This is a genomic window from Roseateles sp. DAIF2, assembly GCF_015624425.1.
Lineage (GTDB): Bacteria > Pseudomonadota > Gammaproteobacteria > Burkholderiales > Burkholderiaceae_C > Kinneretia.
The window spans coordinates 498,105-554,165 of the sequence record NZ_CP049919.1 but is presented as its reverse complement, the minus strand read 5'-3'; the positions used below and the strand labels follow the sequence as shown (position 1 = coordinate 554,165).

At 69.4% G+C, this 56,061-nt stretch carries 52 protein-coding genes (2 of these 52 running past the window's edge); 30 read left to right on the top strand and 22 right to left on the bottom strand.

The genetic code is table 11. The annotated features are described in order from the left end of the window. From G8A07_RS02590 to G8A07_RS02565, 6 genes are all read left to right on the top strand, one after another. Window positions 1-235, top strand: partial view of an FAD-linked oxidase C-terminal domain-containing protein gene (locus G8A07_RS02590; RefSeq protein ID WP_195795573.1) — the end only. It extends 1,271 nt beyond the left edge of the window; only the last 235 of its 1,506 coding nucleotides appear in the window; its start codon lies beyond the left edge, outside the window; it ends in the stop codon at window positions 233-235. Continuing rightward, window positions 235-1,329: a glycolate oxidase subunit GlcE gene (gene glcE / locus G8A07_RS02585; RefSeq protein ID WP_195795572.1), complete on the top strand. Its 1,095-nt coding sequence runs from the start codon at window positions 235-237 to the stop codon at window positions 1,327-1,329. The genes G8A07_RS02590 and glcE overlap by 1 nt, the downstream gene beginning before the upstream one ends. Beyond that, window positions 1,330-2,577, top strand: coding sequence for a glycolate oxidase subunit GlcF (gene glcF, locus G8A07_RS02580; protein ID WP_195795571.1), 1,248 nt, complete (start codon window positions 1,330-1,332; stop codon window positions 2,575-2,577). A gap of 366 nt (window positions 2,578-2,943) precedes the next feature. Then, complete coding sequence (locus tag G8A07_RS02575; RefSeq protein WP_195795570.1) at window positions 2,944-4,626, top strand: alkaline phosphatase family protein; 1,683 nt, start codon at window positions 2,944-2,946, stop codon at window positions 4,624-4,626. 88 nt (window positions 4,627-4,714) lie between these two features. Then, a complete protein-coding gene (locus tag G8A07_RS02570) occupies window positions 4,715-5,374 on the top strand; it encodes a PEP-CTERM sorting domain-containing protein (protein WP_195795569.1) in 660 nt (219 codons plus the stop codon). Window positions 5,375-5,509: 135 nt separating this feature from the next. After that, entirely contained in the window at window positions 5,510-7,339 is a 1,830-nt protein-coding gene (locus G8A07_RS02565; RefSeq protein ID WP_195795568.1) for an ABC transporter ATP-binding protein, read from the top strand. 1 nt (window position 7,340) lies between these two features. On the opposite strand, the gene G8A07_RS02560 is transcribed toward G8A07_RS02565, so the two are convergent. Further along, on the bottom strand, window positions 7,341-8,132 hold the full coding sequence (locus G8A07_RS02560) for an ABC transporter substrate-binding protein (RefSeq protein ID WP_195795567.1): 792 nt from the start codon (window positions 8,130-8,132) through the stop codon (window positions 7,341-7,343). Between the two features lie 186 nt (window positions 8,133-8,318). On the opposite strand from G8A07_RS02560, the gene G8A07_RS02555 reads away from it, so the two are divergent. Continuing rightward, window positions 8,319-8,780 carry a hypothetical protein gene (locus G8A07_RS02555; RefSeq protein WP_195795566.1) on the top strand — a complete coding sequence of 154 codons (462 nt, stop codon included), beginning with the start codon at window positions 8,319-8,321 and terminating at the stop codon, window positions 8,778-8,780. Window positions 8,781-8,787: 7 nt separating this feature from the next. Here the strand turns inward: G8A07_RS02555 and G8A07_RS02550 are convergent, their stop codons facing one another. Beyond that, window positions 8,788-9,708 carry a sensor domain-containing diguanylate cyclase gene (locus G8A07_RS02550; protein ID WP_195795565.1) on the bottom strand — a complete coding sequence of 307 codons (921 nt, stop codon included), beginning with the start codon at window positions 9,706-9,708 and terminating at the stop codon, window positions 8,788-8,790. Between the two features lie 74 nt (window positions 9,709-9,782). Between G8A07_RS02550 and G8A07_RS02545 the strand changes: the two genes are divergently transcribed. From G8A07_RS02545 to G8A07_RS02510, 8 genes are all read left to right on the top strand, one after another. After that, on the top strand, window positions 9,783-10,658 hold the full coding sequence (locus G8A07_RS02545; protein ID WP_195795564.1) for a neutral zinc metallopeptidase: 876 nt from the start codon (window positions 9,783-9,785) through the stop codon (window positions 10,656-10,658). Between the two features lie 160 nt (window positions 10,659-10,818). After that, window positions 10,819-13,311, top strand: a complete 2,493-nt coding sequence (locus G8A07_RS02540; protein ID WP_249937201.1) for a bifunctional diguanylate cyclase/phosphodiesterase — start codon at window positions 10,819-10,821, stop codon at window positions 13,309-13,311. A 123-nt stretch (window positions 13,312-13,434) separates the two neighbouring features. Beyond that, complete coding sequence (locus tag G8A07_RS02535) at window positions 13,435-14,022, top strand: hypothetical protein (protein WP_195795562.1); 588 nt, start codon at window positions 13,435-13,437, stop codon at window positions 14,020-14,022. Continuing rightward, on the top strand, window positions 14,019-14,312 hold the full coding sequence (locus G8A07_RS02530; RefSeq protein WP_195795561.1) for an HPr-rel-A system PqqD family peptide chaperone: 294 nt from the start codon (window positions 14,019-14,021) through the stop codon (window positions 14,310-14,312). Before G8A07_RS02535 ends, G8A07_RS02530 begins: the two co-directional genes overlap by 4 nt. After that, the gene (locus tag G8A07_RS02525; protein ID WP_249937200.1) at window positions 14,309-15,232 is read left to right on the top strand and encodes an HprK-related kinase A; all 924 of its coding nucleotides are present in this window, start codon (window positions 14,309-14,311) and stop codon (window positions 15,230-15,232) included. Before G8A07_RS02530 ends, G8A07_RS02525 begins: the two co-directional genes overlap by 4 nt. Then, window positions 15,229-16,308 (top strand): nucleotidyltransferase family protein, encoded by a 1,080-nt coding sequence (locus G8A07_RS02520; RefSeq protein ID WP_195795559.1) that lies wholly within the window; start codon window positions 15,229-15,231, stop codon window positions 16,306-16,308. The genes G8A07_RS02525 and G8A07_RS02520 overlap by 4 nt, the downstream gene beginning before the upstream one ends. A gap of 35 nt (window positions 16,309-16,343) precedes the next feature. Further along, complete coding sequence (gene pssA / locus G8A07_RS02515; protein WP_195795558.1) at window positions 16,344-16,961, top strand: CDP-diacylglycerol--serine O-phosphatidyltransferase; 618 nt, start codon at window positions 16,344-16,346, stop codon at window positions 16,959-16,961. 82 nt (window positions 16,962-17,043) lie between these two features. Continuing rightward, the gene (locus G8A07_RS02510; protein WP_195795557.1) at window positions 17,044-18,483 is read left to right on the top strand and encodes a PLP-dependent aminotransferase family protein; all 1,440 of its coding nucleotides are present in this window, start codon (window positions 17,044-17,046) and stop codon (window positions 18,481-18,483) included. A gap of 15 nt (window positions 18,484-18,498) precedes the next feature. Here G8A07_RS02510 and G8A07_RS02505 read toward each other — a convergent pair whose 3' ends face one another. The 3 genes from G8A07_RS02505 to G8A07_RS02495 all read right to left on the bottom strand — a co-directional run bounded on the left by G8A07_RS02505 (window position 18,499) and on the right by G8A07_RS02495 (window position 21,944). Next, window positions 18,499-20,106, bottom strand: a complete 1,608-nt coding sequence (locus G8A07_RS02505) for a S41 family peptidase (RefSeq protein ID WP_195795556.1) — start codon at window positions 20,104-20,106, stop codon at window positions 18,499-18,501. A 133-nt stretch (window positions 20,107-20,239) separates the two neighbouring features. Continuing rightward, complete coding sequence (locus G8A07_RS02500; protein ID WP_195795555.1) at window positions 20,240-21,277, bottom strand: DMT family transporter; 1,038 nt, start codon at window positions 21,275-21,277, stop codon at window positions 20,240-20,242. Between the two features lie 67 nt (window positions 21,278-21,344). Continuing rightward, window positions 21,345-21,944, bottom strand: a complete 600-nt coding sequence (locus G8A07_RS02495; protein ID WP_195795554.1) for a diguanylate cyclase domain-containing protein — start codon at window positions 21,942-21,944, stop codon at window positions 21,345-21,347. A 176-nt stretch (window positions 21,945-22,120) separates the two neighbouring features. On the opposite strand from G8A07_RS02495, the gene G8A07_RS02490 reads away from it, so the two are divergent. From G8A07_RS02490 to G8A07_RS02480, 3 genes are all read left to right on the top strand, one after another. Continuing rightward, on the top strand, window positions 22,121-22,690 hold the full coding sequence (locus G8A07_RS02490; RefSeq protein ID WP_195795553.1) for an ECF-type sigma factor: 570 nt from the start codon (window positions 22,121-22,123) through the stop codon (window positions 22,688-22,690). Continuing rightward, window positions 22,687-25,407, top strand: a complete 2,721-nt coding sequence (locus tag G8A07_RS02485) for a serine/threonine-protein kinase (protein WP_195795552.1) — start codon at window positions 22,687-22,689, stop codon at window positions 25,405-25,407. The genes G8A07_RS02490 and G8A07_RS02485 overlap by 4 nt, the downstream gene beginning before the upstream one ends. A 94-nt stretch (window positions 25,408-25,501) precedes the next feature. Then, window positions 25,502-25,867, top strand: a complete 366-nt coding sequence (locus G8A07_RS02480) for a hypothetical protein (protein ID WP_195795551.1) — start codon at window positions 25,502-25,504, stop codon at window positions 25,865-25,867. A 256-nt stretch (window positions 25,868-26,123) separates the two neighbouring features. On the opposite strand, the gene G8A07_RS02475 is transcribed toward G8A07_RS02480, so the two are convergent. After that, window positions 26,124-26,702 (bottom strand): hypothetical protein, encoded by a 579-nt coding sequence (locus G8A07_RS02475; RefSeq protein ID WP_195795550.1) that lies wholly within the window; start codon window positions 26,700-26,702, stop codon window positions 26,124-26,126. Window positions 26,703-27,015: 313 nt separating this feature from the next. Between G8A07_RS02475 and G8A07_RS02470 the strand changes: the two genes are divergently transcribed. Next, window positions 27,016-27,771: a PEP-CTERM sorting domain-containing protein gene (locus G8A07_RS02470; RefSeq protein ID WP_249937199.1), complete on the top strand. Its 756-nt coding sequence runs from the start codon at window positions 27,016-27,018 to the stop codon at window positions 27,769-27,771. Here G8A07_RS02470 and G8A07_RS02465 read toward each other — a convergent pair whose 3' ends face one another. Next, window positions 27,772-28,617 (bottom strand): AraC family ligand binding domain-containing protein, encoded by an 846-nt coding sequence (locus tag G8A07_RS02465; protein WP_371816416.1) that lies wholly within the window; start codon window positions 28,615-28,617, stop codon window positions 27,772-27,774. 301 nt (window positions 28,618-28,918) lie between these two features. On the opposite strand from G8A07_RS02465, the gene G8A07_RS02460 reads away from it, so the two are divergent. After that, complete coding sequence (locus tag G8A07_RS02460; protein WP_195795549.1) at window positions 28,919-30,835, top strand: PhoX family phosphatase; 1,917 nt, start codon at window positions 28,919-28,921, stop codon at window positions 30,833-30,835. Between the two features lie 6 nt (window positions 30,836-30,841). Here G8A07_RS02460 and G8A07_RS02455 read toward each other — a convergent pair whose 3' ends face one another. Both G8A07_RS02455 and G8A07_RS02450 read right to left on the bottom strand, forming a co-directional pair. Next, the gene (locus G8A07_RS02455; RefSeq protein WP_195795548.1) at window positions 30,842-32,722 is read right to left on the bottom strand and encodes a ferrous iron transporter B; all 1,881 of its coding nucleotides are present in this window, start codon (window positions 32,720-32,722) and stop codon (window positions 30,842-30,844) included. Beyond that, complete coding sequence (locus G8A07_RS02450; protein ID WP_195795547.1) at window positions 32,719-32,979, bottom strand: FeoA family protein; 261 nt, start codon at window positions 32,977-32,979, stop codon at window positions 32,719-32,721. The genes G8A07_RS02455 and G8A07_RS02450 overlap by 4 nt, the downstream gene beginning before the upstream one ends. 234 nt (window positions 32,980-33,213) lie before the next feature. Between G8A07_RS02450 and G8A07_RS02445 the strand changes: the two genes are divergently transcribed. Then, the gene (locus tag G8A07_RS02445; protein WP_195795546.1) at window positions 33,214-35,109 is read left to right on the top strand and encodes a HAMP domain-containing sensor histidine kinase; all 1,896 of its coding nucleotides are present in this window, start codon (window positions 33,214-33,216) and stop codon (window positions 35,107-35,109) included. Window positions 35,110-35,115: 6 nt separating this feature from the next. On the opposite strand, the gene G8A07_RS02440 is transcribed toward G8A07_RS02445, so the two are convergent. Next, a complete protein-coding gene (locus G8A07_RS02440; protein WP_195795545.1) occupies window positions 35,116-35,628 on the bottom strand; it encodes a hypothetical protein in 513 nt (170 codons plus the stop codon). A gap of 74 nt (window positions 35,629-35,702) precedes the next feature. Further along, window positions 35,703-37,013, bottom strand: a complete 1,311-nt coding sequence (locus tag G8A07_RS02435) for an acetyl-CoA hydrolase/transferase family protein (protein WP_195795544.1) — start codon at window positions 37,011-37,013, stop codon at window positions 35,703-35,705. Window positions 37,014-37,137: 124 nt separating this feature from the next. Between G8A07_RS02435 and G8A07_RS02430 the strand changes: the two genes are divergently transcribed. The 6 genes from G8A07_RS02430 to G8A07_RS02405 all read left to right on the top strand — a co-directional run bounded on the left by G8A07_RS02430 (window position 37,138) and on the right by G8A07_RS02405 (window position 42,400). Continuing rightward, a complete protein-coding gene (locus G8A07_RS02430; protein ID WP_195795543.1) occupies window positions 37,138-37,653 on the top strand; it encodes a hypothetical protein in 516 nt (171 codons plus the stop codon). 103 nt (window positions 37,654-37,756) lie between these two features. Next, complete coding sequence (locus G8A07_RS02425) at window positions 37,757-38,485, top strand: type 1 glutamine amidotransferase (protein ID WP_195795542.1); 729 nt, start codon at window positions 37,757-37,759, stop codon at window positions 38,483-38,485. 131 nt (window positions 38,486-38,616) lie between these two features. Beyond that, window positions 38,617-40,752 (top strand): RDD family protein, encoded by a 2,136-nt coding sequence (locus G8A07_RS27690; protein WP_213086221.1) that lies wholly within the window; start codon window positions 38,617-38,619, stop codon window positions 40,750-40,752. 76 nt (window positions 40,753-40,828) lie between these two features. After that, window positions 40,829-41,161 carry a hypothetical protein gene (locus G8A07_RS02415; protein WP_195795541.1) on the top strand — a complete coding sequence of 111 codons (333 nt, stop codon included), beginning with the start codon at window positions 40,829-40,831 and terminating at the stop codon, window positions 41,159-41,161. Then, the gene (locus tag G8A07_RS02410; protein ID WP_195795540.1) at window positions 41,158-41,808 is read left to right on the top strand and encodes a PIN domain-containing protein; all 651 of its coding nucleotides are present in this window, start codon (window positions 41,158-41,160) and stop codon (window positions 41,806-41,808) included. The genes G8A07_RS02415 and G8A07_RS02410 overlap by 4 nt, the downstream gene beginning before the upstream one ends. A 49-nt stretch (window positions 41,809-41,857) precedes the next feature. Further along, entirely contained in the window at window positions 41,858-42,400 is a 543-nt protein-coding gene (locus G8A07_RS02405) for an NUDIX hydrolase (protein ID WP_249937198.1), read from the top strand. On the opposite strand, the gene G8A07_RS02400 is transcribed toward G8A07_RS02405, so the two are convergent. Beyond that, on the bottom strand, window positions 42,401-42,934 hold the full coding sequence (locus tag G8A07_RS02400) for a GNAT family N-acetyltransferase (protein WP_195795539.1): 534 nt from the start codon (window positions 42,932-42,934) through the stop codon (window positions 42,401-42,403). Window positions 42,935-43,094: 160 nt separating this feature from the next. Between G8A07_RS02400 and G8A07_RS02395 the strand changes: the two genes are divergently transcribed. Further along, on the top strand, window positions 43,095-44,030 hold the full coding sequence (locus G8A07_RS02395) for a sensor domain-containing diguanylate cyclase (protein WP_195795538.1): 936 nt from the start codon (window positions 43,095-43,097) through the stop codon (window positions 44,028-44,030). Window position 44,031: 1 nt separating this feature from the next. Here the strand turns inward: G8A07_RS02395 and G8A07_RS02390 are convergent, their stop codons facing one another. After that, complete coding sequence (locus tag G8A07_RS02390) at window positions 44,032-44,691, bottom strand: CAP domain-containing protein (RefSeq protein ID WP_249937197.1); 660 nt, start codon at window positions 44,689-44,691, stop codon at window positions 44,032-44,034. 103 nt (window positions 44,692-44,794) lie between these two features. Continuing rightward, window positions 44,795-45,676, bottom strand: coding sequence for a DMT family transporter (locus G8A07_RS02385; RefSeq protein ID WP_195795537.1), 882 nt, complete (start codon window positions 45,674-45,676; stop codon window positions 44,795-44,797). 163 nt (window positions 45,677-45,839) lie between these two features. Between G8A07_RS02385 and G8A07_RS02380 the strand changes: the two genes are divergently transcribed. Further along, window positions 45,840-46,535: an NBR1-Ig-like domain-containing protein gene (locus tag G8A07_RS02380; RefSeq protein ID WP_195795536.1), complete on the top strand. Its 696-nt coding sequence runs from the start codon at window positions 45,840-45,842 to the stop codon at window positions 46,533-46,535. 153 nt (window positions 46,536-46,688) lie between these two features. Here G8A07_RS02380 and G8A07_RS02375 read toward each other — a convergent pair whose 3' ends face one another. From G8A07_RS02375 to glpD, 8 genes are all read right to left on the bottom strand, one after another. Next, complete coding sequence (locus G8A07_RS02375) at window positions 46,689-47,708, bottom strand: hypothetical protein (protein WP_195795535.1); 1,020 nt, start codon at window positions 47,706-47,708, stop codon at window positions 46,689-46,691. A 267-nt stretch (window positions 47,709-47,975) separates the two neighbouring features. Further along, complete coding sequence (locus tag G8A07_RS02370; RefSeq protein WP_371816415.1) at window positions 47,976-49,715, bottom strand: ABC transporter substrate-binding protein; 1,740 nt, start codon at window positions 49,713-49,715, stop codon at window positions 47,976-47,978. Between the two features lie 100 nt (window positions 49,716-49,815). Beyond that, window positions 49,816-50,124, bottom strand: coding sequence for a DUF2160 domain-containing protein (locus G8A07_RS02365; protein WP_195795533.1), 309 nt, complete (start codon window positions 50,122-50,124; stop codon window positions 49,816-49,818). Window positions 50,125-50,134: 10 nt separating this feature from the next. Continuing rightward, window positions 50,135-50,947 carry a carbohydrate ABC transporter permease gene (locus G8A07_RS02360; RefSeq protein WP_195795532.1) on the bottom strand — a complete coding sequence of 271 codons (813 nt, stop codon included), beginning with the start codon at window positions 50,945-50,947 and terminating at the stop codon, window positions 50,135-50,137. Further along, window positions 50,940-51,824, bottom strand: coding sequence for a carbohydrate ABC transporter permease (locus G8A07_RS02355; protein ID WP_195795531.1), 885 nt, complete (start codon window positions 51,822-51,824; stop codon window positions 50,940-50,942). The genes G8A07_RS02360 and G8A07_RS02355 overlap by 8 nt, the downstream gene beginning before the upstream one ends. Beyond that, on the bottom strand, window positions 51,821-52,948 hold the full coding sequence (locus tag G8A07_RS02350) for an ABC transporter ATP-binding protein (protein WP_195795530.1): 1,128 nt from the start codon (window positions 52,946-52,948) through the stop codon (window positions 51,821-51,823). The genes G8A07_RS02355 and G8A07_RS02350 overlap by 4 nt, the downstream gene beginning before the upstream one ends. A 1-nt stretch (window position 52,949) precedes the next feature. Continuing rightward, complete coding sequence (locus tag G8A07_RS02345; protein WP_195795529.1) at window positions 52,950-54,014, bottom strand: ABC transporter ATP-binding protein; 1,065 nt, start codon at window positions 54,012-54,014, stop codon at window positions 52,950-52,952. Between the two features lie 34 nt (window positions 54,015-54,048). Beyond that, entirely contained in the window at window positions 54,049-55,644 is a 1,596-nt protein-coding gene (gene glpD / locus G8A07_RS02340) for a glycerol-3-phosphate dehydrogenase (protein WP_195795528.1), read from the bottom strand. Window positions 55,645-55,824: 180 nt separating this feature from the next. On the opposite strand from glpD, the gene G8A07_RS02335 reads away from it, so the two are divergent. Then, window positions 55,825-56,061, top strand: partial view of a DeoR/GlpR family DNA-binding transcription regulator gene (locus G8A07_RS02335; RefSeq protein ID WP_195797552.1) — the 5' portion only. It continues 528 nt past the right edge of the window; the window shows 237 of its 765 coding nt (coding positions 1-237); the start codon lies at window positions 55,825-55,827; its stop codon lies off the right edge, out of view.

Sequence of the window (56,061 nt, the reverse complement as noted above, 5' to 3'; positions counted from 1 at the left end):
GCTGGGCGGCACGGTGACCGGCGAGCATGGCGTCGGCATCGAGAAGCTGAACTCGATGTGCGTGCAGTTCTCGACCGAGGAGCGCGAGCAGATGCTGGCGCTGAAGCGCGCCTTCGACCCGGCGGGCCTGCTGAACCCCGGCAAGGTCATCCCGACCCTGCAGCGCTGCGCCGAGTACGGCCGCATGCATGTCAGGAAGGGCCTGCTGGCCTTCCCCGAACTGGAGAGGTTCTGATGTCGGATTTGCAGCAGCTGCAGGAGCGCATCCGCGACGCCGCCGCGCGCGGCGCCAGGCTGGAGATCCGCGGCCAGGGCAGCAAGGCCTTCTATGGCGGCGCTCCGGTCGGCGAGCCCCTGGAGATGGCCGGCCCCAACGGCTTCAGCGGCATCACCAGCTACGAGCCCAGCGAGCTGGTGGTGACGGCCAAGGCCGGCACGCCGATCGCCGAGCTGGAGGCGCTGCTGGCCGAGCAGGGCCAGCACCTGGCCTTCGAGCCGCCGCGCTTCGGCGGCCAGGGCACGGTGGGCGGCATGGTCGCCGCCGGCCTGTCCGGCCCGGCGCGCGCCGCGGCCGGCTCGGTGCGCGACCATCTGCTCGGGCTGACCCTGCTGAACGGCCGCGCCGAGGCGCTGAGCTTCGGCGGCACCGTGATGAAGAACGTGGCCGGCTACGACGTCTCGCGCCTGATGGCCGGCGCGCTGGGCGTGCTGGGGGTGATCCTGGAGGTCTCGCTGAAGGTGCTGCCGCGCCCGGTGGCCGGCGCGACCCTGCGCTTCGAGATGGACCAGGCGGCGGCGCTGCGCGCGCTGAACCAATGGGGCGGCCAGCCGCTGCCGATCCAGGCCAGCGCCTGGTGGGAAGGCGCGCTGGTGCTGCGCCTGGCCGGCGCCGAGGCGGCGGTGGCCGCCGCGACCCGCAGCCTGGGCGGCGAGGCGATCCCGCAAGACCTGGCCCTGCCCTTCTGGGCCGGTCTGCGCGACCAGGCCGACGAATTCTTCCAGGGCGCCGAGCGCGCGGTGGCCGGCGGCGCTCGGCTGTGGCGGCTGTCGCTGCCGCAGACCGCGCCGGTGCTGGCCCAGCTGCATGGCGAGCAGCTGGTCGAATGGGGCGGCGGCCAGCGCTGGCTGACCACGGCCCAGCCGGACGCGCTGGTGCGCGAGGCCGCCGCCGGCGTGGGCGGCCATGCCACCCTGTTCCGCAGCAGAGACAAGAGCGCCGGCGTGTTCGCCCCGCTGTCGGCGCCGCTGGCGCGCATCCATCGCGAGCTGAAGGCCTCCTTCGATCCGCAGGGCCTGTTCAATCCCGGCCGCCTCTATCCGGAACTCTGAATGCAGACCCATCTTTCCCCCGAGTTCCAGGGCAGCGCCGAAGGCCGGCAGGCCGAGGAGATCCTGCGCCGCTGCGTGCACTGCGGCTTCTGCACCGCCACCTGCCCGACCTACCAGCTGCTGGGCGACGAGCTGGACGGCCCGCGCGGCCGCATCTACCTGATCAAGCAGGTGCTGGAGGGCGCGACGCCGACCGCCGCGACCCAGCAGCATCTGGACCGCTGCCTGACCTGCCGCAACTGCGAGAGCACCTGCCCCTCCGGCGTGCAGTATGGCCAGCTGGTCGAGATCGGCCGGCATATCGTCGATGCCAAGGTCGAGCGCCCGCGCGGCGAGCGCGCCAAGCGCTGGCTGCTGAAGGAGGGCCTGACCTCGCCGCTGTTCGCGCCGGCGATGAAGCTGGGCCAGGCGCTGCGCCCGCTGGTGCCGGCCGCGCTGAAGGACAAGGTACCGGCCGCGGCGCCGCCGCAGGCCCATCGATGGCCGACGCGCGCCCATCCGCGCAAGGTGCTGCTGCTGCTGGGCTGCGTGCAGCCGGCGATGGCACCGAACATCAACTCGGCCACCGCCCGGGTGCTGGACGCCGCCGGCATCCAGACCCTGGTGGCCGACGACGCCGGCTGCTGCGGCGCGATCCGCAGCCATCTGGACGATCTGGAGGGCGGCCTTGCCGACATGCGCCGCAATATCGACGCCTGGTGGCCCCTGGTCGAAGGGCTGACCGAGGCGGGCCAGGTCGAGGCCCTGGTGATGAACGCCTCGGGCTGCGGCGTCACGGTGAAGGACTACGGCCGCGCCCTGGCCCATGACCCGGCCTACCGCGACAAGGCGGCCCGCATCAGCGCGCTGACCCGCGACCTGAGCGAGCTGCTGCCCGAGCTCGTGGCGCCGCTGAAGGCCCGGCTCGACCCGCAGGCCAGGCGTGCCAAGCTGGCCTACCACCCGCCCTGCACCCTGCAGCATGGCCAGCAGTTGCGCGGCGGGGTCGAAACCGTGATGCGCGAGCTGGGTTTCGAGATCGCGCTGGCGCCGAGCGAGAGCCATCTGTGCTGCGGCTCGGCTGGTACCTATTCGGTCTTGCAGCCGGAGCTCTCCAAACGCCTGCGCGAGCGCAAGCTGCAGGCCCTGGCGCCGCTGCAGCCGGAGGCCATCGTGTCCGCCAACATCGGCTGTATCCAGCATTTGCAGGCCGGCAGCGCGCTGCCGGTGCGGCATTGGATCGAGCTGCTGGACGAGGCCTTGCGCTGAATCAGGTAGCGCACCAAAACCGCGCCAGTTGCGCGAGTATCGCCCAAACCAAGGGCAAACCACGAGACGAAGGCAAACGTTTTTTTACAGAATGGCCGCGCACTGAACCTGAGGAGGGGAAGGGCAAATGCGGCCCGGCCAGCACCAGAGCACCAAGCCACGCAGCTTCGTGCCAGCCCGCTTTTTCATCATCGGCGCCGCTTTTACAAGAGAGAGCCGGTCCGCGTTCCGCGCGGTCCGGCTCATTATTTTTGGCGCGCCCCCTGCCGCAAAAGCCGCGCGAGCGCCAGCCGCACGCCCCCTCTCCCCCAGCCGCCGCGCGGGGCTTAAGCTCCGCCCTCGCCCCGCAACAACAGCGTTCTCACCATGATCGGAACCACCTCGCGCCGCCGCCTGTTCCTGCTCAGCGGCCTGGCCGCGGCCGCCGTGCTGGCCGGCTGCGCCAGCGGCCCGCAGTCCACGACCGCCACCGCCACTGCCGCCGCCAAACCCAAGCTGATCGTGTTCCTGGTGGTCGATGGCCTGCCGATGCGCCAGGTCACCGGCTACCGCGACCAGCTGGTGCCCGACGGCTTCAACCGCTTCCTGCAGCGCGGCGCCTGGTTTGCCGACGCGCATTACGCCCATGGCCACACGGTCACCGCGGCCGGCCACGCGGTGATGCTCTCGGGCGCCTACCCGCAGCGCAGCGGCATCATCAGCAATGAATGGCGCGACCGCGAGACCGGTGAGACCATCTACTGCACCCAGGACAACGCCCACCAGTACATCGGCAACAAGACCGCGCCGCTGGCCGGCACCAGCCCGAAGAACTACAAGGTCGAGACCGTCGGCGACGTGCTGCGCACGGTGCAGCCCGAGTCCAAGGTGATCGGCATCTCGGGCAAGGACCGCGGCGCGATCCTGCCGGCCGGACACTTGGGGCAGGCGTACATGTACATGAGCGAGAGCGGCCAGTTCGCCTCCAGCACCTATTACATGAAGGAGCACCCGGCCTGGGTCAACGCCTTCAACGCCGCCAAGCCGGCCGACGCCTTCTTCAAGAAGACCTGGGCACCGCTGCTCCCGGAAGCCGCCTATGCGCGCTCCTCGCCCGACGGCCAACCCTGGCAGAGCAGCGGCGGCAACGGCAACAAGCTGCCGGCCATCGTCGGCGACAAGATGGAGAAGCCGGGCCCGATGTTCTACGGCAACATCCTGCCCTCGCCCTTCGGCGACGAGCTGACCCTGGCCTTCGCGCGCGCCGCGATCGAGGCCGAGCAGCTGGGCGCGGACGACCAGACCGACATCCTCTCGGTCAGCCTGTCCAGCCATGACTATGTGAACCATGCCTTCGGTCCCGAGTCACGCCTGTCGCACGACCATTTCCTGCACCTGGACCGCTATCTGCAGGGCTTTTTCCAGTACCTGGACGCCAAGGTCGGCGCCGGCAACTATGTGGCGATGCTGACCGCCGACCATGGCTTCGCCGACACGCCCGAGTACGCGGCCAGCCGCGGCCTGAACGCCGACCGCATCAACCCCAGCCTGACCCTGGCCTGGCTCAACACCGAGCTGGCCAAGCAGTTCGGCGAGGGCAAATGGGCGCGCGGCTACTCGGCCGCCGGCCTGCTGTTCGACGAGAAGCTGATCGCGAGCAAGGGCCTGAAGTCGGCCGATGTCTACGCCGCCGCGAAGAAGCTGCTGCTGCAGGTGGACGGCATCGCCGACGTGTTCACGCTCGAGCAGATGCAGGGCACGGACCGCCAGACGCCCTATCTGGAGGCGATGCGCAAGTCCTGGCACCCGGACGTGGCCGCGCCGCTGCAGATCGTCGTCAAACCCAACTGGCTGTACAGCTCGCGTGGCGGCGGCAGCTCGCATGGCACGCCCTACCGCTACGACACCCATGTGCCGATCCTGGCCTGGGGCCCGACCTGGATCGGCCAGGGCGAGGTGAAGCGGCCGGTCGAGGTGGCCGACATCGCGCCGACCCTGGCCAGGATCCTGCAGGTGCGCGCGCCGGCGCAGGCGCAGGGCAAGCCGCTGCCGCTGCCCATCGGCCGCTGAGCGCAAGACCTGGCCCCCAAAGGCGGGGGATTGCCGGCGGCGGCGTTCATGGCCAGCATCGCGGCTCTCGACTCGGAGGAACGCTCACATGATGGTGAAGAACATGCTGCTGGCCGGCATCGCCGCGCTGGCCGCCGGTGGGGCCCAGGCCCATACGATCGACTTCGGCAATGTCGGCCAGGCGCCGTCGATCTGTGCGAACAACGCCGCCGGCACCGGCACGCTGGTCGCCTGCGGCAACAGCGGCTGGATCCACCAGAGCTATGGCGACGTCGTCGGCCTGGTCGACGTCAGCTACAGCCAGCCGCTGCAAAGCGGCGCCTCGACCTTGCGCTGGTGGGCCGCCGACTACAACAACCTCTACGGCGTGCTGTGGGCCGACGGCAGCGATTCCAACTCCTACGCCCGCATCGACCTGGTCGCCCAGAGCGGCGGCATCCGGCTGACGAGCTTCGACCTCGGCGCCTATTCGCACACGACGCGCGGCACCCAGCTCGCGATCTACGACCTCGGCAGCAACGCCCTGCTGTTCAGCCACAACGGCAATGTCGGCAGCGAGCCGAACGCCACCCGCTTCAATGTCGACCTCAGCTCGGCCAGCGGCCTGCGCCTTGAATGGCGCAACAGCGCCTACAACGTCGGCATCGACAATATCGTGCTGCAGGCCGTGCCCGAGCCATCCAGCTACGCGCTGCTGCTCGGCGGCCTGGCCGTGGTCGGTGCCGTGGCACGCCGCCGCCGGGGCTGAACCCGGCTGCCTACGCAGCAATGTCGCCAAAAGGGGCCGCTGGTGCGGCCCCTTCTGCCATTCGCCGCCTGCTGACATCGCCTGGCGGCAGGCCTGCGCTACGCTCGCCTGCTGATATCCCAAGCAGGTGTTCCCTTGTACAGCTGGTTCGAAAAACTCGTCTCCCCCTATCCGGACACGCCGCCGCCGCAGCCGCCCAGCGGCTTCTTCGCCTTCGTCTGGTCCGCGTCGAAGGGCATGCGCACCCTGATCATCGGCATGACCCTGCTGACCGCGGCCTTCGGCGCCTTCGAGGCGCTGCTGTTCGCGATGCTGGGCTCGGTGGTGGACTGGCTGGCCAATGTGCCGCCGGGCGAGCTGTGGGCCAAGGAGAAGGACAACCTGCTGCTGCTGGCCGGCATCCTGCTGGCCAGCCCGGTGCTGATCGCGCTGCAGGCGATCAGCAAGTACCAGGGCCTGTCCAGCAACTTCCCGATGCGCCTGCGCTGGAACTTCCACCGCCACCTGCTGGGCCAGAGCCTGTCCTTCTACCAGGACGAGTTCGCCGGCCGCGTCTCGGCCAAGCTGATGCAGACCGCACTGGCGGTGCGCGACTGCTGGCTGATCGTCACCGACATCCTGGTCTTCATCACGATCTACTTCGTCACGATGATGGCCGTGGTCGGCGGCATCGACCTGGGGCTGATGCTGCCCTTCCTGGGCTGGCTCGTGCTCTATCTGGCGGCGCTGTCCTACTACGTGCCGCGCCTGGGCAAGGCCGCCAGCCAGCAGGCCGATGCGCGCAGCCTGATGACCGGCCGCATCACCGACGCCTACACCAACATCAGCACCGTCAAGCTGTTCTCGCACAGCAACCGCGAGGCCCAGTTCGCGCGCGGCGCGATGCAGGAGTTCCTCTCCACCGCCTACCGCCAGATGCGGCTGATCAGCGGCTTCGAGATCGTCAACCATGTACTGAGCATGTTGCTGGTGGCCAGCACCGCGGGCGTCACCTTGTGGCTGTGGTCGCAGGGCCAGGTCGGCGTCGGCGCGGTTGCCGCCGCCACCGCGATGGCGCTGCGCCTGAACGGCATCTCGCACTGGATCATGTGGGAGATGGCCGAGCTGTTCGAGAACATCGGCACCGTGCAGGACGGCATCACCACCCTGTCCAAGGCGGTCGCGGTGAAGGATGCGCCGGACGCGGTGCCGCTGCAGGTCAGGCAGGGCGAGATCCGCTTCGAGAACGTCGGCTTCGCCTATGGCGGCAAGAAGCAGGTGCTGAAGAACCTGGACCTGCAGATCCGCCCCGGCGAGAAGATCGGCCTGGTCGGCCGCTCGGGCGCCGGCAAGTCGACCCTGGTCAACCTGCTGCTGCGCTTCTACGACATCGAGCAGGGCCGCATCCTGGTCGACGGCCAGGACATCGCCCGCGTCACGCAGGACAGCCTGCGCGCCCAGGTCGGCATGGTCACGCAGGACACCAGCCTCCTGCACCGCTCGGTGCGCGACAACCTGCTGTACGGCCGCCCCGATGCGAACGACGCGCAGATGATCGCCGCCGCAGACCGCGCCGAGGCGCATGAGTTCATCCTGAGCCTGACCGACCCGAAGGGCCGCAAGGGCTTCGAGGCCCATGTCGGCGAGCGCGGCGTCAAGCTCAGCGGCGGCCAGCGCCAGCGCATCGCGATCGCCCGCGTGATGCTGAAGGACGCGCCGATCCTGCTGCTCGACGAGGCCACCAGCGCGCTCGACTCCGAGGTCGAGGCCGCGATCCAGCGCAGCCTCTACCGCCTGATGGAAGGCAAGACCGTGGTCGCGATCGCGCACCGCCTCTCCACCATCGCCGCGATGGACCGCCTGATCGTGATGGACGGCGGCGAGATCGTCGAACAGGGCAGCCATGCCGAGCTGCTGGCCAAGGGCGGGCTCTATGCCCGGCTGTGGGCGCACCAGAGCGGCGGTTTCCTGGGCGAGGACGAGTAACTCAGTCCGGCAGCGGGATGCCGTAGCGCGCCGCCAGCGCGGCCACCGTGCCGTCGCGGCGCATGCCGTCCCAGGCCTGGCGCAGCCGCCCGGCCAGCGCCGCGTTGCTGGACCGGCTCAGCGCCATCGAGGGCCGCGATTCCGAGAACTTCAGCAGCGGCTCGATCAGCTGCGGGTCATGACCATGGCGGCGCAGCAGCTCCGGCGCCAGCATGCGGTTCAGCGCGATCAGCTGGCAGCGACCGGCGAAGAACTTGCGCAGCAGCGCGCCGTAGTCGGCGCTGCGGTCCAGGTTCTGGCCGACCGCGAAGCCCAGCGCCACCAACTCGTGCTCGGACACATCGTCCTTGATCACGGCGGTCAGGTAGGACTTCGCGGCCTCGAGGTCGCGCGGCTGCACCTCCGGCCGCGTGCGCAGCCGGAACAGCCAGCCCTGGCGCACCGCGATCTGGGCCAGCCAGTGGAACTGCGCCTCGCGCTCGGGCAGGCGCACGATGGCCGGCAGCATCACATTGGGCCGCTCCTGCCCGCGCCGCGCCACGCGCGGCCAGGAGCTGAACTCGAAATCCGCGGCCAGGCGCTCGCGCGCCAGCATCTCGCGCGCCAGCTCCACCGCATAGCCGGTCGCCCGCCCCTGCGCGTCGAGATAGGAATAAGGTGCGAACTCCTCCAGCAGCACCGTGATGCGCTCCTCGCCCTGCGCCCGCGCGCCGTCCAGCAGCCCCGCCGCACCCAGGCCCAGCAGCAGCGAGCGCCGGCGCGGGCCTGGGGGAGTGGACAGGCGGCGGGTCATCGGAGATGGCGACTGGATGGAAGGATGAGCAGATGGGCCGTCCGCCGCAAGCATGGGCCCAAACCCTTGTTGCTGGCAATCTCACGACCCAGGTCCGTGGATTTTTCAGCCGATGGGTCGAGGGCGCTCCGTCCTTTTTGCTCCCTGCGGGCGTATCGGGCGGCCGGGCCGGCTACCATGCCCGCCGTGAACATTCGGCAGACCTCCAAACGCAGCAGCACCGCCTTTGCGAGCGGCATTTTCCGGCCCCATGGCCAGGTCGACATCTGGACCGAAGGGACCATCGTGCGGCTCGAGGCCTGCGGGCCCTTCAACCGCGAGGGCGTGCTGGCGATGGGCCTGGCGATGCGCGATCTGTTTGCCGGTGCGCCGGTCGGCCCGCGCTTCGCCGACATCCTGGAGATGCACCAGAGCCTGCTTGCCTCGCCCGACGCGCTGGAGGCCTTCACCGGCTTCCTGAAGACGATGAGCGAAGCCAAGACCGCGCCGGTGGCGGTGGCCTTTGTCGCAGCGCCGGAGGTCGAGGGCCGCAGCCTGATGCTGCCGATCTTCGCGCGCATCTACGCCGAGCATGGCCGCGAGTTCGCCGCCTTCGAGACCCTGGCCGAGGCCGAGGCCTGGGTGCGCGCGCGGCTCGGCAGCGCCTGAGCGCTCCTCAGTCGCCGCCGTCCACCATCAGCCGGTCGCGCCCCGCGGCCTTGGCGCGGTACAGCGCCGCATCGGCGCGCCGCAGCAGGGCCTCCGCCGACTCGCCCCAGCAGGCCTCGGCCAGGCCGGCCGAGCAGGTGTAGCCGCGCCCGGGCCGCTCCGGCAGCGGCCGGGCCTGGCGCACCCGGGCCAGCAGGCGCTCCGTGATCGCCTCGGCCTGGCCGCGCCCGGCGGTCGGCAGGATCAGCAGGAACTCCTCGCCGCCCAGGCGGCCGCAGCCGTCCTCGCGTCGGATGCTGGCCTGCAGCTGGCGCGCGAAGTCGCCCAGCACGCGGTCGCCGGCGGCATGGCCCAGTTCGTCGTTGACGCGCTTGAAGTCGTCCAGATCCAGCGCCACCACGCACAGCGGCCAGGCCGCTTCGTTGGCCAGCGCCTGCTGCAGCAGCTGCAGCGCATGGCGGCGGTTGCTGAGCCCGGTCAGCGGGTCGGTCTCGGCGGCGCGCAGCGCCTTCACATGGGCCTGGCGCAGCGCCCGGCTGTCCTGGCGTAGGCTGGTGATGTCGCTGCCCTGCAGCAGCAGCCAGCCGTCGGGCCGCAGGGTCTCCTGGATCCACAGCCAGCGCCCGTCCCACAGGTCGACCTCGAAGGCGCGGTGCGGCTGCTTGCCGCGGCGCGTCATCGCGGCGGCCAGCCAGGCCTCGATGTCGTCGGCCTCGATCACCGCGCCATGACGCTGGCGGTGGTTGTCGCGGATGATGTCGGCCCACAGCGGCCGCGCGCCCGGCGCCACCCGGTAGGCCTGGCAGAAGGCGGCATTGGCATGGCGCAGCCGGTCCTCCGGGTCGAACAGCGCCAGCAGCTGCTGTCCATCGTCCAGCAGCCGGCGCAAGATCGTGTTCAGTTCCTCCGGCGGCTCGGGCCCGGTCATCGACTTCCTTCTCTGAGGTGCAGGCGCACGCCGTAATATCGGCAGCCGGGCGGTCAAACCTAAGGAGCAGCGCCATGAAATGGGAAGGCCAGCGCGAAAGCGACAACGTCGAGGACCGGCGCGATGCCGCACCGCGGCGCGGCGGCGGGCTGGGCGGCGGCCGCGGCATCGGCCTGGGCGGCATCGTGGTGGCCCTGCTGGCCTCCTGGGCCTTCGGCATCAACCCGATGACGGTGCTGGGCCTACTGGACGGCGGCGGGCTGCCGGCGCCGCAGGTCGAGGACAGCCAGCCCGGCGCCAAGCCGCAGGACGAGGGCGGGCGCTTCGTCTCCACCGTGCTGGCCGACACCGAGGATGTCTGGAGCGCCTACTTCGCGCAGCGCCAGCAGCAGTACGCCGCGCCGACCCTGGTGCTGTTCCGCGGCAGCACCCCGACCGCCTGCGGTCAGGGCGAGGCCGCGATGGGGCCCTTCTACTGCCCGGGCGACCGCAAGGTCTATATCGACCTGAGCTTCTACCAGACCCTGCGCGACCGCCTGGGCGCGCCGGGCGACTTCGCCCAGGCCTATGTGATCGCCCATGAGGTGGGCCACCATCTGCAGAACCTGCTGGGCATCAGCGAGCGCATGGATCGCGCGCGCGGCAAGGTTTCGGAGCGGGAGTACAACGCGTTGAGCGTGCGGCTGGAGCTGCAGGCGGACTGCCTGTCCGGCGTCTGGGCCCACCATTCGCAGCGCGGCAAGGGCTGGCTGGAGGCCGGCGACATCGAGGAGGCGCTGAACGCCGCCTCCAAGATCGGCGACGATGCGCTGCAGCAACAGTCGCAGGGCCGGGTAGTGCCGGACAGCTTCACCCATGGCAGCAGCGCCCAGCGCATGCGCTGGTTCAAGCGCGGCCTGGAGGCCGGCGATCTGGGCGCCTGCGACACCTTCAAGGCCGCCCAGCTCTGATGAATATGTCGCCGGCCCCTGATTTGGGGGTGGCGACCCCGGCTAATCCCGGGCAATGGCCCCGCCAGCGGCCGGGATAATCCCGGCCCAGAGAGGCGCCAGCGCCTTGCCCGTTTTTGCCAAGGAGCTTTGTGGAGTGGGTGTCGCCCTGAGGCCCTCGTTGCGCACCGCCATCGCGGTGCCGTTTGTGCTCCTGTTTGCCGCCACCGTCCTGCTGCAGGCCCTGACACAGCAGCGCCATGTGGACCAGCTGATCCAGCAGGAGAGCGCCCGCCAGCTCGACTCGCTGGCGGCCAACACGCGCAACCGCCTGGCGTTGTTCCTGGACGAGCCCTTTCGCATCCAGCTGGGCCTGGCCGACGCGATCGCCCGCCACCGGCTCTACCGCAGCGGCGACATGAGCGGGGTCTGGCCCTATCTGCGCGGGGTCTACGGCGAGCTCTACCAGGACGACCGCCAGATCAGCGTGCTGAGCTTCGGCAGCAGCGACGGCCAGTACGCCGGCCTGCGTCGCGAGACCGGCGGCTTCACCCTGATGCTCAAGGACATGAGCACCGAGGGCCGGCTGCGCATCTACCAGGGCGACCACCCGAGCGCCATCAGCGCCGAGTTCCCCGACTACGACCCGCGCGGCCGCCCCTGGTACGCGCCGGTGCTGCAGACCGGCCGGCCCGGCTGGTCGGCGATCTATACCAACCGCGACGAACGCGCCGAGGTGGCGATCTCGGCCATCGCACCGGTGCGGCGCGACGGCGAGCTGCTGGGCGTGGTGGCGGCCGACGTCAAGCTCGACGGGCTGAACCGCTTCCTGCGCGACGAGCCGCTGCGCGGCCGCGGCCTGGTCTTCATCACCGAGCTGGACGGCCGGCTGGTGGCCCATTCCGAACCCGGCGGCGTGATGGGCCAGGGCGAACGCCTGCTGATGCGCGACAGCCCGGTGCCGCTGCTGCGCGCCGCCGCCCCGCAGGTGGACGGCGCGCCGACCGAGAGCGGCAGCGGCTTCACCCTGCGCCACGAGGGCGAGCTCTATTTCGGCCGCATCACCCCCTATTCCGACACCCGCGGGCTGGACTGGCGCATCGTCGTGCTGGTGCCCGAGGCGGCGCTGCTGGGCGAGATCCGCAGCGCCCAGGGCCGCAGCATGCTGCTGATCGCCGGCATCGCCGGCCTGGCGATCGCGCTGGGCCTGTGGGGCATCGGCCGGATCACCCGTCCGATCCTGGAGACCGCCGCGGCCGCCAACCGGCTGGCGCGCGGGCGCTGGCAGGAGGGCCAGCCCGGCATCCCGCAGGGCGCGGCGCTACGCGAGACCGCGCTGCTGGTGCGCGCCTTCAACGAGATGGCGCAACGCCTGCAGCAGTCCTTTGGCCGCATGCGCGAGCAGCTGGTGTACGACGACATGACCCGACTGCTGACCCGCCGCGGCCTGCTGGAGCAGGCCGACTGGCCGGTGCCGCGCCCGGCCGCGCTGCTGCTGGTCGGGCTGGACGCCTTCCGCGCGATCAACAACAGCTTGGGCCATGGCACCGGCGACCAGCTGCTGCAGGTCATCGCCGCCCGGCTGCGCGAGCGCCTGCCGGCCCAGTTGCGCCTGGCGCGGGTCAGCGGCGACGAGTTCGCGCTGCTGCACCTGGGGCTTACCGCCCTGCCCGAGCCGGCCGCGCTGCAGGCGCTGGGCACCGAGGTGCTGGCCCTGTTCGAGGCGCCCTTCACCTCCGGCGAGGACGAGGTGCTGGTCACCGCCTCGATCGGCCTGGTCGGCGGCCTGCTGCCGGCCGAGGCCCTGGGCGACTGGCTGCGCCATGCCAGCGTCGCGCTGGGCGAGGCCAAGCGCCGCGGGCGCGGCCAGGCGGTGCTGTTCGAGCCGGCGATGATGGAGCATTCGACCCGGCGCGCGCGCCTGGCGATCGAGCTGCGCCAGGCGCTGGAACGCGAAGAACTGAGTGTTCACTATCAACCTATGGTTCGCCTTGACGACGGTCGCGTCCGCGGGCTGGAGGCGCTGGTGCGCTGGCACAGCCCGGAACGCGGCGCGGTGCCGCCCGGCGTGTTCATCCCGATCGCGGAGGAATCCGACCTGATCCTGGCCCTGGGCGACTGGGTGCTTCGCCGCGCCATGGACGACGTCGCGGCGCGCCTGGACCGGCTGACGCCGGACTTCGAGTTGCATGTCAATGTCTCGGTGCGCCAGCTGATCCAGTCGGACTTCGCCGCCACCCTGCAGGCCGCGCTGCTGGACAGCGGTCTGCCGGCGCGGCGCCTGACCCTGGAGATCACCGAATCGCTGCTGCTGGTGCAGGACGGCGTCACCGAGGAGCGACTGCGCCAGGTGCGGGAGCTGGGCGTCAAGATCGCGATCGACGATTTCGGCACCGGCTATTCCTCGCTGGCCTATCTGCAGCGCCTGCCCTTCGACTGCCTGAAGATCGACCAGAGCTTCGTGCGCAACCTGTCCAAGTCCGAGCAGGACGCCGCGATCGTCACCGCGGTGCTGCGCATGGCCGAGGGCCTGGGCGTCAGCGCCATCGCGGAAGGGGTGGAAACCGAGGCCGAGGCCAGCCGGCTGCGCGAGCTGGGTTGCCTGCTGGCTCAGGGTTATCACTATGGCCGCCCCCAGGAGATCGGCGCGTGGGACCAGGCGGGCCTCGGCTGAGGCCTGCCACCCGTTCTGGGGGGTCATGCTTTTCCTGGCTGGGGATGTATGAAACACTCAACTCCCACTGGGTTTAAGTGGCTCGGAAAGCGCCCCAGCAGGAAACTTCCGCGGGAATCTGTCATGGATCAGAACAAGCTCGATCAAACTTCGCCCGGCTCCGAACAGGAGCGGCTGAATGCACGCCGCCGCCTGCTGAAGGGCGGCTTGGGCCTGGCCCCGGTGTCGATGACCATGGTGAGCCGCCCGGTGCTGGCCGGCACCGAAACCTGCCAGGGCCCGACCGGCTTCCAGTCGGCCCCGCCCAGCCGGGTCGGCGCGACGCCTTCCTGTACGGTCGGCAAGTGCAAGGGTCCGGATCAATGGTCCGGCATCGCCAAGTCCAGCTACCCCAATGCCTGCGGCGACCGCAGCTTCGCCACCGCCTTCAACGACAACCGCAAGTTCTCGACCCTGAGCCTCTACAAGGCCATCAAGAACGACTTCGCCGCCTTCCCCAATGAGTCGGCCACCGACAAGGCGATGGCGCGCAAGCTGGCGGCGGCCTATCTGAACTCGCTCAACGGCTCCACCTTCCCGATGTCGGTGACCCAGGTGCAGCAGTTCTGGCAAGGGTATCTGAGCAAGTCCTACCGTCCGGGCGGCTTCGGCACCACCTGGACGACGACCACCCAGTTCCAGAACTACGTCAACTACGTCATGACCGCGTGAACGGTGCCTCACCGCGCTGGCGCAGCATCCTCGACCAGAACTCGCCGGTCCGGCAATGGGACGGCGAGTTTTTGGTTTTTAACCCCCGCAACGCCAGCACCCACCTGATCGGCGCCGCCGCCTACGAGGTGATGTCGGCCCTGATCGCGGCCCGGCAAGCCCTGACCCTGCCCGAGCTGGCGGCGCAGCTGGTCGGCGCCGAGGCCGCCGATGCGGCCTTCCATGCGGAACTGGGCCAATGCCTGGAGCAGTTCGAGGATCTCGGTCTGGCCGAGTCGCTGCCGGCGTGAGGCCGCTCGCGGCGCTTGGCGACGGTGAACTGCGCACCCGGCTGGGAGCCGGCACGCTGTGCCTGCGCACCGGCCCCTTCACCCTGCGCCTGCGCTCCGCCCTGCCCCATGTCGCGGCCGCGGTCGGCACCCTGTATGCCGAGCATCCGGTGCTGGACGCGCAGGACGCCCGCTTCTGCGATTTCCATCCGCGCGTCGACGCCCAGCCGGGCCTGCGCCGTTGGATCCGGCCTCAGGCCCAGTTCGAGCTGGACGGCCAGTTGCCCTTTTCCCCGATGGCCCTGCACCAGGCCGCGCCAATGCTGGAATGGGGGCTGAACTGGTGTGTCACCGAACATTGCCACCAGTACATCGTCGTGCATGCCGCGGCGGTCGAGCGCAACGGCCGGGTCGCGGTCCTGCCGGCGCCGCCCGGCTCGGGCAAGAGCACCCTGTGCGCGGCCCTGGTCAACCGCGGCTGGCGCCTGCTGTCCGACGAGCTGGCGCTGATCGACCCGGCCAGCGGCCTGCTGCTGCCGGTGGCCCGGCCGGTCAGCCTGAAGAACCGCTCGATCGAGGTGATCCAGACCTTCGCGCCCGAGGCCCGCTTCAGCGCCGTCGTGCATGACACGGTGAAGGGCAGCGTGGCCCATATGAAGCCGCCGGCCGACAGCGTGCGGCGCGACCAGGAGGCCGCGCCGCTGGCCTGGCTGGTGTTCCCGCAGTACCGGGCCGGGGCCGCGCTGGAGGCCCGGCCGCTGAAGCGCACCGAGGCCTTCATGCGCCTGCTGGACCATGCCTTCAACTACCACCTGCATGGCCCGCGCGGCTTCGAATGCCTGGCGGACATGGTCGAGCCCGCGCAGGGCCTGGACTTCAGCTACAGCAGCCTGGACGAGGCCTGCGCCTTCTTCGCCGACCTGGCCGACCGCGCCGCATGAAGCCGAACGGGAACGCCGACCTGCTGATCCGCTGCCTGCGCGAGCCCGCGCAGATGGCCGCGCTGGACGAGGCCGGCTGGGACCTGCTGATCCGCCAGGCGCGGCGCAGCCGCCTGCTGGGTCGGCTCGCGATGCTGGCCCTGCCCTTCGCGGTGCCGGCCGCGCCGGCGCGCCACCTGCAGGCGGCGCGCCATGTGGCCGACAGCCTGGAGCGCGCGATCTTCTGGGAGGCCGGCCATATCCAGCGCGCGCTGCGCGAGCTGGAGGCCCCGGTGCTGCTGCTGAAGGGCGCGGCCTATGCGCTGGCCGGCTTCGGCGCCGGTCGCGGGCGCCTGCTGAGCGACATCGACATCATGGTGCCGCTGGCGCGCATCGGCGAGGCCGAATCGGCGCTGATCATGCAGGGCTGGGTCGGCAGCGAGATCAGCGCGCATGACCAGCGCTATTACCGCGAGTGGATGCACGAGATCCCACCGATGCGCCATATGCGGCGCAGCAGCGTGATCGACGTGCACCACAACATCCTGCCGCGCACCGGGCGGCTCACCGTCGACGCCGACCGGCTGCTGGCGCGCGCGCTGCCGCTGCCCGGCCATCCGGGCCTGCACCGGCTCTGCGATCCTGACCTGGTGCTGCACAGCGCCTGCCATCTGTTCCTGGACGGCGAGTTCGACAAGGGCCTGCGCGACCTGGCCGACATCGACGCGCTGCTGCGCGAACTGAGCGCGCGCGACCCCGGCTTCTGGGATGCGCTACAGGCACGCGCCTGGGAACTGGGCCTGGCGCGGGTGCTGCTGTATGCGCTGCGCTACGGCCAGCGCCTGCTCGGCACGCCGGTGCCGGCCGCGCTGCTGCAGGACTTGCAGCGCGCCGCGCCCGGCGGCTGGCGGCTGCGCCTGCTGGACGGCATCTTCGAGCGCGCGCTGCGGCCCGACCACCACAGCTGCGCCGACCGCTGGAGCGGCCCGGCGCGGCGCTTCCTCTACCTGCGCGGCCATTGGCTGCGCATGCCGCTGCCGCTGCTGGTGATGCACCTGACGATCAAGGCCCTCGCGCGCAAACCCAGGTCGGCTTAAGACGGTCGGCCCGCCCGTGCCTTATGCTGGCGCCCATGAACCGCCCCAAGCCTTTTTCGATGATCCGCGAGTTCCATCTCGCCGACTGGTTCACCCTGGGCAATGCCTTCTGCGGCGTCGGCTCGCTGTTCTCGGTGATGACCTATCTGCAGACCCGCGAGGTGATGCATCTGTTCTACGCCTGCGCGCTGATCCCGGCCGCGCTGGTGTTCGACGTGCTGGACGGCCGCATCGCGCGCTGGCGCCAGCAGAGTTCGGCGATGGGCCGCGAGCTCGATTCGTTGGCCGACATCATCTCCTTCGGCGTCGCGCCCGCCGCGATCGCCTATGGCTGCGGCATGCAGGGCCTGTACGACCGCGTCGTGCTGGTGTTCTTCGTCGCCTGCGGCGTGTCGCGCCTGGCCCGCTTCAACATCACCGCCGAAAAGCTCAGCGACGGCGGCGACAAGGTCAAGTTCTTCGAAGGCACGCCGATCCCGACCTCGCTGGCGCTGGTGCTCGTGCTGTGGGTGGCCGCGGCCCAGGGCGCGCTGGGCGATCAGCTCTGGTTCGGCAAGCTGGAGATCGGCGGCTTCTTCCTGCACCCGCTGGTGCTGCTGTTCGCGCTGTCGGGATCGCTGATGGTCAGCCGCATCCGCATCCCGAAGCTTTGAGCGGCTGAGCGCTGTACCGGCCGGATCGGGCGCGATCTGTACCGCCCGCCAGCGCGCCGGGCAGCACAGAATAGGCGGCATCATGGACGATCCGCTGTATCTGCAAATCGCCGCCCGCCTGGCCCAGTCGATCCGCGCCGGCACGCTCAAGCGCGGCGAGCGCATGCCATCGGTGCGCGCGCTGGCGGCAAGCGAGGCGGTCTCGCCCAGCACCGCGGTGCTGGCCCTGCGCTGGCTGGAGGACGCGCGGCTGATCGAGGCGCGGCCGCGCTCCGGCTACTTCGTCGCGGCCCGGCCGCCGCAGCTGCCCGAACCCGAGACCTCGCGGCCCGAGCGGCGCTCGCGCGCGGTGGCGCTGGACCGGTTGGGCCAGCAGGTGATGCGCCTGTCGATGGCGCCCGACATCATCTCCTTCGGCGCCGCCTGCCCCGGCCCGGAGCTGTTCGACCAGGAGCGGGTGCGCCGCGCGATGAGCCGTGCGGTACAGAAGCACCGCGACCTGCTGTGCATCTACCCGACCGGCCCCGGCATGGAAGAGGCGCGCCGCGCGATCGCCCGCCATGCGCTGGGCCTGGGTTGCGCGCTGCATGCCGACGAGGTGGTGATCACCAACAGCTGCATGGAGGCGATCAGCCTGTGCCTGAAGAGCGTCACCAAGCCCGGCGACATCGTCGCGCTGGAATCGCCCACCTACTACGGCTTCCTGGAGATCCTGCAGAGCCTGCACCTGCGCGCGCTGGAGATCCCGACCCATCCGCGCCACGGCCTGTCGGTCGACGCGCTGCAGCTGGCGCTGCAGACCCAGCCGATCAAGGCGGTGCTGGCGGTGCCGACCCTGTCCAACCCGCTCGGCGCCTGCATGCCGCCGGCCGAACGGCGCCGCTTGGCGCAGCTGATTGCCAGCCATGACGTGGCGCTGATCGAGGACGTGCTCTACAACGACCTGGCCGAGCAGGAGGACCGGCGCCGCGCGGTCAAGGCCTTCGACAGCACCGGCCATGTGATGATCTGCGGCTCCTTCTCCAAGACCCTGGCGCCGGGGCTGCGCCTGGGTTGGGTCGAGGCCGGGCGCTGGGGCCAGGTCTTGCGCCAGACCAAGGAGGTGCAGTCCGGCGCGCAGACCGCCGTGCTGGAGATGGCGCTGGCCGACCTGCTGACCCAGGCCGGCGCCGGCGCCGCGCTGCGCCAGGTGCGCGCAACCATCGCGGCGCGGGTCGACGAGGCGCGCGGCCTGATCGCCGAGAGCTTTCCCAAGGGCAGCAAGGTCACCGATCCGGCCGGCGGCTACATCCTGTGGGTGGAGCTGCCCCCGCAGCTCGACTCGGTGGCCCTGTATGAGGCCTGCCTGGCCGAGAACATCTGCATCGCGCCGGGCCTGATGTTCAGCGCCAGCCCGCGCTTTCGCCATTGCGTGCGCCTGGGCGTCGGCGGGCGCTGGGGGCCGCAGCATCCGCGCGCGCTGCGCCGCATCGGCGAGCTGGCCACCCAGCTGCTGCTCAGCAGCGCGCCGCTGGCGGCCTGATCATCAGCGAGCCCCTCAGGGCCGGTCCAGCAGCCGGTTGCTGCGCGGCCAGGGCTTTTCCAGGCGCAGCGCCGGCCCGCGGCCCTCGCCCGCCGCGGCCTGCAGGGCCTTGGCACTGCGCGGCGCCGGGCAGCGACCGGTCTGGCGATGCGCCAGCGCGGCGGCCAGCTGGGCCTCCTGCGGGTCGCCCAGCTCGCGGCCCAGGTCGTCGGCCACCTCGCAGCCCGGCGCGAAGCCGTCGGCATAGTCGCCAAAGCCCTTGGCGTTGACGCCCTCGAACTCGATCGCCATGTAGCGGTAGCCGCAGTTCTCGCGCCCGGAGAAGCCATAGGGCTTGCCGCAGCTGCGCCCGCCGATCTGCACCACCTCGACATCGACGCCGCGCAGGCCGTTGATCAGCGATTCGCTGGCCGAGCAGGTGCCGGACTGGGTCAGCACATAGACGCGGCGCAGGTTCAGGCTGGGCAGCGCGGTCCGCTGGCCGCACTGGAAGCTGCCCGGGTCGGGCCGGCAGCTGCGGTCCTCGAAGGGGCTGTCCTCGTTGTCGGCCTGGCGCCGGCTGTTGTGCTTCAGGCGCTCGAACACCCGGCCGGCGGTCGGGCCCGGGCCGGCCACCATATAGGCCAGCTGCGAGGCGATGAAGAGATAGCCGCCGCCGTTGTAGCGCAGGTCCAGCACCAGGTCGCTGACGCCCTGCGCCGCGAACTGCTGCAGCGCGCCCTGCAGCTGCGCCTCGGCCGGCAGGTTGTGATCGTGGAACACCAGGTAGCCGACCTTGGCGCCGTCGCCCGCCGTCATCACCTTGGCCTGCGGCACCGGGGTCAGGCGTTGCTCGCCCGGGCTCAGGCTCAGCGTCTTCTCGCCGCCCTCGCGCGCCTCGAAGCGGAACTGGCGCGCCGTGCTGCCCTGGCCCGGGTAGAGGGCGCGCTGCACCTGGCGCCATTGCTCGGTGTCGGCGCTGTCGATCGAGATCCCGTCCACCGCCAGCAGGCGGTCGCCGCGCTTCAGGCCCAGCCGGTCGGCCGGGCCGCCGGCCTCGACATAGGCCACACGCACGCCGCGCGGCGGGGTGTCGGCGGCCTGGGTCCATTCCAGCCCGTAGCCCTGCGAGACGCCGGCCTGCGTCAGCTGCTTCCATTCGGACTCGGGAATCATGAAGCTGAAGCGGTCGCGCGCCGCGCCGCTGGCGGTGCGCTGCGGCGTGTGCAGGTCGTAGAAATAGTTGACCAGCGACTGCTGCACGTCGGCGCCGCTGTAGCGCGCCGCGCCGGCGCTGATCTGCGGCACCTGCTCGCGCCACAGATAGTCCTCGTCCATATAGGCGCGGATCCAGCGCTTCTCGACGTCCAGGCTGGCATTGCGCTGCGCCGCCGGCGCCTGCGGATTGCCGGGCGCGCATTGCTGCGCCACCGAGGCGCTGGGCACGATGCTGTCGGGCGGGGTGACCGGCGGCGTGACGACGCTGCTGCCGCCTCCGCTGCTACCCGAGCTGCCGCCATTGCCCAGCAACGGCGCGCCGGGCGAGCCGCCTCCGCCGCCGCAGGCCTGTAGAAGCGCCAGCGTCAACAGGCTCATGGCCGCAGCGGCGCGGCGCACCGGCAGCGTTTTCTTCTGGTCGTTCATGCCCACCCTCTTGGCGGCCGCGGGGCGCGGCCTGTTCTTGTCATCAAGCTGTCAGGCGGCTTTATACCCGGCGCGCGGCCCCGATCTGTGGCGGGCGCGCCGCAGCCCCACCTTGGTGGGAAGCAAAGCGCGCTCAGCCGCTTTTCGTGACGGGCTTCACGCGCAGCGCCCAGACCACGCCGCCGACCAGCAGCGCGATGCCCAGCAGGGTCAGGGCCGCCGGCGGTCGGCCGCGCAGCAGGAAGGCATAGGCCAGCGCGGCCAGGGTCTCGAACACGATCAGCTGGCCGACCAGGGCGGTCGGCAGGCGCTGGCTGGCCTCGTTCCAGCACAGGGTGCCCAGCCAGGAGGCGCACAGGCCCACCACCAGCATCAGTCCGACATAAGCCCAGGGCCGCGGCCCGAGCGGCAGCGCGAAACCCGCGTCCAGCAGACCGAAGCCCTGCAGCGCCGGCAGCAGGGCCAGCCCGACCAGGGCCATAGGCAGGGTCACCAGGCCCTGCGCCGTGGCCCAGGCGCGCGGGCTGCCGCGACGCCCGCCCCCAGAGCGCCCCTGGCGCTCGCCCCCCGAGGGGGTCGCGTCCGGCTTGGGGCGGCCCGGCGCCGACGCGCCATGCGCGCGCAGCCAGTCGGCATTGCGGATCGGGTACCAGGTCCAGCAGGCCACCGCCGCGACCGCCAGCAGCGCGCCCTCCGCATAGCGGCGCAGGTCCGCGGCCTCGCGCCCGGCCAGGGCCGCCAGCTCGATCTGGTTGACGCAGGCGATGCCGGCCGCGATCAGCGCCAGCGAGGGCGCCAGCCGCGCCCAGGGCAGATGGCCGTCGCGCTCATGGTCGCGCAGGTTAGAGCAGATCGCGATCACCACCGGCAGGGTGCCGATGATCACGGTCGGCAGCGGGCCGCCAGCGCGCTGGATCGCGGCCGACAGGCAAAGGTAGTAGAGAAAATTGCCGATCGCGCTGAGCTTCAGCGCCTCCAGCCAGTCGGCCCGCGTCAGCTGGGCCAGGTCGCGCCGGTCCATCAGGGCCAGCGGCAGCGCGATCAGGCCGAAGGCCAGATAGCGGCCCACGGTCAGCAGCGCCGCCGGGTAGTCCGGCAGCAGCAGCGGGGCGACGAAGACCAGGCCCCACATCAGGCCGGCCGCCAGGGCGAACAGGGTTCCTGCAAACATATGGCCGCCACTATGGCGCGGCCGGGCGGCGCCGTCTTGTACCGTCTTGCTGTTTGGGGCCGATCGCTCAGGGCCGCACGACGGCCAGGGTCGGGCGCTCCACCAGCACCCGGCCGCCGGCCGCCGCGGCCGACACATCGGCGCTGCGCTGCGCGGTCTCGGCCGCGATCACCAGCTCGCTGCCGGTCATGCCGGACTCGCGGTAGACCGCCGCGCCCATGCGCAGCGCGGCATACAGGCGCTGCTCGGCCACGCCATAGGGCCCGCACAGCGCCTTGTGCAGGCGCGCGCGCACCACGTCGGCCTCGATGCGGCCGGCATTCATCAGCACCAGGCCGAAGCGCCGCTCGCCGACCTGGGCCACCACATCGCTGCTGCGCACCCGCGCCAGCAGGCGCGCGCCGATCGCCAGCAGCAGGGCCTGCAGGATGCCGGGGGTCGGCAGCTCGTCGCCGGCGTCGGACTGCGGGTCGATCGTGACCAGCAGCACCGTGGCGCGCAGCCCGTAGCGCCGGCATTGGCCCAGCTGCCGGTCCAGCTGCGCGGCGAACTGCGCCAGGTCCTCCAGATGCAGCAGCTCCGGCCGCTGGGCCGGGCGCTGGTGCGGATCGGGCGGGGTCGGGTGATCGGCGGCGGCGCGGGAGGTCGAGGAAGGCTGCTGGTCCATGGTGTCCGGTGGTCGAAAGAGGGTGAGGGCAAGGCCGGCCGTGATCGCTGCCTCCCTGACTGACCGCGATCCGGCGCTCTTGCTGCATGCCCTCATCTGTTAAAACGCCGTCCGGCGCCACAACCCGACATCGCAGACGCAGAAATTTACGAATCCGCTGCTAGAGTCCCGCCACGATGAACGCCGTGCCCACCACGATCACCCATCTGCTGCAGGCGGCCGGCCAGGGCGATCGCCAGGCCGGCGACCGGGTGGTGGAGCTGCTGTACGCCGAGCTGCAGCGCCTGGCACGCCAGCGCCTCTATCAGGCCGGCCAGCCCACCGCGCTGGACCCGACCGCACTGGTGCATGAATCCTGGCTGCGCCTGCACCAGGCCGGCGAGCTGGACTTCGCGGACCGCGGCCATTTCCTGGCCTACGCGGCGCGGGTGATGCACAGCATCGTGATCGACCAGATCCGCGCCCGCCAGGCCCAGCGCCGCGGCGGCGACTATGAACAGGTGACCCTGAACACCGCGGTGGCCGAGCTGCCGCCGCAGCGCGACGACGAGGTGCTGCGCGTGCATGAGGCGCTGGCCGAGCTGGCCGGCCTGGACGCGCGCCTGGCCCAGGTGGTGGAGATGCGCTACTTCGGCGGCCTGCTGGAAACCGAGATCGCCGACGCGCTGGGCATCACCGAGCGCACCGTGCAGCGCGACTGGCAGAAGGCGCGGCTGTTCCTGTCGATGTCCCTGAGGGCCTCATGAGCCCGGACGACGGCCCGGTGCGTGAGATCGACAAGTCCCGCTGGCCGCGGCTGAGCCCGCTGCTGGACGAGCTGCTGGACATGGAGCCGGCGGCGCGCGTGGCGCGGCTGGCGGCGATGCGCGACCTGGAGCCCGAGCTGGCCGCCGACCTGGAGCTGCTGCTGGCGCGCGACGCCGAGCTGGCCGGCAACGCCTTCCTGGCCGCCGCGGCCCCGCCGCCCACCCTGACCGCCGTCGTACCCCTGCCCGGCCAGCTCGTCGGCGCCTACCGGCTGGAGCGCGAGATCGGCCAGGGCGGCATGGGCACGGTCTGGCTGGCGCGGCGCACCGACGGGCGCTTCGAGGGCCAGGTCGCGGTCAAGTTCCTGGCCTCCGGCCTGCTGGGCCATGGCGACGCCGGCCGCTTCGCGCGCGAGGGCCAGATCCTGGCGCGGCTGACCCATCCCAATATCGCGCGCCTGATCGACGCCGGCGTCGCGCAGGACGGGCTGCAGCCCTATCTGGTGCTGGAGTTTGTCGAGGACGGCCAGCCGATCGACCGCTTCTGCGAGACGCAGCGGCTCGACACCACCCAGCGCGTGAGCCTCTTTCTCGACGTGCTGGCCGCGGTGGCCCATGCGCACAACCGCCTGATCCTGCACCGCGACCTGAAGCCCGGCAACATCCTGGTGGACCGCCAGGGCCAGGTGAAGCTGCTGGACTTCGGCATCGCCAAGCTGCTGGGCGACCACACCCAGCCCGCCGAGGCCACCGAGCTGACCCGCCGCGCCGGCCGCGCTTTCACGCCGCAGTTCGCCGCGCCCGAGCAGGTGCAGGGCGGCGACGTCACCACCGCCACCGATGTCTACGCGTTGGGCGTGCTGCTCTACCTGCTGCTCAGCGGCGGCAAGCACCCCACCGCCGGCGCCACCCGCGCCGACGCCCAGGCGCTGGAGCGCATGCGCGCGGTGGTGGAGGAGGAGCCCAAGCGCCTGTCCGAGCTGCTGCGCGCCGAGCGCCAGCCCAAGCTCGCCCGCGAACTGCGCGGCGACCTGGACACCATCGTCGCCAAGGCGCTGAAGAAGGCGCCGGGCGAGCGCTATGAGAACGCGGCGGCGCTGGCGGAGGATTTAAAACGCTGGCTGAACCATGAGCCGATTGCGGCAAGGCCGGACAGCCGCACCTACCGGCTGGCCAAGTTCCTGCGCCGCCATTACCTGGGCGTCGCCGCCGGCGGCATCGCCACCCTAAGCCTCGCCACCGGCATCGGCCTGGCCCTGTGGAAGGCCCAGGAGGCACAGCAGCAGCGCATCCAGGCCGAGGGCCTGATCGAATTCATGCTGGGCGACCTGCGCAAGAAGCTAGAGCCGGTCGGCCGGCTCGACGTGCTGGACGCCGTTGGCGAGAAGGCGCTGGGCTACTACAGCGCGCAAGACCTGGCACGCAGCGATGCAGACTCCTTGGGCCGGCGCGCAAGAGCGCTGCATCTGATGGGGGAGATTGCGGAGAAGCGGGGGAAGATGGGGGAGGCGGAGCAGTTGTTTCGGCAGGCGGCCGACAGCACGGGGGAACTGCTGGCGCGGGATCCGACGAACACGCAGCGGATCTTTGACCATGCGCAGAGTAGCTATTGGGTGGGATATGCGGCATGGCGACAGCGAAAACTACCGCAAGCGGAAGATAGCTTCACGCAGTATTTACGTTTAGCTGACAGTTTGGTGCAAAAGGAGCCAAGTAAACCTGAATGGTTGACAGAGCAAGCGTATGCACGGCAAAACCTTGGCGTGCTTAAGCTACGTAGTGGCTCGACTCAGGCTTCTCTGACCCACTTCCAGGCTGCAGAGAAAAATTGGCAGTCAGTAATACCGATGCGTCCTCAATTGCGAGCCGAACTCGCCACAACTCTAGGTTGGCTAGCGGAGGCTCAGGAGCGTCAAGGTCATTTTGAGGCCAGCATTACTAGCCAACAAGCTAAGCTTTCGACCCTTATCCAACTTGGTGGTCTTGTTAGCACAGACCGCAAGCAGCAGCAAGCACAAGTCGCCATAGATGCCGCGCTCAGTCGACTGTATCTGGCGGCTGGCCATATCGAAGAAGCGCTGGCCTCCGCACTGCGAGCCAGAGAAAGCTACAGCTCGCTAGCAGCGTCCGACCCCGAAAATATAGAAAAGCTCGAGCGCCTGAGCTTTGCTCGTCTACAGCTCGCAGAGACTTGGCTGCTCCATGGAAAAGTCAATCTGGCTCGCCAGGAACTGACGCTTCTTAACCGAGAGTTAGATCGCTTGCGAACCGCGCATGAGCGCAAGCCAGATCTGCAAGCAAAACTCCAGGGGCGCTGGCTAGTAGCGAGTCTAGCAGCAGCCACAGCAGAGGAATACTTCGCCAGTCGTGCAGCACTTAACGAGTTTTTGTCAAGCAATTCCGTCATAGCAGTCAAAGATGTGCCAGATACAGATACGCAGTGGGTCCTAGCCATGGCAGCCCTAACGCTGGGGGACGCACTGCCAGCCAACACTCCTGAAGCCGCCACGCATTGGGACGCGGCGTTAACCCGGCTCGCGGCCCTTGGAGATACGTCTGAACCTCGCGTGATTTGTTTGCAGGCTCATACACTAATTCGTTTGTATCGCACTCAAGAAGCCCGTGTACTTGCCGAGAAGCTAGAGGCCTCCGCATATCGACACCCACTTTATGCGGACCTCATCCACCGATTGGCTGTGCAGCAGGAAGTACGCTAAGTCTGGCAACAAAGAGCGCTGCATCACATTTAACCGCTACCGCCCAAAGAATCCGTCATTCAATATCTTTATCACTCAGGAAAGCACGAACATCATGCCAACGCAACAAACCCCGATTCAGAACAACGTTTTTGCAGTCACCGTCGCAGCCAACGCTGCAGGTGATGGCCTGGTTTTCAACCCTGACCCGGTGAAGCTTACGAAGTTCTCTAATGCGCTGATCGTGTTTTACTTGGTTAGCCCTGGCTACTATTTCCCCACCGATGGTTCGGCCCTCGTCATCAACGGGGACGATGAGAGCAAAGAATTTCCAATCGCTTGGTACGTCAACGCTGCAACGCTGGCCCTGGGGGACTACAACAACACTTCAGGAAGCTATAAGTACACGATGACTGTTGTCAATGCACAAACTGGCAAAAAAATCACCACTGACCCAACCATCGACAACGACACTCCTTAATGAGTGCCCAGAGATAAACACGTTTCCCTCAGAGTTAGTAAAGCCGCAACAAATACCGGCTTCACTATCTACATGATGGCGTAGTCCGCAGTTTTTGATCAACCGGCGCAACCCTGGCCAGTCGCCTGATTGCTGTTAGGACGTGTCGTCGTGTAACAGTCGTCACTTCTCCACCGCAAAGCCCGCTCCCGCCATTGGCAATGCTGAGGAGAGGCAATGGGTCAATGCCCTCCCATTTCCCTTTGCGAGCCCAGGCTCACTCACCATCTCTCCCCCACGGCAACGAAATCGCCTTGCGTTCGCCGCCCTTGCGGGTGCGCAGCACGGCGTCGAAGCCCTGGCGGCCGCCGTTCTGCGCGGCGGTCAGCAGGCCTTGTAGATCTTCGAGGCTGAGCGATTCGGTGTCGCGGCGGAACTGCTTGATGGCCAGGGCCAGCAGCTCCCGCGAAACCGCGGCATGGGTCAGCTGCACGGCCAGCATCGCGCTGTAGAGGTCGGGGAAGATCGCGCACAGGGTCTTGATGCGATGCAGCGCCTCGGGTGGGCTGTGCCGCTCCTGCGGCCCCATCCAGCTGACATCATCGTCATCGACTGCCGCACCACCATCGCCTGGCTGTTCCAACAGCGCCGCGATGCGCGCCAGCAGGTAGTTGGTGTCGCCCGCCTCGGCGGCGCGGGCATCGAGCTCGGCCATGGCCTCGGGCGTTTCTTGCGCCTCGGGTGCCAGCCCGTAGCGCTCGCTCGCCAGCTGGCTCAGCCGCTCAGTGGGCGATTGCGCCGCCGCGCTGCCTGCGCCCTCATCACCACCTTCATGGGTCGTCGTCGGGTTCGACATCTTGCGCCCCTTGCTTGCGTGCCGGTTCTCGCTTCTTTGCGCTTTTCTTCTTCCTTTTCGGACGCTCCCTGGCCGCTCTTCAGTTCGCTCGCTCGCGCCAGGCCAATCATCGCGCGATCACGCCCCGCCGGCCACCAGCGTTGCGCGGCGGGCGATTGGTGAGCACATCCCCCGCATCCGCAGGCTAGCCCCAGCCCTTGTGTGACGGGCATCACGACTCGGCCCTTGTGCCCCCTGGGCCATGGGGACGCATAAGCGGCCTTGCCCGCCTACAGTGCGCCCCGTTCATAGACAAGCCCAGCCCCAGACAGCCATGACCGTCATCGCCCACAAGAATCAGAAGAACACCTACTCCCGTCAGCAAGGCCTGGCCGCCCTCGCCCTGGTACTGCTGCTGGGCGCCACCGGCGGCGCGCTGGCCGCCAAGCCGGCGACGACCGTGGACATCCGCTACACCGGCCAGCTGGGCGGCCTGTCCCAGTCGCTGGAGCTGGACTGGCGCGGCGACGAGATGAGCAGCCGCGCCGGCACCCTGTCCTTCGAGACCCGCGGCGGCAGCGGTGCCGGCTCCACCAGCTTCGAGGCCTTCTGCATCGAACTGGCCCAGAGCACCTCCACCTCCTTCCGCACCTACACGGTCGGCAGCTTCGCCGCCGGTCAGGGCAGCCTGCTGCAGGGCCTGTTCTCGTCCAGCTATGCCACGGTGGACAGCAGCCTGGAGCGCAGCGCCTTCCAGCTGGCGATCTGGGAGCTGACGCACGAGACCCGCGCCAGCAGCTATTCGGTGCGCGACAACAACAGCCGCCAGAGCTTCAATCTCGACAGCGACAGCAGCAACTACTACCCGCTGCGCGACCTGGCCAACGGCTATCTCTACGCCGCCACCCATTACAGCGGCCCGGATCTCTACAAGCTGGACCGTCTGAGCAACAGCAGCGCGCAGGACCTGGTGCGCTTCACCGCGATCAGCGCGGTGCCGGAGCCCGGCAGCTACGCGATGCTGGCGGCCGGCCTGGGCGTGCTGGGCTTCGTCGCCCGACGCCGCCGCAAGGCGGCCGCGGCCGCCTGATCAGGCGCGGCGCAGGCCCAGCTGGCGCTGGTAGGCGCCGGGCGTCAGCCCGTAGCGGCCGACGAAGGCGCGGTTCAGATGCGCCTGGTCGGTCAGCCCCACCGCGGCGGCCGCGCTGGCCGGTGCCTCGCCGGCGGCCAGCCGGCGCTTGGCCTCGAACAGGCGCAGCGCCATCAGCTGCTGCTGCGGCGTCGCGTTCAGCTGCGCCTTGAAGCTGCGCAGGAAATGAAAGGGGCTCAGCCCCGCCACCGCGGCCAGCTGCTCGGTGCTCAGCTTGTCGGCCAGATGGGCACGCATGAAGTCCAGCACCGGCGCGAAGCGCTTGTCGCCCTCGGCGCGCGCCGGGCGACCGACGCGGGCATGGCGGCGCAGCGCCTGCACCAGGGCCAGCAGCGCGCTGTCGAAGGCCAGCGCCTGCGCGCCACCGCCCTGCCCCGCGCGCCACAGCGCCGCGATCAGGCCGGCCACCTCGTCGGCGCAGGCCGCGTCATGCGCCACCGCGGCGTCGAACCACCAGTCGGGCTCGCCGCTCAGCTCGGCCAGCAGCTCGCGCTCCAGATAGACCATGCGGTAGCCCCAGGCCTGACCGTCCAGCTCGGCACGGCCGGTGTGGATGTCCTCCGGGTTCATCAGCATCAGGGTCGCGCGCGGCGCCAGATGCTCGGCGCCGCGCCAGCGGAAGCGCCCGACGCCGGCCGTGATCGCGCCCAGACCATAGGCCTCGTGGGTATGCGGCTCGAACTCATGGCGCAGGATCGAGGCGTGGTACAGCTCCACCCCGGCGCGGTGCGCGGGGCGGCGGTACTGGGCCCGGTCGTCGGCATGCTCGAACAGAGGCATCGTCATGGCCGCCATGATGGCATGGTCGGCGCGCCAGCTTGACCGCGGCGGCGGCCGGGCGCTCAATGGCGGCATGGCATCCGGGAGTTCTGCGTCGCCATGTCGCCCCAGCCACCGCTCATGCGCCATCCGCGGGTCCAGGCCCATCTGCTGGGCAGCCTGCTGTTCGGCCTGATGGCCGGGCTGCTGGCGTTGGTCGTGACCGGCGCCATGCTGTTCGCCGGCGCCGTCTAGCAGGCTGTTCACGCTCTTGTCACGGCCGCGGCCGATGCTTGGGGGCTTTGCCCCCAACATGAGGTAGCCCGCCATGGCCAAGGATTTCGAGCAGATGGAGAACAGCAACCGCTCCGCGAACGCGAGCATCCACGAGGTCTCGGATCCCGCGCGGCGCCGCCTGCTGAGCGCCGGCCTCGGCCTGGGCGTGACGGCCCTGCTGGCGCCGCTGGCCGGCTGCTCGACCCCCGGCGGCAGCACCACCGGCCCGCTGCTCGGCTTCAAGAGCGTGCCGATCTCCAGCGCCGACCAGGTGCTGGTGCCCGAGGGCTACAGCGTGCAGGTGATCGCGCCCTGGGGCGAGCCGGTGGGCCTGTCGGGCGAGAACCCGGCCTTCAAGTTCGACGGCTCCAACAGCGCCGCCGAGCAGGAGGCGCAGCTGGGCATGCACCATGACGGCATCCATTTCTTCGCCCAGGAGGGTTCGGGCAGCGGCCTGCTGGTGATGAACCATGAGTACAGCGACGACGGCCTGCTGCACCCGGACGGCATGGCCGGCTGGAGCGCCGCCAAGGTGAAGAAGGCCCAGGCCGCCCATGGCGTCTCGGTGATCGAGGTGCAGCAGGACAAGGCCAGCGGTCGCTGGGAGATGGTGCGCCCCTCGCCCTGGGCGCGTCGCATCACCGCCAACACGCCGATGAGCGTCGGCGGCCCGGCCGCCGGCCATGCGCTGCTGAAGACCGCGGCCGATCCCGCAGGCCGCAAGGTGCTGGGTACCTTCAACAACTGCGCCAGCGGCATCACGCCCTGGGGCACCTATCTGACCTGTGAAGAGAACTTCATCAACTACTTCAAGGGCCCGGACCAGCCCGACGCGCACCAGACCCGCTGGGGCCTGAAGAAGGGCGAGACCGGCGGCTACCGCTGGGCCGAGTTCGACGAGCGCTTCGACGCCGCCCGGCACCCGAACGAGCCGAACCGCCATGGCTGGGTGGTCGAGATCGATCCCTTCAACCCCAGCGCCACCCCCGTCAAGCGCAGCGCGCTGGGCCGCGCCGCCCATGAGGGCGCGACCGTCGCGGTGACCCGGGACGGCCGCGCCGTGGTCTATATGGGCGAGGACTCGCGCTTCGAGTACATCTACAAGTTCGTCAGCCGCGACAAGATCCGCCCGGGCGGCTTCGCGGCCAATGCCGAGCTGCTGGACCATGGCACCCTGTTCGTGGCGCGCTTCGAGGCCGACGGCCGCGGCCGCTGGCTGCCGCTGACCCATGGCCAGGGGCCGCTGAACGCCGCCAACGGTTTTGCCGACCAGGGCGAGCTGGTGGTGAAGACCCGCCAGGCCAGCGACCTGCTGGGCGCCACCAAGATGGACCGGCCCGAGTGGATCGCGGTGGACCGGCAGGGTTATGTCTACTGCACCCTGACCAACAACAGCAACCGCGCGGCCAACGACAAGCAGCCCGGCACCGACGCCGCCAACCCGCGCGCCAACAACACGATGGGCCACATCATCCGCTGGAAGGAGGACGGCGACTTCGACGGCCAGGGCTTTGCCTGGACCCATTTCCTGCTGGCCGGCGATCCGAGCAACGAGCGCGCCGAGGCCAGGGGCAATATCAAGGGCGACGCGCTGGGCTGCCCGGACGGCCTGTGGGTGGACGGCCGCGGCGTGCTGTGGATCCAGACCGACATGAGCACCTCGGCGATGGGCAAGGGCGATCTGAAGAATCTGGGCAACAACGCGATGCTGGCCGCCGACCCGGCGACCGGCGAGGTGCGGCGCTTCCTGGTCGGCCCGGCCGGCTGCGAGATCACCGGCGCCACCGGCACGCCCGATGGCCGCACGATGTTCATCAACATCCAGCACCCGGGCGAAAGCCCCAGCGAGCGCAGCGATCCAAAAGAGCCGCGCAAGATCTCCAACTGGCCCGATTTCCGCCCGGACGGCCGGCCGCGCTCGGCGACCCTGGTCATCCGCAAGACCGACGGCGGCGTGATCGGGAGCTGAGCGCGCTCAGCTCAGCAGCCAGCCGCCGATCCGGTAGGTGAGGAAGGCGGCCGCGTAGGCCAGCGCGAACAGATAGGCCAGCATCACGGCCGGGATCCTGTAGCCGCCGGTCTCGCGCTTGACGGCCGCCAGGGTCGACAGGCATTGCGGCGCGAACACGAACCAGGCCAGCAGCGAGAAGGCCGTCGGCAGGCCCCAGCCGGCGGCGATCAGCGGGGTCAGGGCTTGCGCCGCGTCCTCGGCGCCCGCTGAGAGCGCGTAGACCGTGCCCAGCGCGCTGATCGCGATCTCGCGCGCCGCCATGCCCGGCACCAGGGCCAGGCTGATCTGCCAGTTGAAGCCGATCGGCTCGAACAGGACGGCCAGGCCGCGGCCGATCCAGCCGGCCACGCTGTAGTAGATCGGCGGATGCGTCGCGCCCTCCGGCGCGCCGGGGAAGCTGGACAGCAGCCACAGCAGCAGGGTCAGGGTCAGGATCACGCCGCCGACGCGCTTGAGGAAGATCTCGACGCGCTGCCACAGGCCCAGCGCCACCGCGCGCGGGCTGGGCCAGTGGTAGCTGGGCAGCTCCATCATCAGCGGGCGCACCTGGCGGCCGCTGGCGGTAAAGCGCTTCAGCAGCCAGGCCACCGCCATTGCACCGACGATGCCGGCCGCATACAGCACGAACAGCACCAGGCCCTGCAGCTCGATCCAGCCGCCCAGCAGCTCGCGCTTCGGAACAAAAGCGCCGATCAGCAGCGCATAGACCGGCAGCCGCGCCGAGCAGGTCATCATCGGCGCGATCAGGATCGTGACCAGGCGGTCGCGCGGATTCGCGATCGAGCGCGTCGCCATGATGCCGGGGATGGCGCAGGCGAAGCTGGACAGCAGCGGGATGAAGCTGCGCCCCGACAGGCCCACACTGCCCATCAGCCGGTCCAGCAGGAAGGCCGCGCGCGGCAGGTAGCCGGATTCCTCCAGCACCAGGATGAAGAAGAACAGGATCAGGATCTGCGGCAGGAACACCAGCACGCCGCCGACCCCGGCGATCAGCCCGTCCGCCACCAGGCTGCGCAGCCAGCCCTCCGGCAACCAGGCACCGGCCTGCGCGCCCAGCCAGGCGGTGGCCGCCTCGATCTGGCTCATCGGCCATTCGGCCCAGCTGAACACCGCCTGGAACAGCAGGAACAGCAGCACCGCCAGCAGCACCGGCCCGGCCACCGGATGCAGCACCAGGCGGTCCAGCCGGTCGCTGGGCAGCTCGGGCGTGTCCTTGTCCAGGCCCAACTCATGCAGCACGGCGTTGACGCGGGCCTGGTCCTGCGGGCCCTCGGGCGTGGCGTCGGGCGGCAGCGGGGCCCAAGCTTCCGGCCGGTCCAGCAGCGCGCGCAGCTCGTCCAGGCCCTGGCCCTGGGTCGCGACGGTGCGCACCACCGGCAGGCCCAGCGCCTTCGACAGCGCTTCGGGATCGATCTGCAGGCCGCGCCTGGCGGCCAGATCGGCCATGTTCAGCGCCACCACCACCGGCAGCCCCAGGCGCTGCACCGCCAGCACCAGGCGCAGGTTGCGGCGCAGATTGGTGGCGTCCAGCACGCAGACCACCAGGTCCGGGCGCTTCTCGCCGCGCGCCCGGCCGGCCAGCACCTCGCAGGTGACGCGTTCGTCCGGCGAGCGCGGGTAGAGGCTGTAGGTGCCGGGCAGGTCCAGCAGGCGCAGCAGCCGGCCGGCCGCGGTTTTCAGCCGCCCTTCCTTGCGCTCGACGGTGACGCCGGCGTAGTTGGCCACCTTCTGGCGGCTGCCGGTCAGGCGGTTGAACAGCGCGGTCTTGCCGCAGTTCGGGTTGCCCACCAGGGCCAGCAGCGGGCCGGCCGGGTGGACATGGATCACGGACTCCGCGGCGCTCATGTCGGACGGCGCAGTTGAACGCAATCGGCCTCGGCGCGGCGCAGCGCGAAGGTGGACTGGCCGATGCGCACCACCAGCGGGTCGCCGCCCAGCAGCGCGCGGGTCAGCACGCTGACATGCTCACCGGCGACGAAGCCGATCTGCTCCAGCCAGGGGCCCCATTCGGGCGCGTGGGCGGGCGGGCTCAAGGCCTCCACCCGGTGGGCCGCGCCGATCGCGGCGTGGGCTAAGGTCAGGGGGACGGGGGCGGAGGACATGGCGCAACGACGGCTGTGAGACTCGGGATGGTCGCCTCTGCGGGCGGTTGCAAAAATTCTAAATGCGATTCACTCGCATTTCATGACCGGGCGCAAATGTGAGCGAAACCACGTATTTGTGACGAAATCTTTTAGCCGGCCCGGCATACTGTCGCCCATTCCCGATGCGCAGTCGGCGAGCCGCCCGAGGACGCGGCGCGCGACACAAGAACCTCGTGGCAACCTGGGAGCGCCATGAACTCTGACGATAGCGCGCCGTCCACGGCCCGGACGCGCCGCCTGTCTTATGCGCTGGTGATGACGCCGCTGCTGATCGGCAATGCGGTGATGCTGGCCCTGTGCCTGCTGGGCTTTCATGTGCTGTCGGCGACGCGCGCCTATGTCGGCGGCGAGAGCCAATGGTCGAAGGCGCGCGCCCAGGCCTTCAGGCATCTGCGCGCCTATGCGGACGGCGGCACGCCGGGCCAGCTGCAACGCTTCGAAGCGGCGCTGGCGGTGCCGCTGGGCGACCGCACGGCCCGGCTGGCGCTCGACGCGCCCGAGCCCGACCTGGCGCTGGCCACCGAAGGCTTCCTGCGCGGCGGCAATGCCGCGGACGACATCCCCGGCATGATCCGCCTGTACCGCTGGTTCGGCGGCACCGAGCTGATGAGCGCCTCGGTCCAGGCCTGGCGCCATGGCGACCAGCTGATCGCCCGTCTGCAGGACCTGGCGCAGCAGCTGCAGGGCCAGCTCGAACGGCCGGAAGACGAACGCGGCCCGCAGCTGCTGGTGATGCTGGCCCTGCTGGACGAGCTGGAGAACGAGCTGCTGGGCCTGGAGCGCCGCTTCAGCCAGGCCCTGGGCGAGGCCTCGCGCACCACCTTCTGGCTGCTGGAGGTGGTGGTGGCGCTGACCGCGCTGCTGCTGACCCTGACCGCCTGGCTGCTGGTGCGCGCCGGGCTGCGTCGCCAGGCGCGCGACGAGGCCGCGCTGGAGGATGCGAATCGGCGCTGGTCGCTGGCTGCGGAAAGCGACGGCCTGGGCGTGTTCGAGTGGCACCAGGCCGACGAGCGGGTGCTGCTGGACGCGCGCGCCTGCGCGGTCTACGGCCTGCCCTGCGGGCCGCAGGGCCTGGAGATCCCGCGCTCGCGCGTGCGCGCCCTGGTGCTGGACGAGGATGTGCCGCCGCTGCAGCTGCAGCTGGACCAGGCCACCGAGTCCGGCCTGCTGTTCCGCCAGCGCTTTCGCATCCGCCCCGAAACCGGCGCCGCCGAGCCGCGCCACATCGTCGTCACCGGCGTGATGCAGGGCAGCCTGGCGGCCGGCGACCGCCGCATGGTCGGCGTGATCAAGGATGTCAGCCAGCAGGTGCGGCAGGAGACCCTGGCGCTGGAGAAGGCCGCGGCCGAGCGCAGCGCCGCGGCGCGCATGGAGTTCCTGTCGCGCCTGAGCCATGAGCTGCGCACGCCGCTCAACGCGGTGCTGGGCTTTTCCGACCTGCTGCTGATGAACGGCGCCGAGCCGCTGAGCGAGCGCCAGCGCCGCAGCATCCAGATGATCGGCGGCGCCGGCAAGCATCTGCTGCGCCTGGTGGACGACGTGCTGGACATCAGCGGCATCGACTCGGGCCAGTTCAGCGTGGCGCGCGTGCCGACGCCGCTGGCGCCGGTGCTGGCCGAGGCGGCGGCCCTGGTCTCGGCCGAGGCGCGCGAGTTCCAGGTCACCCTGGAACAGGCCGCGCTGCCCCAGGAAGGGCTGGCGGTGCTGGGCGACGCGCAGCGCCTGGGCCAGGTGCTGGCCAATCTGCTCAGCAATGCCTGCAAGTACAACCGACCCGGCGGCCGGGTCGGCCTGCGGGTGCTGGCGCGCGCGCAGGGCCGGCTGGCGATCGAGATCGAGGACCAGGGCCCGGGCCTCAGCGAGGCCGAGCAGGCCCAGCTGTTCCAGCCATTCAAGCGCCTGCCCGCCACCGCCCATCTGCGCGGCACCGGCCTGGGCCTGACCATCGTCAAGCTGCTGGTCGAGCAGATGGGCGGCACGATCGAGCTGCGCAGTACGCCCGGCCAGGGCTCGGTGTTCAGCGTGCTGCTGCAGCGAGCCGAAGGCGAGAACGCGGCGGCCCTGCCGCGCCAGGCGGCCGCGGCCTGACGCCGCTCAGGGCGCGGCCAGCGCCTCGCTCGCCAGCGCCCGGCCCAGCACGCGCGGGTCCAGCCGCTCCAGGCTGCGTGGGTTCGCCAGGTCCAGCTCGCGCTGCACGGTCAAGAGCGGCTGGCCCACCGCCGGCAGCGCGCCGGCCGCGCGCGGCCCGAGGCTGCCCTGCAGCGGATACAGGCGCAGCCGCAGCACCAGGGCGCCGCCGTCGTAGTCGGCGAACAGCGCGGTCTCCAGCACCCGCGTGCAGCCCTGCGCGGCGGATTCCTGCAGCAGGCGCTGCAGATTGAGCGCCAGGTCGGTCGCGGCCACCGGCAGCAGCAGCGGCGCGGCGGCGCGGCCGGCCTCGCGCCATTGCTGCAGCACCGCGGCATGGAACTCGGCGTTCAGCCGGTCCCACAGCCGGTCCTGCTGCGGCCGCTCCGGGTCATGGTTGCGGCCATGGCCATAGATCAGGGTGCAGGGCGCGGCGGCCGGCTGCGCCGCGGCGGCGCCCATGGCCAGCAGCAGGCCCATCGCCGCCCATGCTCTCCTGCCGCCGCCTGCCCGCATCGCTCACCCCGCCCGCCTCTCCGAGATGGAGCGGATTGTCACAGCAGGTTCAGCCCGCGCGCCGCCTCGCGCAGCTCGGCGCGGAAGTCGGGATGGGCGATCGCGATCATCTCCAGCGCGCGCTGCTTCGCGCTCTTGCCGCGCAGCTGGGCCACGCCATGCTCGCTGACCACATAGTTGATGTCGTTCTTGCCGGTGGTCAGGTGGGTGCCGGGCGAGAGGGTCGGCACGATGCGCGAGATGCTGTCGTCCTTGGCGGTCGAGGGCAGTACGATGAAGGCCTTGCCGCCGCGCGAGCGATTGGCGGCACGCACGAAGTCGACCTGGCCGCCGGTGCCCGAATAGGGCCGGTGCGCCAGGCTCTCCGAGCCGCATTGGCCCAGCAGGTCGATCTGCAGGGTGGCGTTGATCGCGACCAGCTTGTCGTTCTGCCCGGCCAGGTAGGGGTCGTTGGTGAAGTCCACCGGGTGCATCTCCAGGCCCGGGTTGCGGTGCATGAAGTCGTAGAGCTTGCGCGAGCCCAGCGCGAAGGTCGCGACCATCTTGCCCGGCAGGTAGTTCTTGCGCCGGTTCGTCACCGCGCCGCTCGCGATCAGGCTCAGGATGCCGTCGCCGATCATCTCGGTGTGGATGCCCAGGTCGCGCTTGGCGCTCAGTTGCATCACCACCGCGTCCGGGATGCCGCCATAGCCGATCTGCAGGGTCGAGCCGTCCTCGATCATCTCGGCCACATATTTGCCGATCGCCTGCTGCACCGGGCCGATCGTCGGCAGCCCCACCTCCTGCACCGGCGTCTCGTCCTCGACCAGAGCGCTGATCTGCGAGACATGCACCTGGCAGGCGCCGAAGGCGAAGGGCACGTGCGGGTTCACCTCCAGCACGATGGCGCGCGCCTTGGCCAGCGCGGCCATCGTGTAGTCGGCGCCCAGGCTGAGCGAGAAATAGCCATGCGCATCCATCGGCGAGGCCAGCGCGAACACCACGTCGGCCGGGATCAGGCCGCGCTCGATCAGCTGCGGCATCTCGGAGAAGTAGCTCGGGATGAAGTCGATCCAGCCGGCCTGGCCGCCGGCGCGCGAGGCCGCGCCGAAGAAGAAGGCCATGTGGCGCACATGCTCGGCGGTCTCCGGGTCGAAATAGCCGAAGCGCCGCACCGGCAGGATCTGGCCCACCTTGATGTCGCGAAAGCGCCGCCGCTGGTCGGACAGCGCCGTCAGCAGCGCCGGCGGCTCGGCCACGCCGGTGGGCACGATGATGAAGTCGCCGTCGCACAGCAGGTCCAGCGCCTCTTCGGCGCTGCGGCGGCGTTTCTGGCGGTACAGGTCTTGGGGGGCCGTCGTCGTCGTCATCGATGCTTTCTCTTTCAACAAGGGGCTGCGATGCCCCACTGTGCGGCGCTTAGCTGACCGGATCTTGACCGCGCCGGCGGGCGGCATGCGGAATAATCGAAGGCCATCACCTAGGAGCACGGCGATGAGCTCGTCCGCAACCCGCCTTCTTCTCTTGCCCGCCCTGTTCGCCCTGGCCCTGCTGGCCGGCTGCGCCACCTTGGCGCATGACCCGGCGCTGGTGAAGGGCCAGAGCACCGCCCAGGATGTCCAGGCGCGCTACGGCCAGCCGGTGCGCAGCTGGAGCAACCCGGACGGCGGCCAGACGCTCGAGTACTCCTCCCAGCCTTTCGGCCAGACCTGCTATCTGGTGACCCTGGACCGCGCCGGCCGCCTGCTCACTATCGAGGACACCCTGACCGAGGCCAGCCGCTTCGCGATCGAGACCGGCATGACCCAGCTGCAGGTCAGCCGCCGCCTGGGGCTGGAGCGCAGCCGCATGTTCTTCAAGCTCAGCGGCGAGGATGTCTGGGACTGGAACGTGCGCCCGGACCAGGGCGGCTACCTGCTGCGCTTCAATGTGCATTTCAAGAACGGCGTGGTCGCGCGGCTGTCGCAGAGCATGGTGGTGCCGGGCAAGTTCCCCTTCGGCGACGATTGAGCTTGACGGTCTCTTGAGGCCGCGGCCGCCAAGCTGGACACCGGCTTGATGCCGCCCGGGCCAGCATCGCTGATCTTTGTTCCGCACGCGAGGACGACACGCGATGAAACCGGTGCTCATCATCCAGCACGAGGACCATCTGGGCCCGGGCAGCCTGCTGGACTGCCTGCGCCGCCACGGCCTGCCCACCATGCTGCTGCGCCCCGAGCTGGGCCAGAGCCTGCCCGCCCATGCGCGCGACTTCGCGGGCCTGGTGCTGCTGGGCAGCGAGCGGCAGGTGCGCGATGACCTGCCCTGGATCCATGCCGAGCTGCGCCTGTGCGCCTCGGCCCTGGCCCATGACGTACCGGTGCTGGGCCACGCCTTCGGCGCGCAAATGCTGGCGACCGCCGCCGGCGCACGGGTGCTGCCCAGCCCCACGGCCACCGTGGGCTGGAACCATGCGCTGCTGACGCCCGAGGGCCAGACCCTGTTCCGCGGCTCGCCGATGCAGGTACTGGTGTTCAATGCCCATGCGCATACCTTCGAGCTGCCGCGCGGCGCGCGCCGGCTGATGTTCGCGCGGCGTTGCCTGAACCAGGGTTTCGCGCTCGGCCCGCATCTGGCGCTGCAATGCCATCTGGAGCTGACGGCCCAGGGCCTGCGCGACTGGTGCGGCGCCGGTGGCAGCCTGCTGGCCCGGTCGCAAGGGCCGGCGGTGCAGAACCGCAACGAGATCCTGCGCGATCTGCCGCAGCGGCTGCAGCAGCTCTCCCAGTTGGCCCAGTCGGTCTACGACCCCTGGTGCCGGCGCCTGCTGCGGACGCCGCTGCTGCCGCGGCGCGTCGGCTGAAGACCTGGCCGGCGCCTGCCCCTCCCCCATCGGAGGGCCGGCCGGCGTGAAAAAACCGGCATCTCCCGGAACCGCAGCGGCGGCGCAGCCGCTAGAGTGAGCAGCTCTGCAAGGGAGAAGAGGGTCAGGTCATGAACAAGCAGCCAGGGTCCGGCAGCGGCAGGCGCGCGCCGCGCAGCCTCGACCCGACGATGGTCGATCACGACGCGCCGGTGGAGGAAGAGGAAGCCCCCTCGCCGCTGTCCGACCTGCGCCCCGCGCCGAAGCGCCCGCCGCGCCGCCCGGCGCCAACGGCACCCTTCGGCACGAGAGTCTGGGCGCTGCTGCTGGACGTGATGCTGATGCTGGCGCTGTCGATGCCGCTGATGTGGCTGGCCTATGGCGAGACCATCGCGCAGCTGAATGATCTGCGGCCGCTGAGCCTCGCGATCAACTGGCTGCTGCCGGCCCTGCTGTGCATCACCTTCTGGACCTGGCAGGGCGCGACGCCGGGCAAGCTGCTGACCGGTATCCGCGTCGTCGACGCGCGCAGCGGTGCCCGGCCCAGCCCGGCGCAGGCCGCGCTGCGCTGGGTCGGCTATCTGCTGTCGGCCCTGCCGCTGGGCCTGGGCTTCGCCTGGGCCGGCTTCGACCCGGACCGCCTGGCCTGGCACGACAAGCTGGCCGGCACCCGCGTCGTGCGCCGCACCCGGCGCGACGGCACGGTGGCCGACGAGTACGGCAGCAGCTATATCGGGCGCCATTGGCGCGGCGAGCTGAGCCTGGCGCAGAGCTACTGGGTCAACAATGTGCTGCTGTCGGTGCCGCTGGCGCTGGCGCTGAGCGCGCTGATGACCTGGATCAGCATGAAGGGCGAGGCGCTGCAGGCCGGCAGCATCGCGGTGCTGATCGGCTGGCCGCTGATCGTCGTGGTGAGCCTCTGGTGCATCGTCGGCGCCTGGCGCGCCGCCAGCGCCTATCTGCGCGAGAACGGCTCGCTGCTGTGGGGCTGGCTGGCGCGCCTGAGCCTGATCGGCTCGGCGGTGCAGCTGCTGCTGTCGACCCTGGTTGGCTTTGGGCCGCAGATGGACGAGTACTGGCAGCTGGCGCGCGGCACCGACCCGATCGGCCAGGCCACGTTCAAGCTCTCGGCCGACGGCCGCACCCTGCGCCTGGACGGCCCGATCGGCATGGGCGACGCCACCCGGCTGCAGACCGTGCTGGCCGGCACGCGCCAGCCGGTGCGCCTGTTCGAGCTGGCCTCGCCGGGCGGCCGCGTCTACGAGGCCGAGCGCATGGTCGAGATGGTCAAGAAGGCCGGCGCCGGCACGCGCGCGGTGGGCGGCTGCGAGAGCGCCTGCACCCTGGTCTTCCTGGCCGGTGCGCAGCGCCAGCTGATGCCCGGCGCCCAGCTCGGCTTCCACCGCGCCTCCAGCGGCACCTACAACCCGGTGTTCGACGAGATGGCGAACCGCGAGCTCTCGGCCACCTACCGCCGCATGGGCCTGCCCGAGTATTTCGTCGAGCGCACCGCGCGCACGCCGGCGCACAGCATGTGGTACCCGAAGAACGAGGAGCTGGTCGCGCATGCGCTGGTCGCCGCGCCGCCGCAGACCCTGGACGTCGAGCTGCCCGGCGGCGCCGACGCCAGCCTGCTGGAGGCCCATGCCGACGCGCTGCGCGGCAACCCGGCCTGGTACCGGCTCGAGCAGCGCTTCCCCGGCCTGCTGGACGAGGCCGCGCGCGCGATGCTGGCGGTGCGAAGCAGCAGCAGCAGCGCGCCCGGCGCGGCCGCCCCGGCCGAGTCCACGGTCGCCGATGCGGCCCAGCTGGCCGCGCTGCGCGTGCTGGCGCCGCGCCTGCCGGAGCTGATCGTCGCCGCGCCGCCGGAGCTGCGGCGGCGCTACCTGGTCCTGCTGCGCGCCCAGCTGCGCGCGACCGCCTCGATGGCCGGCGAGCCGGCCTGCCGCGCCCTGCTGGGCGGCGACCTGGCCTGGCGGCGCCAGCTGCCGGTGGAGCTGCTGGCGCAGGAGACCAGCTGGATGGGCGCCGCGGCCGAGGCCGAGCTGCCGCGCTGGCTGCCGCGCCCGCCCAGCGGCGTGGAGCTGGAGGTGGTGCGCCGCACGCTCGGCGCGCAGGCGCCGGGCCTGTTCCTGAACCTGTGGACCGGTGGCGGCAGCGCTGGCGGCTGCGAACAGGCGATCCGCCTGATCGACAGCGCGGCACGCCTGCCGGTGGCGCAGCGCGAGCTGGCCGAGCGGCTGATGTTCCAGGGCCGGGCCGGCTGAGCCACATCGTCATCCGCAAGCGCGGTGGCATGCGCTACGCTGCGGCTTCCTGTTCTGGATGCGGAGGAGCGAGGCGATGGCGAACGTGCTGCTACCCCTGTCTGGCGATGTCAGCCAGACCATCAATCCCTGGGTTTGGGCCGGCAGGCTGATGGCCGGTCAGGTCGGCTTGGTGAACATCAACCTCGGCAAGTCCAGCGACCCGCAGCTGGAGCGCCGCATCCTCGAGGATGTCGGCAGCTACGGCCGCCAGATCGGCCAGCTCGCCGATGCGCTGGAGGCCGTGCTGGCCCATCTGCCGGTGCAGCAATGGGACCCCAAGTCCCAGGACGCGATCGCCGCCTTCCGCTACCAGCTGGCGGAGGTGAAGCGGATCAAGGCGGCGCAGCATCCGAACGCGAAAGCTTGAGTCGCAAGGCCCGAGCACCCTGCGAGCTTGGAGCACGGATCATCAAGACCAACTACATCCTCATCGACTACGAAAACGTGCAGCCCTCGATGGCGGAGTTGTTGCGCCCGGCTTGTTTCAAGGTCCTCGTTTTCGTAGGAGCCAAACAGCCCCGAGTGAATTTCGACTTGGTCTCGGCTCTGCAGAGCAAGGGTGAGGACGTCCGTTACATCAAGATTGGTGGCTGCGGGAACAATGCGCTGGACTTTCATGTCGCGTACTACATCGGTGAACTGGCCGCGGCTGACCCACAGGCCTGCTTCCACGTCATCACGGCAGACAAGGATCTAGATCCGTTAATTTCGCATCTGAAGAGCGACAAGGGACTGAAGGTGTCGCGCAGTCTGACCTTGCAAGACATATCCGCACTGGGTAGCAAGGCCGACAGCATGGCTCCCGAGGATGAAAAGCTGTCGGTGGCCCTGGCCTATCTTGTCCATCGCGGCAAGCAGCGCCCCGCCAAGGTCAAGACCTTGATTGGATCCATCAGCGCCCTTTTTAGTCCACGACTGGATGAGCCCAGTACCCTGCGCCTGCTCGACGAGCTGGAAAGGAATGGGATCTTTGTCAGAACCGAGAGTCGGGTGATCTACGGCCTGCCGGACTGATTCAGTTGCCGCAGACCTAGGGGAACACTCAGCGGTCAGAATCGCGGCGATGAACAGCCGCACCCCGATGATGATCTCCTTCGACGCCGGCGCCTGGCGCTTTCACCTGCGTGCGGCCGCCCTCATCCGCGATGGCGATTTCGTGCTGCTGCACCGCGTCGGCGCCGACACCTTCTGGGCCCTGCCCGGCGGCCGGGTCGAGGCCGGCGAGACGGCCGAGGCCGCGCTGCGACGCGAAATGCGCGAGGAGCTGGACCTGACGCTGGTCGAGGTCGGCCCGCTGGAGGTCGTGGCCGAGAACCTCTACGACTACCGCGGGCGGCCGCAGCATGGCCTGGAGCTCTACTTCCCGGTCACCTTGCCGGCGGGTTCGCCCTTGCTGCTGGCCGACAAGGCCGAGGCCTTCGAGCGCTTCGAGTTCAGCGCCGGCCTGAACGGCGAGGCGCCGAGCCGGGTGCGGCTGGAGTTCCGCTGGTTCCACCGCGAGGCGCTGCAGGGCCTGGATCTCCGCCCGGACTTCCTGCTCGAGACCTTGGCGGCGCCGGCCGGTATTGCGCCGTGCCACCGGGTGGTTGACAGCGCGTCGCGTTAGCTAGGCCGCCAACCCCAGGGCCGTGGCCCGGTACAGATGGCTGGGCTCCTGCCCCGGCACGTCGTCCAGGCTGCCGATGCGCTGCAGGCCGGCCTTCTCCAGCACATGGATCGAGGGCTGGTTGACCGGCCGCACGATCGCGAAGACCTCGGGCAGCTTCAGGCTGCCGAAGGCATGCTGCAGCGCGGCCCGTGCCAGCTCGGTGGCATAGCCATGGCCCCAGGCCTCGGTCGCGAAGCGGTAGCCCAGGTTCAGCGCCTCCTGCTCCAGGTACTTGCGGTAGCCGATGCCGCCGAAGCCGATCACCCGGCCCGGCGCCTCCCGCAGCTCGATCGCCCATTGGCCGAAGCCATGCTGCTGCCAATGCTCGATCCAGCCCGTCAGCACGCTGCGCGCCTTCTCCCGGTCCGCAAAGGGGCCGAAGGGGTTGTAGACATTGGTGGCGGGATCGCCATAGATCGCGAACAGGCGCTCCAGATCGCTGGCGACCGGGGGGCGCAGCAGCAGGCGCGGGGTGTGCTGGACGGCAGACATCGGGACGCTTGGCTCCATGCAATGAGGTTCGCCGCGATGCTACGGGCCACGCCCGGGAAACGGAATGGCCGGCGCGCAGCCTGCTGACAAGATTGGGATAGCGCCCCGCTGTGCAACACTAGCCCTCAAGCCCTGACCCTCTTTTTCGCTGCGTGCACGCATGAACCCTTCGGCCCATGACGATGGTGATGATGACGACGAGCTGGCGCGCCAGCTGCTGGCGCTGCACGAGGCCAGCCCGCAGCTGCTGGCCCTGTTCGACGAGCGCGATGTGCTGCGCTTCGCCAACCCGGCCTTCCGCGCGGCCTTCCACGCCGTGCCCGACGGGCGCCTGAACTGGCTGGAGATGATGCGGGCCAACTGCGCCGCCGGGCGCGGCAATGTGGTCTCGGCCGCCGACCCCGAGGCCTGGCTGGCGGCGGCGGCCTCGCGCCGCGGCAAACAGCCCTTTCGCGCCTTCGAGGCGGATCTGGTCGATGGCCGCTGGATCTGGATGAGCGAGACCATGCTGCCCGGCGGCTGGATGTACTGCAGCGCCAGCGACATCACGGCGCTGAAGACCGGCGGCCGCGCGCTGCGCCAGGAGCGCGACCGGGCGCTGCGCGCCGCGCAGACCGATGCGCTGACCGGGCTCAGCAACCGCGCCCATGTGCTGCAGCAGCTGGACGCGCAGCTGGAGCGGCTGCGCCAGCCCGGCGGCGAGGACGGCCGGCTGGCGGTGGTACTGCTGGACCTCGATCATTTCAAGCGCATCAACGACGGGCTGGGCCATGAGGCCGGCGACCGGGTGCTGTGCGACTTCGCGCGCCAGCTGCAGCAGAGCACGCGGCGCGGCGACGCCTGCGGCCGCCTGGGCGGCGAGGAGTTCATGCTGCTGCTGGTCGACGTCGCGCCGGAGCAGGCGCGGGCCATCGTCGAGCGGCTGCTACAGCGCCTGCGCCAGGCGCGCCCGATCGCGGAGCGGCCCGAGCTGGCCTACAGCGCCAGCGCCGGCCTGGCGCTGGCCACGCCGCAGGACGATGCGCGCACCGTCTGCCAGCGCGCCGACCGCGCGCTCTACGCGGCCAAGGCCGGCGGGCGGGATCGCTGCTGCTAGGTCAGCGAGGGGTGGCCAGGGCCTGGGTCCAGGCCCAGCGCACCGTGCTGGCCGGATTGCTCTGGCTCTGCCGCACGCAGGCCAGACCCATCTCGGTGAAGGCCGGGTTCATGATGTTGCGGCAATGGCCCTCGCTCTTCATCCAGCCGTCCACCACGGCCGCGCTGCTGGTGTAGCCATAGGCGATGTTCTCGCCCCAGCGGCTCCAGGTGTAGCCGGTGGCGCTGATGCGCTGGCCGGCATTGCTGCCGTCCGAGCCGGTGTGGCTGAAGAAGCTCTTGTCCGCCATGTCCTGCGAATGCCTGGCCGCGGCCTGCGCCAGCTGCGTCTGCCAGGCTAGTGCCGGCGCGGCCGCGAGGGTCTCGGCACCGCAGACCGCGCCGCGGGCACGGCGCTCGTTGATCAGGCGCAGCAGCTCGGCCTGGAAGTCCGGCAGCTCGCATTGCACGGCGGCGGCCTGCGCGGGTGGCGGCGGGGTCACCACCACCGGCGCGGAGGCGGCCGGCGGCGGCACCGCGGGCACGCTGCTGGTGGTCTCGCTGCCGCCTTCACTCCCACCGCCCCCGCCGCCACAGGCCGCGAGCAGCAGAAAAACGGACAGACAGGCCAGCATCGGCAGCGGGCGGGCGGGGCGAGAGGGGAGCGGGATGGGGTACTGCATGGCCCGCGATTGTCCCGATCGAGCCGCCGCGAGTCGTCCAAATTTGCCACATGCGCAACAGCTGCTTACGCCGGCAACGCCGGGTTCACCAATTGCCGGACGGTCAGGCCACGGCTCGCGGCCCGCGCGCCGGGATTCTGGGTTCCGCGACCAGCATGCCCATGACGATCAGGGCCGCGCCGATCCAGTTCGGCACGCTCAGCCGGTCGCCCGCCAGCAGATAGCCGAACAGGCCGCCAAACACCGGCTCCAGCACGATGATCAGCGCGATGCGGTTCGGCGACGAGGCGACCTGGGCCCGGGTCTGGACATAGAAGCCCAGCGCTGTGCCCAGGATGCCGATCAGCAGCACCGCCCGGATCGTGGCGGCGCCGCTGGGAAGGGTGAACTCCTGCCCGGCCAGCGACTGCAGCAGGGACAGCAGGCCGACGACCAGCACCTGAACGAAGGCGAGGTTGACGCTGTCCGCCCGCTTGCTGGCCCTTGCCAGCACCACGATATGCAGCGCGAACGAGGCCGCGCACAGCAGCACCAGCAGGTCGCCGGTCCCGACGCTCAAGCCCTTCAGCGTCAGCAAGGCCAGACCGAGGGTGGCCAGCAGGGCGCCGAGCAGCTGCGACCTCCCGGGCCTCACCCGCAGCCAGACCAGCAGGATCAACGGCGTGAAAACGACGGCGAGGCCGGTGATGAAGGCGGCGTTGGAAGCCGTCGTGAACTTGAGTCCCTTGGTCTGGAAGAAGAACGCCAGATAGAGCGCCAGCCCGGCCAAGCCGCCCTGCACGACATCGGCTCTCGACAGCGCGACCCGCCGGGCCGCGAGCACCGGCAGCATGACCAGCGCCGCGACAAGGAAGCGGTAGGCATTGAAGGCCGAGTCGCTCAGCTCGGCCAGGGCCGCCTGGATCGCGACGAAGGACCAGCCCCACAGGGCGGTGATCAGGATCAGCGCGCCCTCCCAGCGCCGCCGGCCAGCTTCCGTCGTCATGCTCTCCTCCTCATCAAATCGCCATCCGACACGGCTCACAGCGTCGTGAGCGCCGATGAATTCTTGAGTGCCCCGCGTCGGGTTTGGCGTACGGCTCGTCAGGCTTGGCGTACGCTGTGCACCTGGGATGGGAGAAGGAGCGGCCCCACGGGCCGTCCAGGGCATGACACAAACATCAAGTTCACCGGAGCCGCTGCGCGGCCTGCTGGCGCGGCGCGGCAGGGAGTTGGGCAAGACGCTCACGGCCTTGGCGGCCGAGGCGGGGCTTGCCCGGACCTATCTCTATGACCTGGCCAACGGCAGCGCGCGCGATCCCTCGGTGCGCACCCTGGTCAGGCTGGCCGGCGCGCTGCAGGTCTCGCCGCTGCTGCTGTTCCGCTACTACGCCGACCTGCAGGGCTCGGCGGCCTTCGGCGCCTTCCCCTTAGCGACCAATCGGGCCGTCAACCCGCGCGACCCGGAGGACATCGCGGCCTTCAACGCCGACGTGACGACGCCCGACCATGCGGTGGTCTCGCCGGGCGAGTCCTTCCGCAAGATCTGGGAGCTGCAGAACCTGGGCAGCCGCCCCTGGCGGGGCCGCCGCGTGCAGCGGGTCGACGGCGAATACGCGATCGCCCGGCGGCGCCCGGACGGCGGCCTCGAAGCCGTGCAGGAGGCCTATCTGGCCAGCCTGTATCGCGAGATCGCGCTGCCGGACACCCTGCCCGGCCAGCCCGTGCATATCGCCGTGGACTTCGCCGCGCCGAAGGAAAGCTGCACCGTCGCCTCGATCTGGCGGATGACGGATGCCGACGGCGTACCCTGCTTCGGGCCCAGCTTCATCTTCTTTGCGCTGGTGACGGTGATGGCGCAGTGAGCCGGAACCACCGGTTCCGTTCACGGCGCCATCTGCTTCACTTTCTCAAAGCGGGCTGTTGCGGCCGTTCTTGTGTGAGGGCAAGCCGAGCATCATTCGATGCTCGGCTTGGCCCGCAGCCACTCTCCGGCTGAGTAGACAGCCCTCGGAGCTTCAAATGTCGATCGGGCACTCCTGGCCGACGGGCTTGTTGCAGAACCAGGTGTAGCGATAGTCAGTTTCCTCGCTCAGGCTGAGCGTGAACGCGGTGTTCTGGTCAGACAAATCCAGCTTGAACGCATAAGCCTGGAAGCGATAGATGTCGTTGCCCAGCGGATTACCCCAGGACGGGTTGTAGTTGTTCCGAGGTGCTCGATTGAGCTCAAGCGACAGACTCCGCCCTTCCAGGAAGTACGCGGCGTTGTTGGCCAGATAGTCTCGTAGCAGCGGAGCAGCCTGGCTGGGGTACAGCCGAGCGGCACTAGAAAACGCGGCAGACACCTTGCTCAGCCCGCCAGCTACCGAGCCGACCGCCTCCCTGAGCAGCAGGTGCGGGACTTGCGCCAAGGCCTGGTCCAAGGCCGCGCTGAACTCCCTCGTCGCCAAGCGTTCGATGTAGCCACCCAGGAACGGGACGAAACCCAGATTGGACTCACAGGTGACAGAGCCATAGCTAGGCTGCGCCGCCACCGTGGATGCTCCCGGCACAACTTGAAGCGTCCTGGGGTCGTACGCCACGCTTGCTCTGATGTCTTGGACATTGATCAAGGCTTGACACTCGCCGGAGATCAATCCGCCCAGCTTGGATTTCTTGACCCTGAACGTGCCACCGAAGTAACCGACGCTGAGGTTTGCCCGTTGCAGCCCACCCGCACCGGAAAGCCCCAGACTCAAAGGTCCCGATAGCCATCCCCCAGAGAAGCTGGCCCCTCTTGCGGCCGCTTCTCTACTCAATGCATCCCCGATTGCGGTGGAGGTTTGTTCATACAGGCCAAAGAAGCGTTCGGAGACGGCACGCAGGCCACCATTCACCGGCCAGGCCGGGTTGAATGGTTCGGACTCCTGGATGGGTGCGTAATTGCCATACTTGGCCGTCGCCGTGATGGCGCCTCGCACGTACTCGATATTGAACTCGGCCTGCGCAGGCAAAACAATGCCGCAGGCGCTTGCCAAGGCAAGCACTAGTTTCTTCATGGTTTTCTCTCCCTTGATGACGAAGGTGCCCGCCGGTCATTGGGTCATGTGCCTAGACTCTGTTCGGGCGAGGACCAGCATAACGAGGCGCCATCGCCGAATGGAAGCCTGGGTAATCCACTAGGCTTGCCGACAGGCCAAGACGGCCTACGTCAACAGGGACGCGAAGCGATCTCCAAAAAAAACGCCGCCCGCAGGCGACGCTTTGTTTCTGGAGGGACTCCACTGCAGCCCCTCGCCTGCAAAGGCAGAGGCCGCAGTTCTGGCTTAGCGCACGCGCCCTTCCTTCCAGGCGTTCAGCAGCTTGTCATAGGCGATGGTCTCGCCCTTGGGCTTCTCGTTGGCCAGCTTGGCCCAGGGAGCGCCCTTGTCGGTCAGCCATTTCTTCGGGTCTTCCTTCTTGTTCAGCTTGGGCGGGCAATTTGCCATGCCGGCGCGCTCCAGGCGGGCCATCACCTGGTCCATCTCGTCGGCCAGCGTGTCCATCGCGGCCTGCGGAGTCTTCTCGCCGGTGACGGCCTGAGCCACGTTCTTCCACCACAGCTGCGCGAGCTTCGGATAGTCGGGCACGTTGGTGCCGGTCGGGGTCCAGGCCACGCGCGCCGGACTGCGGTAGAACTCGACCAGGCCGCCCAGCTTGGGCGCCATGTCGGTCATGGCCTTGGAGCGGATGTCGCTCTCGCGGATCGGGGTCAGGCCGACGATGGTCTTCTTCAGCGAGGTGGTCTTGGCCGTCACGAACTGCGCGTACAGCCAAGCCGCGGCCGTCTTGTTGGCATCGTGGTTGGCGAAGAAGGTCCAGCTGCCGACGTCCTGGTAGCCGTTCTGCATGCCCTGCTTCCAGTAGGGGCCGTTCGGGCCGGGGGCCATGCGCCACTTGGGCGTGCCGTCGGCATTGACGACCGGCAGGCCGGGTTTGGTCATGTCGGCGGTGAAGGCGGTGTACCAGAAGATCTGCTGCGCGATCTGGCCCTGGGCCGGCACCGGGCCGGCCTCGCCGAAGGTCATGCCGGTGGCTTCCTTGGGCGCGTACTTCTTCATCCAGTCCACGTACTTGGTCAGCGCGTAGACGGCGGCCGGCGAGTTGGTGGCGCCGCCGCGGGCCACCGAGGCGCCCACCGGGGTGCACTTGTCGTCGGCAACGCGGATGCCCCATTCATCGACCGGCATGCCGTTCGGGATGCCCTTGTCGGCGGTGCCGGCCATCGACAGCCAGGCATCGGTGAAGCGCCAGCCCAGCGAGGGGTCCTTCTTGCCGTAGTCCATATGGCCGTAGATGGGCTTGCCGTCGATGTTCTTCACATCGTTGGTGAAGAACTCGGCGATGTCCTCGTAGGCGCTCCAGTTCAGCGGCACGCCCAGGTCATAGCCGTACTTGGCCTTGAACTTGTCCTTCAGGTCCTTGCGCTCGAACAGGTCGGCGCGGAACCAGTACAGGTTGGCGAACTGCTGGTCGGGCAGCTGGTAGAGCTTGCCGTCCGGCGCGGTCGTGAAACTGGTGCCGATGAAGTCCTTGATGTCGATGCCGGGGTTGGTGAACTCCTTGCCTGCGCCGGCCATGTAGTCGGTCAGGTTCATGATCTTGCCGTAGCGGTAATGGGTACCGATCAGGTCGGAGTCGGAGATCCAGCCGTCGTAGATCGATTTGCCGGACTGCATTGAGGTCTGCAGCTTCTCGACCACGTCGCCTTCCTGGATCAGGTCATGCTTGACGGTGATGCCGGTGATCTCGCTGAAGGCCTTGGCCAGGGTCTTGGCCTCGTACTCGTGGGTGGTGATGGTCTCGGAGACCACCGAGATCTGCTTGACGCCCTTGGCCTGCAGCTTCTTGGCCGCCTCGATGAACCACTTCATCTCGGCCATCTGCTGGTCCTTGCTCAAGGTGGACGGCTGGAACTCGCTGTCCACCCATTTCTTGGCCTCGGCCTCGCCAGCGAAGGCGCCCTGTGCGCCGAGGGCCAGCAGCGCCGCTGCGGCCAGGGCGGTGTATTTGATCTTTTGTTGCACTCTTGTCTCCTCTTCGGTCATCGAACAAACGTCCCCCTGCACGAGGATGGCGGCGGCCCCGGGGGAGTGAGGGGGCCGGATCCTGAAGGAAAAACCGTCGTCAGCCCTTGCGCATGATCAGCGCCAGCACGAGCATCGACAGCACGAAGCTGATCCAGACGCTGGGTTCGCTCTCCAGCTTGAACCATTCGGCGAAGCGGGCGGCCAGGCCGACGAAGGCCAGGTTGATATAGGCCGCGCTGAGCAGGCCGATGAAGAGCCGGTCGCCGCGCGTCGTCTTCAGCGGCAGGAAGCCCTTGCGCAGGCTGGTCGGGGATTTGATTTCCCAGACCGTCATGCCGGCCAGCATCAGCACGATGCAGGTGAAAAAGACGGCGACGGGCGTCGTCCAAACCATCCAGTCAAACATCCGATGCTCCTCAAACGCGTCCCATCGCGAAACCCTTCGCGATGTAGTGGCGCACGAACCAGATCACGATCGCGCCCGGCACGATGGTCAGGGTACCGGCCGCGGCCAGCGTCGCCCAGTCCATGCCGGAAGCGCTGACGGTGCGGGTCATCGTCGCGACGATGGGCTTGGCGTTGACGCTGGTCAGGGTGCGGGCCAGCAGCAGCTCGACCCAGCTGAACATGAAGCAGAAGAAGGCCGCGACGCCGACGCCCGCCTTGATCAGCGGCAGGAAGATGGTCAGGAAGAAGCGCGGGAAGCTGTAGCCGTCGATGTACGCGGTCTCGTCGATTTCTCGAGGGATGCCGCTCATGAAGCCTTCCAGGATCCACACCGCCAGCGGCACGTTGAACAGCAGATGGGCCAGCGCCACCGCGAGGTGGGTGTCCATCAGGCCCAGGGTCGTGTAGAGCTGGAAGAAGGGCAACAGGAACACCGCGGGCGGCGTCATGCGGTTGGTCAGCAGCCAGAAGAACACATGCTTGTCGCCGAGGAAGGAATAGCGGCTGAAGGCATAGGCGGCCGGCAGCGCCACGGTGATCGAAATCACCGTGTTGATCGCCACATAGATCAGGCTGTTGATATAGCCCGAGTACCAGGACGGGTCGGTGAAGATCGTCTTGTAGTTGTCCCAGGTGAAGGCCTGCGGGAAAAAGCTGAAGCTGGACAGGATCTCCTGGTTGGTCTTGAAGCTCATGTTGACCATCCAGTAGATGGGCAGCAGGGCGAACACCAGGTAGGCGATCAGGAAGATCGTGCGCTTCTTGAAGCGTTTCTCATCCATGAGCGGCCTCCGTCTTTTCGGCCTGGCCCAGCGCCTGCATCCAGTTGTAGAGGATGAAGCACAGCAGCAGGATGATCAGAAAGTAGATCAGCGAGAACGCCGCGGCCGGGCCCAGGTCGAACTGGCCGACGGCCTTCTGCGTCAGGTACTGGCTGAGGAAGGTGGTGGCATTGCCGGGGCCGCCGCCGGTCAGCACGAAGGGTTCGGTATAGATCATGAAGCTGTCCATGAAGCGCAAGAGCACCGCGATCATCAGCACGCCGCGCATCTTGGGCAGCTGGATGTAGCGGAACACCGCGAACTTGCTGGCACCGTCGATGCGCGCGGCCTGGTAGTAGGCATCGGGGATCGAGCGCAGGCCGGCGAAGCACAGCAGCGCCACCAGCGGCGTCCAGTGCCAGACATCCATCACCAGCACGGTCAGCCAGGCGTCGCTGGCATTGCCGGTGTAGTTGTAGTCCACGCCCAGGGCCTGCAGCGCGGCGCCGAGCAGGCCGATGTCGGCCCGGCCGTAGATCTGCCAGATGGTGCCGACCACGTTCCAGGGGATCAGCAGCGACAGCGCCACGATCACCAGCACCGCCGAGGCCTTCCAGCCCTGCGCCGGCATGGACAGCGCCAGCGCGATACCCAGCGGGATCTCGACCAGCAGTACCGCCAGCGAGAAGCCGAGCTGGCGCCACAGCGCGCCATGCAGCTCCTCGTCGCGCATCACATTGGCGAACCATTCGACGCCGACGAAGACGCGGCGCTCCGGCGAGATGATGTCCTGCACCGAGTAGTTCACCACCGTCATCAGCGGCAGGATGGCCGAGAAGGCCACGCAGATGAAGACCGGCAGCACCAGGAACCAGGCCTTCTGATTGATGGGCTTCATGCTTGCAGCCCTTCCTTGGCAAGAGAGTGGTTGTTAAGCAGCCGCTCGTCGCGGCCGTAGAAGCAGGTGTGGGTGCCCAGCACCTGCAGCCAGACCTCGGCGCCGATGGCCGGCGGCTGTTCCTGCGCGGGCAGGCGCAGCTTGAGCGGATGGGCGCCGGCCTGCAAGCTGACCAGCCAGTAGGTGCCGATGTCCTGCACCTGGGCCACGCTGGCGCGCAGGGTGCCGGCGCTGCCGCTCGGGGCCAGGCCCACATACTCGGGCCGCACGCCCAGGGTGAACTCGCCCGCCTGCTCCAGCTGCTGATACAGCACGCCGAAGGACAGGGGCAGGTCTTGCCCCGCCACCTCGATCACGCCGTTGCTCTTGAAGCGCCCCGGCAGGAAGTTCATGCCGGGCGAGCCGATGAAGTTGCCGACGAACATATGCTGCGGCTTCTCGAACAGCGCGTCGGCGGAGCCGACCTGCACCGCGCGGCCGCGCGACATCACGACGATCTGATCGGCGAAGGTCAGCGCCTCCACCTGGTCGTGTGTCACGTAGATCAGGGTCAGTTTCAGCTCATGGTGGATCTGCTTGAGCTTGCGCCGCAGCTGCCATTTCAGGTGCGGGTCGATCACGGTCAGCGGTTCGTCGAACAGCACCGCCGAGACATCCTCGCGCACCAGGCCGCGGCCCAGCGAGATCTTCTGCTTGGCGTCCGCGGCCAGGCCGGCGGCGCGCTGGTTCAGCTGGCCGCTCATCTCCAGCATCTCGGCGATCTTGCCGACGCGGGCCTTGATCCGGTCCGGCGCGACGCCGCGGTTCTTCAGCGGGAAGGCCAGGTTCTCGGCCACCGTCATCGTGTCGTAGATCACCGGGAACTGGAACACCTGGGCGATGTTGCGTTCCTGCGGTGACAGCGCGGTGACGTCACGGCCGTCGAAGCTGACCGAGCCATGCGAGGGCTTCAGGAGGCCCGAGACGATGTTGAGCATCGTCGTCTTGCCGCAGCCCGAGGGGCCCAGCAGTGCATAGGCGCCGCCGTCGTCGAACGTCATCTTCAGCGGCAGCAACGCGTAGTCGGTGTCGCTCTGCGGATTGGCCCGGTAGGCATGGGCCAGGTCGAGGTCGATTCTTGCCATCTCAGCGGCCTCTCTGCGGTGCGATCGCCAACGCGCCCTGGGCGTCGAACACATAGGCCTGCGCGGATTGCAGGTACAGGGTGATGGGCGCGCCCAGCTCGAAGTAATGCACGCCGGTCAGCTGCGCGACCAGCTCGCCGACCTCGCTGTGCACATGCACGAAGGTGTCGGAGCCGGAGATCTCGGCCAGCTCGACCTTGCCCTTGATCGCGAGGTCGCCCGGCTGACCGGTGACGCGCAGCGCGCTGGCGCGCAGGCCCACGGTCACCGCTCCTTGAGCGGGCAGCGCCAGCGCCAGCCCCGGCATCAGCTCGATGCGCTCGCCGCGCCCCTGGGCCGGCAGCAGGTTCATCGGCGGATCGCTGAAGGCGCGCGCGACGCGCAGCGAGGTGGGCCGGTGGAAGACCTCGGCGGTCGGGCCGTACTGCAGCAGCTCGCCGGCGTCCAGCACCGCGGTGTAGCCGCCCAGCAGCAGGGCCTCGGCCGGCTCGGTGGTGGCATAGACCACGGTGGAGCCACCGGTGGCGAAGAGCTGGCTCAGCTCCTCACGCAGTTCCTCGCGCAGCTTGTAGTCCAGGTTGACCAGCGGCTCGTCCAGCAGCATCAGCGGCGCGTTCTTGGCCAGCGCGCGCGCCAGCGCGACGCGCTGCTGCTGCCCGCCGGAAAGCTGGGCCGGCAGCTTGTCCAGGTGCATCTCGATGTGCAGCCTCTCGGCCAGCTGGTCCACCTGCTTGGCGATCGCCTCGCGGGTGGCGCCGCCACGCAGCTTCAGCGGCGAGGCGATGTTGTCGCGCACCGTCATCGAGGGGTAGTTGATGAACTGCTGGTAGACCATCGCGACATTGCGCTCGCGCACCGGCATGCCGGTGACGTCGACCCCGTCCACCAGCACCTTGCCGGCCGTGGGCCGGTCCAGCCCCGCCATCAGGCGCATCAGGGTGGTCTTGCCGGCCTGGGTCGCGCCCAGCAGCACGGTGACCGCCCCCGGTTGGAGCGTCAGGTCCAGCGGGTAGAGGTGCTCGGCGGCGCCCACCCGGTGACTGATGCCCTGCAGACTCAATTGCATCGTGCTTGCTCTCTTGTTTTCGGGTACTACTTGCTCACATGCCGGCGGCCGGATGGGCCTGGAACCAGTCCGCCACCGCCCGGCGCTGCGCCTCGCTGTAGTGCAGGCCCAGCTTGGAGCGGCGCCACAGCACGTCCTCGGCGCCGCGCGCCCATTCCTCACGCTGCAGGTAGCGCAGCTCGATCTCGTACAGGCCCGGCGCCACCTCCTGCCCCAGCTCGGCCAGGTTGGAGGCGCCGCCCAGCACGCGGCCGATGCGCGAACCATAGGCGCGGCACAGGCGGCGCGCCAGCGCTTCCGGCAGCCAGATATGGCGCTGGCGCACGGCCGTCACCAGGCGCTCGAAATCGGTGTCGGGGCGCTTGGGCGCGCCGATCCATTCGCGCAGATCGCCGCCGGGCAGGTAGGCCTTCTCGGTCCAGGCCTGGCGCTTGTCGCCCAGCATGCCGCCGACCAGGTCGGCCGCGTCCTCGGCCAGCTTGCGGAAGGTGGTGATCTTGCCGCCCCAGACCGACAGCAGCGGCGCGCCCAGGGTGTTGCTCTCCAGCAGGTAGTCGCGCGTGACGGCCGAGGGGTCGCCCGAGGCGTCGTCCAGCAGCGGGCGCACGCCGGCATAGCTCCACACCACGTCCGCGCGCGTCACCGGCTTGGCGAAATAGCGGCTGGCCTGCTCGCACAGGTAGGCGATCTCCTGCTCGTTGATTTGCGCCTTGCTCAGGCCGGCCAGCGCCTCCTGCGGCAGCTCGACGTCGGTGGTGCCGATCAGCGTGTAGTCGTCCTCGTAGGGGATCGCGAAGATGATGCGCTTGTCGGGGTTCTGGAAGATGTAGGCATGGTCGTGCTCGAAGCAGCGCTTCACGACGATATGGCTGCCCTTGACCAGGCGCAGGCTCTTGGTGGCCAGGGCCTCGCCGCGCGCCGGTCGCGCGATGCCGCGCAGGAAGCTCTCGGCCCAGGGGCCGGCCGCGTTGACCAGGGCGCGGGCGCGCACGACCCGCTCGCCCTCGGGGGTGGCGATCGTCGCGACCCAGGCATCGGCCTCGCGCTGCACCGCGGTGACCGCGCTGCGCGTCAGCAGTTCGGCGCCCTTCTCCTGCGCGTCCAGCGCGTTCAACAGCACCAGGCGGGCATCGTTGACCCAGCCGTCGGAATAGACAAAGCCGCGCGTGTAGCTGAGCTTCAGCGGCTTGCCGACCGGTGAGCTGCGCAGGTTCACGCTGGTCGATCCGGGCAGCACCTCGCGGCGCGCCAGATGGTCGTAGAGGAACAGGCCGGCGCGGATCATCCAGGCCGGGCGCATCGCCGGGTCATGCGGCATCACGAAACGCAGCGGCCACATGATGTGCGGCGCGCTCTTCAGCAGCACCTCGCGCTCCTGCAGCGCCTTGCGCACCAGCGAGAACTCGTAGTACTCCAGGTAGCGCAGGCCGCCGTGGATCAGCTTGGTCGAGGAGGAGGAGGTGTGCGAGGCGAAGTCGTCGCGCTCGGCCAGCAGCACCTTCCAGCCGCGGCCGGCCAGGTCGCGCGCGATGCCGGCGCCATTGATGCCGCCGCCGACGACGAGCACGTCGTAGGGCTGGGCGTTGGGCGCGGGGCTGGCAGCAGCGGCGGTGGATTGGGCGGCGGTCACGTTGAGGTCTCCGGGAAGCGAATCAGAAAGTTCGCTATTTTGTTCTTCTTTTTTCTTTTTAACGCGTTTTGGTGCGTTTAATGCCAGGGTTAATCCCTAAGTTTGTTCGTTTTGGTTCGCTTTAGGCTCGCAGCCACCCCGGAACGGTGCGTTTGCGGGGCCCTACACTTGCCCGCCATGATTCCCAGCAACCCCCGCCAGAACGAGCTGCTCACCGAGGTGCGCGCACGCGGCTCGGTCAGCGTCGAGGCCCTGGCCGAGAAGTTCGGCGTCACCCTGCAGACCGTGCGCCGCGATGTGCAGCGCCTGGCCGAGGCCGGCCTGGTCGCGCGCTTCCACGGCGGCGTGCGCGTGCCCGCCAGCACCACCGAGAACATCGCCTACCGCCAGCGCCAGGCCCTGCAGGCGGACGGCAAG

Coding starts and splice junctions, on each gene's coding strand:
- glcE (WP_195795572.1), top strand. CDS start 235: ATGTCGGATTTGCAGCAGCTGCAGGAGCGCATCCGCGACGCCGCCGCG.
- glcF (WP_195795571.1), top strand. CDS start 1,330: ATGCAGACCCATCTTTCCCCCGAGTTCCAGGGCAGCGCCGAAGGCCGG.
- G8A07_RS02575 (WP_195795570.1), top strand. CDS start 2,944: ATGATCGGAACCACCTCGCGCCGCCGCCTGTTCCTGCTCAGCGGCCTG.
- G8A07_RS02570 (WP_195795569.1), top strand. CDS start 4,715: ATGATGGTGAAGAACATGCTGCTGGCCGGCATCGCCGCGCTGGCCGCC.
- G8A07_RS02560 (WP_195795567.1), bottom strand. CDS start 8,132: ATGACCCGCCGCCTGTCCACTCCCCCAGGCCCGCGCCGGCGCTCGCTG.
- G8A07_RS02550 (WP_195795565.1), bottom strand. CDS start 9,708: ATGACCGGGCCCGAGCCGCCGGAGGAACTGAACACGATCTTGCGCCGG.
- G8A07_RS02545 (WP_195795564.1), top strand. CDS start 9,783: ATGAAATGGGAAGGCCAGCGCGAAAGCGACAACGTCGAGGACCGGCGC.
- G8A07_RS02535 (WP_195795562.1), top strand. CDS start 13,435: ATGGATCAGAACAAGCTCGATCAAACTTCGCCCGGCTCCGAACAGGAG.
- G8A07_RS02520 (WP_195795559.1), top strand. CDS start 15,229: ATGAAGCCGAACGGGAACGCCGACCTGCTGATCCGCTGCCTGCGCGAG.
- pssA (WP_195795558.1), top strand. CDS start 16,344: ATGAACCGCCCCAAGCCTTTTTCGATGATCCGCGAGTTCCATCTCGCC.
- G8A07_RS02510 (WP_195795557.1), top strand. CDS start 17,044: ATGGACGATCCGCTGTATCTGCAAATCGCCGCCCGCCTGGCCCAGTCG.
- G8A07_RS02505 (WP_195795556.1), bottom strand. CDS start 20,106: ATGAACGACCAGAAGAAAACGCTGCCGGTGCGCCGCGCCGCTGCGGCC.
- G8A07_RS02500 (WP_195795555.1), bottom strand. CDS start 21,277: ATGTTTGCAGGAACCCTGTTCGCCCTGGCGGCCGGCCTGATGTGGGGC.
- G8A07_RS02495 (WP_195795554.1), bottom strand. CDS start 21,944: ATGGACCAGCAGCCTTCCTCGACCTCCCGCGCCGCCGCCGATCACCCG.
- G8A07_RS02490 (WP_195795553.1), top strand. CDS start 22,121: ATGAACGCCGTGCCCACCACGATCACCCATCTGCTGCAGGCGGCCGGC.
- G8A07_RS02485 (WP_195795552.1), top strand. CDS start 22,687: ATGAGCCCGGACGACGGCCCGGTGCGTGAGATCGACAAGTCCCGCTGG.
- G8A07_RS02480 (WP_195795551.1), top strand. CDS start 25,502: ATGCCAACGCAACAAACCCCGATTCAGAACAACGTTTTTGCAGTCACC.
- G8A07_RS02475 (WP_195795550.1), bottom strand. CDS start 26,702: ATGTCGAACCCGACGACGACCCATGAAGGTGGTGATGAGGGCGCAGGC.
- G8A07_RS02470 (WP_249937199.1), top strand. CDS start 27,016: ATGACCGTCATCGCCCACAAGAATCAGAAGAACACCTACTCCCGTCAG.
- G8A07_RS02465 (WP_371816416.1), bottom strand. CDS start 28,617: ATGACGATGCCTCTGTTCGAGCATGCCGACGACCGGGCCCAGTACCGC.
- G8A07_RS02460 (WP_195795549.1), top strand. CDS start 28,919: ATGGCCAAGGATTTCGAGCAGATGGAGAACAGCAACCGCTCCGCGAAC.
- G8A07_RS02455 (WP_195795548.1), bottom strand. CDS start 32,722: ATGAGCGCCGCGGAGTCCGTGATCCATGTCCACCCGGCCGGCCCGCTG.
- G8A07_RS02450 (WP_195795547.1), bottom strand. CDS start 32,979: ATGTCCTCCGCCCCCGTCCCCCTGACCTTAGCCCACGCCGCGATCGGC.
- G8A07_RS02445 (WP_195795546.1), top strand. CDS start 33,214: ATGAACTCTGACGATAGCGCGCCGTCCACGGCCCGGACGCGCCGCCTG.
- G8A07_RS02440 (WP_195795545.1), bottom strand. CDS start 35,628: ATGGGCCTGCTGCTGGCCATGGGCGCCGCCGCGGCGCAGCCGGCCGCC.
- G8A07_RS02435 (WP_195795544.1), bottom strand. CDS start 37,013: ATGACGACGACGACGGCCCCCCAAGACCTGTACCGCCAGAAACGCCGC.
- G8A07_RS02430 (WP_195795543.1), top strand. CDS start 37,138: ATGAGCTCGTCCGCAACCCGCCTTCTTCTCTTGCCCGCCCTGTTCGCC.
- G8A07_RS02425 (WP_195795542.1), top strand. CDS start 37,757: ATGAAACCGGTGCTCATCATCCAGCACGAGGACCATCTGGGCCCGGGC.
- G8A07_RS27690 (WP_213086221.1), top strand. CDS start 38,617: ATGAACAAGCAGCCAGGGTCCGGCAGCGGCAGGCGCGCGCCGCGCAGC.
- G8A07_RS02415 (WP_195795541.1), top strand. CDS start 40,829: ATGGCGAACGTGCTGCTACCCCTGTCTGGCGATGTCAGCCAGACCATC.
- G8A07_RS02405 (WP_249937198.1), top strand. CDS start 41,858: ATGAACAGCCGCACCCCGATGATGATCTCCTTCGACGCCGGCGCCTGG.
- G8A07_RS02400 (WP_195795539.1), bottom strand. CDS start 42,934: ATGTCTGCCGTCCAGCACACCCCGCGCCTGCTGCTGCGCCCCCCGGTC.
- G8A07_RS02395 (WP_195795538.1), top strand. CDS start 43,095: ATGAACCCTTCGGCCCATGACGATGGTGATGATGACGACGAGCTGGCG.
- G8A07_RS02390 (WP_249937197.1), bottom strand. CDS start 44,691: ATGCAGTACCCCATCCCGCTCCCCTCTCGCCCCGCCCGCCCGCTGCCG.
- G8A07_RS02385 (WP_195795537.1), bottom strand. CDS start 45,676: ATGACGACGGAAGCTGGCCGGCGGCGCTGGGAGGGCGCGCTGATCCTG.
- G8A07_RS02380 (WP_195795536.1), top strand. CDS start 45,840: ATGACACAAACATCAAGTTCACCGGAGCCGCTGCGCGGCCTGCTGGCG.
- G8A07_RS02375 (WP_195795535.1), bottom strand. CDS start 47,708: ATGAAGAAACTAGTGCTTGCCTTGGCAAGCGCCTGCGGCATTGTTTTG.
- G8A07_RS02365 (WP_195795533.1), bottom strand. CDS start 50,124: ATGTTTGACTGGATGGTTTGGACGACGCCCGTCGCCGTCTTTTTCACC.
- G8A07_RS02360 (WP_195795532.1), bottom strand. CDS start 50,947: ATGGATGAGAAACGCTTCAAGAAGCGCACGATCTTCCTGATCGCCTAC.
- G8A07_RS02355 (WP_195795531.1), bottom strand. CDS start 51,824: ATGAAGCCCATCAATCAGAAGGCCTGGTTCCTGGTGCTGCCGGTCTTC.
- G8A07_RS02350 (WP_195795530.1), bottom strand. CDS start 52,948: ATGGCAAGAATCGACCTCGACCTGGCCCATGCCTACCGGGCCAATCCG.
- G8A07_RS02345 (WP_195795529.1), bottom strand. CDS start 54,014: ATGCAATTGAGTCTGCAGGGCATCAGTCACCGGGTGGGCGCCGCCGAG.